This window comes from Paraburkholderia phosphatilytica, from assembly GCF_003443895.1.
Taxonomy (GTDB): domain Bacteria; phylum Pseudomonadota; class Gammaproteobacteria; order Burkholderiales; family Burkholderiaceae; genus Paraburkholderia; species Paraburkholderia phosphatilytica.
This window is the reverse complement of record NZ_QQOA01000052.1, coordinates 1-45,366: the sequence shown is the minus strand read 5'-3', so window position 1 is coordinate 45,366 and position 45,366 is coordinate 1. Positions and strand designations below refer to the sequence as shown.

Sequence of the window (45,366 nt, the reverse complement as noted above, 5' to 3'; positions counted from 1 at the left end):
ACCGCCAGCGCCGCCTGCTCCGCCTGCGCCGCCAGTGCCCGCGCCGCCCATGCCTGCGGTCGAGGTCGCCGCGCCGCCAGCGCCAGCGGTGGCCGTGCCAGCTGCACCGGTGCCCGTGCCTGCGCCGCCGGTGCCGGTGCCGGCGCCCGCGGTCGCGGTGGACGCGCCACCGGTGCCCGCGCCGCCAGTGCCGGTTGCCGTCGACGTGGCGGTTGCCGTGCCTGCGCCCGCCGTCGAGCTGCCGCTGTTGCCATGGGCATGCGTGCTCGACGAGCCGCCGCTGCCGTCGGCCCATGCTGCCGCCGCGCCGTAGCCGTCGCCGCCCACGCCAACCGAAGCCGACAGCGCGCCGCCGCCGGAACCGCGACCATAGCCGCCCGAGCCCGTGCCGTCGCCGCCGCTCGCGCCTGCCGAGCCGCCACTGCCAGCCGTCACAGTCGAGCGTCCGCCATTGCCGCCATCGCCGGAACCGCCTCTGCCGCCGTTTCCGCCGCTGCCGCCGCCTGCGAGCGCACTGCCGCCGTCGCCGCCGGAAGCACGTCCGCTGCTACCGCCAGCCGCCAGCGAACTGCCGCCCGAGCCGCCACGGCCCGACGCGCCGTCGCCACCTGCCGACAGCGCGCTGCCGCCTGAACCGCCGCGGCCGCTTGCGCCGCCGCCGCCCTTGCCACCAGCCGCACTGCCGGTATTCGCGGCACTGTTGCCGATGCCATAGACGCTGACGTTGCTGACGTAGCCGGACAGATTGCTCACGGCCACGACCTTCGTCGTGTTCCAGGCATCCTGCGCGACCGTCGCTCCTGCCGCGACTTCGTTCGCATTGCTACCCGTCGTACTGCTCTGCGTCGAGGTTGCGGTGGCGTTCAGCGTGTCGTTGCCATCGCCGCGCTGCTCGCATTTGGCCCCGTCGCTGCATGGATTGGCCAGGGCGTAGCCGCTGAAGCCCAATGCGAGCAAGGCGGCTGACGCCAATAGAGTTTTTCGCATGTGATCCTCCTGTACGTGGTGAGGTGCGGTTTGGCGACTACGCCAATCCGCCGCTGCAAGACGCATAGGCAATGCCATGTGAAGCATTCCCGATTAAAAAGGCAGTAGGCGCGATAAGAAATCAAACGTTAAATTTATTTGGCTTCCTGATCTTCGTTTTTCGTTTCTCCGCTGCAACACGCGCTTTTCGCCATTTTCTCACGACGAATCATGTGCATTCGCACAAACGTTTTATATTCATGGAGCTGCGCATCTTTTCCGAGAAACGGAATTGCCTTTGAAAAACGTTTCTTTTCTGTCGTGAGAAACCGCTTCGCGGTCTGCGAGAAAACCGGTCCGGCCTGCTCTTATTGCCTGATCAGCCTTATCTGGCAGGACTTCCATCGTTTTCCCCAGGATCTCCCGCATAGCGGGATATCGCTTTTTCGGCGCGCGTGAAACGTATCGTTTTCGAGAGATTCGACGATCACTTGTAATAAAAATCCGCCCGCCGCGAACCTGAATCAGCCCGTATAAATCGTTTAAAACATCGAAAAATCCAGCAGAATCGCGGCTACCGACGTGAGCATCGTTATGCACTGAGGTTGCAACATAATGTAACCGGCGCATTCGTCATTTTATTGACTTTACGAAGCGCGAATTTTTATGCACCGAAAAGCCATTTCACTAAAAATATCCAAGCATTGATCGTGCCATTTCTTTTATCGCAGCATTCGGTGAAGATTATTCGAGCATTTATTTCGAGCTGGATTCTAACCGTTCTATTTACCTGAATATTACGAATCGTGGTTAAAGCGGGAATACGCCGGCGATTTGGAACCGGCAGTATCGGCGCCGGGTGAACCATCGCCTGCAAGTGGATCGAGCGACGCGGTCCACGCGTGGATGCGCGCGGCGATCCAGGCCGCGTCGTCGTGCGGCAGATCGTGTCCTGCGGCGGGATGTTCGATGTGCGGCACGCGCCATGCGCGCGCAAGCTGCGCGGAGCACACCGGATCGACGAGCTGGTCGCCTCGCGACGACAACACGAGCACCGGATTCGACGGCGCCTCGCGCGCGGCGCGAAACGTCGCGGCCGCCCACAGCTGACGCAGCGCATTCGCGCGGCTCACCGGCGCCGACGTGCGGATCGCGGTCCATGCCGCGAGATCGGCGGCGAGCGGCGCGCGCTCGTTGCAGGTACGCGCGTGAACCAGCGCTTCGGCTGCGCCCGAGTTGCGCCACTGCGTGGCGATGCGCAGGAGGTCGGGCCATGCCGTGCGACGCAGCCGCTCCGGCGCGCGGCTGAACGGCCGCATGCTGGTGTTGATCAGCACGAGGCGCGCCACTTCGCCGGGGAAGTGCTGCGCCCACGCGGTCGCCACCATCCCGCCGAGCGACATCGCGAGCACACAGTATGGCCCGGTCGTGCCACGTCGCGCGAGTTCGTCGCGCAGCGCCGCGACCATGCCGGCGACGTGCAGCGGCGAACGCGCGCGCACCTGCTCGCCATTGCCGGGCAGATCGGGCATCAGCAACGCATCGTCGCGCGTCACGACCTCCGCCGCCCGCAGCGCGTCCGGCAACGCGCCCCAATGCCGCGCTTCGCGCGTGAGCCCACGCAGCAGGATCCAGGTGCTCATCGCGTACCGTTCCCGTACCAGTGATCGATCGCGCGCTCCTGCAGCAGATCGCGCCGCGAGCCCTGAGGCAGCCAGCGCTGCGACGAAAACGCTGCGCGCGTGAGGAAGTCGAGCAGGTTCGCGTGGCGACGCAGCACGCGCGCCGTGCGGTGCGCCTTCACCGGATTGAACATGCCTTGACGCGAGAACAGCTGCCGCGGGTTCTTCTTGATCCACAGCCACGAACCGAGTTCGAGCGTGACGGGCAGAAACGTGCTGTCCGACGGCGCGCGGTCGTACGCGCAATCCCACAGGTCGCCGTGCAGCAGGTATTGATGGCTTTGCGGCTCGAACGTGTAGCCGTGATGCGGATGCGCAAGCTCGAACATCGTCTTCAGCGCGTACATCTCCGCGAGGTGGCGCATCCGTCCGCGCGTGCGCGCGTACGGAAACCAGATGCTGTCGCCCCAGCCGTAACCCGAGTGGCAATCGAGCGCGACGCTGAACGGACGGCTCGCGAGCTCGTTCTCGACGACGTGCAGCAGCGCCACCGCTTCCGCCTCCATCGGCGCGCCGCGTCTACCGCGATACCACGGCAGCCACGCGCCGATCCGCTGCCCGCCTGCGAGCCACGGCACGTGCGCATCGGCATCCTGCGGCGCGTTGCGCATCAGGTCGACGCCGTTCGGATTCGCGCGGGTCGCGGCCCACATGCCGCCCGGATTCACGATCGGCACGAAGATCAGGCGCACGGATTGCAACTGGCGTACGAGCAGTTCGTCCCATTCGAGGCGCCCGAGCAGCGCGCGCATATAGTCGAGCACCAGCTGCGAGCCGATGCGCTCGAGGCCGTGAATGCCGCCGAAAAAGCCGATCGCGGGCGCGAGCGGATCGGTCGAGCCGATGCTCGCGGTGTACATCGAGAAGATCCGCCCTTCCACCTTCACGTCGCACGCGCTGCGAATTTCGAAGGTGGCGCTGCCGATGTCGAGAATTGCCTTCAGCTCGTCATATTCGGCAAAGCTGTCAGGAAGAAAACTCAGCGGCGCCATAGCCCCGGTTTCGCTCGAAGGTTGCGGCGCGTGCGCGCCTGAAACCGGCAATATAGCGAATCCGCGCGCACCGCTGCATGAACGCTGCGTTTTTCGCGCCAGGCTGTCACGGACGTGTCACATCACGCCGTGATACACACGGCCGCGCAGCGTCATTCATCCGATCAAATTCATATAGTCGTCTAGACGTCGCCACCTTCACTTAACCGTCATAGAGCCTTCCTAGAATGGGCGTCGATGTTCCGGTTCCCCGGACGACGTTTGATGGAAGACTTATGGACGCGATACGGATCGAACGCCTGAGCAAGACGTTCGCGAACGGCCGCAAGGCGCTCGACAACATCGACCTGCGCATCGAGCCGGGCGAGATGGTGGCGCTGATCGGCGCATCGGGCTCGGGTAAATCGACGCTGCTGCGGCACATTGCCGGCTTCTCCGTGTCCGACGCGCAGCCGTCGCAGATCGAGATCCTTGGTCGTCCTATCCAGCGCGACGGCCGCATTGCGCGCGAAGTGCGCAAGATCCGCCGCGACGTCGCGTTCGTGTTCCAGCAGTTCAATCTGGTCAACCGGCTTTCCGTCGAAACCAACGTGCTGCTCGGCTCGCTCGCGCGCCTGCCGCTGTGGCGCCGCCTCACCGGCCGTTTTCCGCTGATCGAGCGCGAACGCTCGCTGACCGCGCTCGACGAAGTGGGCATCGCGGGCCACGCGGCGGAACGCGCGGCGAACCTGTCCGGCGGCCAGCAGCAGCGCGCCGCGCTCGCCCGCGCGCTCGTGCAGCAGGCGCGCATCATCCTCGCCGACGAACCGATCGCGTCGCTCGATCCGGAATCGTCGCGCCGCGTGATGGACCTGCTGCGCACGCTCAATGTCGAGCATAAGCTCACCGTGCTCGTGTCGCTGCATCAGGTCGACTTCGCGATGGCGTACTGCCCGCGCACGATCGCGCTGCGCCAGGGAAAGGTGGTGTTCGACGGCTCGTCGAAGGCCCTGACCCCGGTGCTGCTGCGGCGCCTCTACGGCGACGACGCGCACGAACTGCTCGAGCCTTCCGCCGACGCGTCGCGCGACGCGGAATCCGCCGCACCGGCCGCTTTTCACCCGGCGTTCGCGCTGAAGACCGCGCGCTCCGCATGACGATCCCTACCGGCGTCCTTACTGGCGTGCGCAATCGACATCGGCACGTGTGTCGGGATCGATGCCGGCACGCCCAGGCTTTCACCGTTCACCCTGCTCTTCCAACTGGATCAACACGATGAAATCTCTCCGCTACCTGATCGCCGGCATCGCCGTGGCCGCGTCGTTCGCGAGCGTTGCCGCGCACGCCGAGGACCTGAACTTCGGCATCATCTCGACCGATTCGTCGGCCGTGCTGAAGTCGCGCTGGCAACCGCTGATCGACGATCTGAACAAGCAGACCGGCCTGCACGTCAACGCGTTCTTCGCGACCGACTACTCGGGCATCATCGAAGGCATGCGCTTCAACAAGGTGCAGATTGCGTATCTCGGCAACGCGTCGGCGATCCAGGCAGTCGATCGTTCGGATGGCGAGGTGTTCGCGCACGTCACCTATGCAAACGGCGACGCAGGTTACCGGTCGCTGCTGATCACCAACGTGAAGAGCCGCTTCAAGACGCTCGACGACGTGTTCAAGGACTCGAAAGACGTGACGCTCGGCTACGGCGATCCGAACTCGACGTCGGGCACGCTGGTGCCGGGCTACTTCCTGTTCGCGAAGCACGGCGTGCAGGTGAACACCGCGTTCAAGACCGTGATGCCGTCGAGCCACGAAGCGAACCTGCTGGCCGTCGTGAACAACGTGGTCGACGTCGCGACCAACAACTCGATCGAAATGAGCACGCTGCAGAAGGCGCATCCGGACAAGTTCGCGCAGGTGCGCGTGCTGTGGACGTCGGACCTGATTCCGTCCGATCCGCTGGTGTGGCGCAAGGACCTGCCGCAGGACACGAAGGACAAGCTGCGCAAGTTCTTCCTGAACTACGCGAAGACCGATCCGCACGAGAAGGCGGTGATGGCGAACATCACCGGCTATAGCGGTTTCGCGGCCGCGTCGGATGCGCAGCTGCAGCCGATCCGCGAGATCACGCTGTTCCAGCAGAAGCAGCAGATCCAGAACGACACGCACCTGTCCGACAGCGATCGCAAAGAGCAGATGGCCGCGGTCGATGCGAAGATCGCCGCGCTCAATACGCAGCCCGCGCAGTCGCAAAAGCAATGAATACCGCCGACCTGACGACGTCACGCGCGAGCCGCGCCGACTCGCTGCGCGCCGCGCGCGAAGCGCACGCGGCCGCGGACGGCGCGTCGCTCGCGCATCAGGCGGGCAAGCGCAGCTGGCTCTCCATCATGGGCTGGATCGTCGCGTTCGCCGTGCTCGGTATCGCGTGGCACGGCGCGGACATGCGCCCGCTCGACCTCGTGTCCGACTCGGGCAACATGGCGCAGTTCGTGCGCGATTTCTTCCCGCCGGACTTCACCGAGTGGCGCACGTACGTGCACGAGATGTACGTGACGTTGTCGGTCGCGGTATGGGGCACGCTGCTGTCCATCGTCTGCGCGGTGCCGTGCGGGCTGATGTCGGCGCACAACATGGCGCCGCAGTGGATCGTGCAGCCAGTGCGGCGCGCGATGGACGCATGCCGCGCGATCAACGAGATGGTGTTCGCGATGCTGTTCATCGTCGCGGTCGGTCTCGGGCCGTTCGCCGGCGTGCTCGCGCTGTGGGTGCACACCACCGGCGTGCTCGCGAAGCTGTTCGCCGAGGCCGTCGAGGCGATCGATCCGCGTCCCGCCGAAGGCGTGCGCGCGACCGGCGCGACGAGTCTCGACGAGATCGTCTACGGCGTGCTGCCGCAGGTGATGCCGCTGTGGATCTCGTACGCGCTGTACCGTTTCGAATCGAACGTGCGCTCTGCGATGGTGGTCGGCATGGTCGGCGCGGGCGGGATCGGCGTGGTGCTGTATGAGTCGATCCGCTCGTTCGCGTATGCGCAGACGGCCGCCGTGATGATCATGGTGATCGTCGTGGTCAGCGCGCTGGATCTCGCTTCGGCGAAGCTGCGCGAGCGGGTGATCTGAGCGCTTTGCTTCAAGCAAACGCCGGTAGCGTCGCATCGAGCGCGTCGGCGAGCATCTCGAACGCCGGCGCGATCTCCTCGTCCGGCACGCATGCGTAGCCGAGCAGCAGTCCCGACGGCGCCCGCGACGGCGCCGCGTAATACCCCGACAACGCGCGCACCACGATATCGCGCTCCAGCGCCGCGGCGGCCACCGCACGATCGTCCGCGCCTTCCGGCAACTGCATCACCAGATGCAGCCCCGCGTCGCCGCCGAGCGCCGCGAACGCGTCGCCATAACGGCGCGCGGCGGCGTCGAGCAGCAACTGACGGCGCTGGCCGTACAGCGCACGCATCCGTCGGATGTGCGACGTGAAATGCCCTTCCGCAATGAACTCCGCCAGCACGGCCTGCTGCAGCAGCTGCCCTTCGCGATAGAGCTCGGCGCTCGCGGTCGCGAAGCTTTCCGCGAGCGCTTCCGGCACGACGAGATAGCCGACCCGCAGCCCCGGAAACAGCGTCTTGCCGAAGCTGCCGACATAGATCACCTGCCCCGCCGTATCGAGCCCCTGCAGCGACGCGAGCGGCCGGCTGCCATAGCGGAACTCGCTGTCGTAATCGTCCTCGATGATCCAGCATTGATGCTGCCGCGCGTATTCGAGCAGCATCCGGCGCCGCGCGAGGCTCATCACCATGCCGAGCGGATACTGGTGCGATGGCGTGACGAGAATCAGCTTCGGCGGCGCCGCGAGTTCGTCGGGCGATGGCGCGATGCCTTCGCTGTCCACCGCGATCGGCCGCGATTCCAGGCCCGACACGTGCAGCACGCTGCGCACGCCCCAGTAGCACGGGTCCTCGGTCCAGATCACGTCGCCGGGGTCGGACAGCAGCCGCACCGCGAGGTCGACCGACTGATGGATGCCGGTGGTGATCACGATCTGCTCCGGCGTGCAGCGCACCGAACGCGACGTGCGCAGATAGTCGGCGAGCGCGTGCCTCAGCTGCGCGAGGCCGCCGCCGGGCGCATAGGTCAGGAGATCCAGCCGCGGCCGGCGCCAGTACTTGTTGTGCAGACGCGTCCAGATCCGCGACGGAAAGCGCGACACGTCCGGCACGCCCGGCATGAACGCGCCCCACTGGCGTTTCGAGAAGCCCGCGCCGGCCAGCAGCCGGGCGCCGCGGGCGGATAGCGCGCGGCGCGGCGTTGGCATCGCCGTGGGCGCAAGCGGCGCGGCAAGCGCACGACGATCCGTTGCCGTGACGGACTCGGATGCGCCGACGATCTCGTCCGGCGACGTATCCGCGACCGTCGTGCCCCGCCCGGTCGCCGACGTCACGTAGCCCTCCAGCGCGAGCTGCTCGTAGACCTGCGTCACGGTGTTGCGCGCAATGCCCAACTCCCCGGCCAGCAGGCGCGACGACGGCATCCGCGCGCCCGCCGGCAGCTCGCGCGACAGGATCGCCTGCTGCAGCAGCCGGTGCAGCTGGCGGTACAGCGGCTGCTCGCTGCCGCGGTCGAGCCGCTGCGCGAGCCAGTCGGACAATACGCTCGACCGCATGATTGGCTCCCTTCTTTTTATCGGATTGGCTCTAAAAGAAAGAGCCAAATCTGATTATAGTCATCGACAGAGGCTGCGCATCGCGCGGCCCGCCCTTTTTTCCAGACCGCGCCCACACCGCACCCAGCGCGCCGCCCGCCGCGCCACGAAGGAGACGACGATGACCGCCACCCATGCCACCCAAGCCACCAACGCCGCCCTGCACGACCGCAAGAACGCGGCGACGCCGCGCGGCGTCGGCGTGATGTGCGACTTCTACGCGGAACGCGCGCTGAACGCGGAGCTGTGGGACGTCGAGGGCCGCCGCTTCATCGACTTCGCGGCCGGCATCGCGGTCGTCAACACGGGTCACCGGCATCCGAAAGTGATCGCCGCGATCCGCGAACAGCTCGACCACTTCACGCACACGGCCTACCAGATCGTGCCGTACGCGTCGTACGTCGAGCTGGCCGAGAAGATCAACGAACGCGCGCCGGGAGACCATCCGAAGAAGACCGCGTTCTTCACGACCGGCGTCGAAGCCGTCGAAAACGCGATCAAGATCGCGCGCGCCGCAACCGGCCGTGCAGGCGTGATCGCGTTCACCGGCGGCTTCCACGGCCGCACGATGATGGGCATGGCGCTGACCGGCAAGGTCGCGCCGTACAAGCTCGGCTTCGGCCCGTTCCCCGGCGACGTGTTCCATGCGCCGTTCCCGAACCCGCTGCACGGCGTGACGACCGCGGACTCGCTGAAAGCGCTCGACCACCTGTTCAAGGCCGACATCGATCCGAAGCGCGTCGCCGCGATCATCTTCGAGCCGGTGCAGGGCGAAGGCGGCTTCAATCCGGCGCCCGCCGAGTTCGTCCGCGCGTTGCGGAAGCTGTGCAACGAGCACGGCATCCTGCTGATCGCCGACGAGGTGCAGACCGGCTTCGCGCGCACCGGCAAACTGTTCGCGATGCATCACTACGACGTGGTGCCCGACCTGATGACGATCGCAAAGAGCCTCGCGGGCGGGATGCCGCTGTCGGGCGTGGTCGGTCGCGCGGAGGTGATGGACGCGGCCGCGCCGGGCGGTCTCGGCGGCACCTACGCGGGCAATCCGCTCGCGGTGGCGGCCGCGCACGCGGTGCTCGATGTGATCGATGGCGAACAGCTGTGCGAGCGCGCGACGGCGCTCGGCGACCGGCTGAAAGCGAAGCTGCTGGAACTGCAGGGCATCGTGCCGCAGATCGCCGACGTGCGCGGCCCTGGCGCGATGGTCGCCGCCGAATTCTGCGAACCGGGCGCGGCACACACGCCGGATGCCGCGTTCGCGAAGCGCGTGCAGACGAAGGCGCTCGAACACGGTCTGCTGCTGCTCATCTGCGGCGTGCACTCGAATGTGATCCGCTTCCTGTTCCCGCTGACGATCGAGGACGCGGTGTTCGACGAAGCGCTCGCGATTCTCGAGGACGTACTGAAGGAAACGGTCGCCGTGACGGCTTGATATTGCCGCCCGCTGTTGCTGCTCGACGCCTGCGAACCACGAAAGAATCCGAAACCTGAACTCACGATCATGCCGACGCTCGACCTGAAAGACCCCACGCTGCTGCAAACGAAGTGCTACCTGAACGGCCAGTGGCAGTCCGCCGACAACGAACAGCAGTTCGACGTCGTCGATCCCGCCACCGGCAACGTGATCGCCCGCGTGCCGCAGATGGGTGCCGCCGAAACCCGCCGCGCGATCGAAGCGGCGAATGCCGCATGGCCCGCCTGGCGCGCGAAGACCGGCAAAGAGCGCGCCGCGATTCTGCGCGCGTGGCACGACCTGATGCTCGCGAACCTCGACGATCTCGCGCTGATCCTGACGACCGAGCAAGGCAAACCGCTCGCCGAATCGAAGGGCGAGATCCAGTACGCCGCGTCGTTCCTCGAATGGTTCGGCGAGGAAGCGAAGCGCGCGTATGGCGACACGATTCCGACCGTCGCGAACGACCGGCGCATCGTCGTCACGAAGGAGCCGGTCGGCGTCTGCGCGGCGATCACGCCGTGGAATTTCCCCGCCGCGATGATCACGCGCAAGGTCGGTCCGGCGCTCGCGGCAGGCTGCCCGATCGTCGTGAAGCCGGCGGAAGCGACGCCGCTTTCCGCGTTCGCGCTAGCCGTGCTCGCGGAACGCGCGGGCGTGCCGGCGGGCGTGTTCAGCGTGATCACCGGCGACCCGAAAGCGATCGGCAGCGAATTGACGGGCAATGCGCTCGTGCGCAAGCTGTCGTTCACCGGCTCGACGCCGGTGGGGTGTCTGTTGATGGCGCAGTGCGCGCCGACCGTGAAGAAAGTTTCGCTGGAGCTGGGCGGCAACGCGCCGTTCATCGTGTTCGACGATGCCGATCTCGACGAAGCGGTGGCCGGCGCGATCGCGTCGAAGTACCGCAACAGCGGCCAGACCTGCGTGTGCACGAACCGCTTCTACGTGCACGACCGTGTGTACGACGCGTTCGCCGCGAAGCTGCGCGACGCGGTGGCGTCACTGAAGGTGGGGCGCGGCACCGAGAGCGGCGTCACGCAGGGTCCGCTGATCAACGAGGCCGCGGTGCAAAAGGTGGAGGCACATATCGAGGACGCGCTTGCACACGGCGCGAAACTGCTGACGGGCGGCAAGCGCCACGCGCTCGGACATGGCTTCTTCGAACCGACGGTGCTCGCCGGCGTCACGCCCGACATGCAGGTGGCGCGCGAAGAGACCTTCGGACCGCTCGCGCCGCTGTTCCGCTTTGCCTCCGACGAAGAAGTAGTGAAGCTCGCGAACGATACCGAATTCGGGCTCGCCGCGTACTTCTACAGCCGCGACATCGGACGCATCTGGCGCGTGGCCGAAGCGCTCGAGTACGGGATGGTGGGCATCAATACCGGCTTGATCTCGAACGAAGTGGCGCCGTTCGGCGGCGTCAAGCAGTCGGGGCTCGGCCGCGAGGGCTCGCACTTCGGGATCGACGAGTATCTGGTGATCAAGTACATGTGCATGGGCGGGATTTGAGGGGGGTGGCCGGCCATGGTGCGTGGTCGCGCACATCCTGCTTCGAGAACGTCTTGCATTCGTCGGCGTTGCAGTAAAATATTGCCATCTTGATGGACCACTGACGCGCCACTAAACCTTTCCGGTTCGGCGCCGTCAAACATCCAGCCAACTGATGGAGCAAACCATGCCTCAAGTTCATGTGTCGGCCTTCTGGGACGCGGAAGCAGGCGTCTGGGTTGCCGAAAGCGACGACGTGCCTGGGCTTGTGACCGAGGCCGCTTCGATCGACGAACTCGTACACAAGCTTGAAGTTCTGATCCCGGAACTGCTGGACGAAAACGGCTACCCCGACGGTAGCGGTGAAGTGGCGTTCGAACTCAACGCGAAGCTCACCGGTACGGTGCACAGAATGGCTGCCTGAATGTCGGATTTCACCCCGCTAGTCAAAAGGATCCTTGAAGAGAACGGATGTCGATTCAAGCGTCGTGGAAAAGGTGATCACGACATCTGGCACAGTCCGCTTACCTGCAAGTCTTTCCCTGTCGATGCCAGCATCAAGTCGCGGCATACCGCGAACGCCATCATGAAACAGGCAGGCATCGACCATAAGTCCTAAACCCAGCTTCAGCTGGGTTTTTCGCTTCAACGGTGGAAGCACGAGGTCAACGTTTTCAAAGACGCGACGTAGCTGCTCCTGGAAGTCCTCACCGTTCTGATTGATCCTTGAACGTCTCACCTTCGGGTCGGCTCCAGGAAGTCCTCATCGAAGCTGGACTCCTGGAATTCCTCACCTTTCACCGCGCCGGCACGCGAACGGCACTGCGAGCGCAGCCCGCACCTTCGACATCGTCGCCGGTGAATCGACCAGCACCGCATCCAGACCCAGGCACGCGGCCTCGCGGTACGTCTTCTCGTCGTTGACCGCGAACGCGATCAGCGTCACGTTCGCGGCACGACGGAAGCACGCGACCGACGCGGGCGTCCATGTGTGCGCATCGAACGTCGAACGTCCCTCGCCGAGCGTGAAGCGCTCGACCACGTCGACCCTGCGCCCCAGCTCGAAACCGGCACGCGTGCCCGCGGCCGGCGCGTCGCAGCGACCGGTGAGCGCGACGCCGAAGAGGCGTTGCCGCGTCGCGTCGCGCGACTCGAACAGGCGAGCGCGCGGATAGCGGTCAAAGGCGGTCTGATACGCAGCCTCGGTGGAGTAGATCGACACGCGGTCCCACGCGTCCAGCCGGTCGAGCACCTGCGCGACCGCGTTCGCCTGCGGCTCCGCGGGTAACGCCTTCATATCCAGCACCACCGGCACGTTCGTGGGGATCTGCAGCAGCGCCTCTTCCAGCGTCGGAATGCCGACCGGTCGCGCGCGATACGGATAGCTGCCATCGCCCGACGTGCTCCGGAACTGCCAGCCCGCGTTCAGACGCGCGAGCTGCGCGGCGTTCTGCGCGGCAACGGGCCCGCTGCCATCAGTCAGCGCGGACAGATCGGCCGGACGGTACAGCACCGGAATGCCGTCACGGCTCAACTGCACGGTCAGCCAGATCGCATCCGCATGATTCGCGAGCGAGCCTTCGATCGCGACGAGCGTGTTCTCGGGGAAGTCGCCGGTGCCGCCGCGATGCGCGATCAGCGCGGGCAGCTTCGTGATGCTCGCGACATCGGGGCCCGTGTCCGGCAATCGATGCGTGCAGCACGCAGCCAGGCTCACCGCGACGGCGCCGAGCGCGAGTTTCGATCCTGTCAGCGTCCACGCGCTTTTCGGTTGCGATCGGTTCGATCCTTGTTCCATGAAGGTTTCTTCTCCCATGTCCGGTTTTGCTATCCGACTCGATCCGTGGCTGCGCGCAGGCATCGTTCGATTCGTCCGGGCCAGTGTCCGCGGCGCACAGACTTCCGCCGACACCCGAGCACGGTGCCCTGCAACGCAGAGTGCATCGCTGGCGGTGCTTCAAGGTGGTGTTTCCACACTGCCTGGTGCCTGGCCCCTGGTGCCTAGCCCCTGGTCTGGCTGGACGGCAACTCCCGCCGCAGCGCTCAACGGCGGTTCAGCTCCGCGATCTCGATCGCCTGCCGGCGCAACGCGTCACGCAACACCTCCGGCTCCAGCACGCGAACCTCAGCGCCAAACGTCAGCAACTGCCCCGCCGCAATATCCGGCGCTTCGACAGGCAACGTCACCTCGCACCAGCCGTTCGCGTCGAACGGGCCGATCTTCGCCTGCGCGGCCGCCGCCGCCCCGAGCCGGTCGAGCCGCTCGACACCCCGGCGCGTCACTTTCAGCGTCGCGTGCTGCTTCAGCAGCCCCCTCTCGAAGCGCGCGACGAGCCGCGTCCACTCGGCGGCCAGCTCGAACGGCCGGGGCCGCTCGAAGGTCTCGTCGAGCACTTCGAGCCGGCTCATGTTCGCGACCTTGTAGATCCGCGTCTGGGTGCGCGCCCGCGCGACGAGATACCAGTCCCCCGCCTTCAGCACGAGGCCGAGCGGATCGCAGCTGCGCGGACCGGCGACGTCCCAGCCCTGGTATTGCATCGCGACCCGCTTCTGGTCCCACACGGCGCTCGCGAGCAGCGGCAGATGCGGGGTCGGCGCTGGCCGCCGGTACCAGTCGACCGTATCGATATGCAGACGCGCGCCGATGCGCGACGTGTCCGCCGCGGTATCCGGCAGCGCCGCGACGAGCTTCAGCTGCGCGGTGCGCAGTTGCTCGGCAAGACCGAGATCGACGGCCGCGCCGGGCACGCCGGCGATCGACAGCGCCTCCGCCTCGGCGCGCGTCATGCCGGTGAGGTCCGTGCGATAGCCGTCGAGCAGCGCGAAACCGCCGCCGGGCCCCCGGTCGGCATAGACCGGCACGCCGGCCGCGCTCAACTGGTCGATGTCGCGGTACACGGTGCGCAGCGACACCTCGAATTCGTCGGCCAGCGCCTGCGCGGTGACACGACCGCGCACCTGCAGCAACAGCACGATCGACACCAGCCGGCTGGTTCGCATCGATATCGCCCCGAGAGTGAAATATCCTGACATCCGATGTCAGCTATTCCGGATTATAAAGACCGGTATCGTACTCACCTATCCAGGCTCACGAGGCTCATGACTACCGCTGCGACCACTTCTGTTTCATCGCATGGCCGGCTGACCGTGATGCAGGGCGCGGCGCTCTACATCGGCGCCGTGCTCGGCACCGGCGTGATCGCGTTGCCGGCGCTCGCCGCCGAGGCCGCCGGGCCTGCGTCGCTGCTCGCATGGCTCGGGCTCGTGATCCTGTCCGTTCCGCTCGCTGCCACCTTCGCCGCGCTCGGCGCGCGCTACCCCGATGCGGGCGGCGTGGCGACCTACGTGCGCAACGCGTTCGGCGCGAAGGCATCGGCGATCGTCGGCTGGTGCTTCTATTTCGCGGTACCGGCCGGCGCACCGGCCGCCGCGATGTTTGCCGGCGCCTACGTGGCTGCGGCGTTCGGCGGCGGCGCGCACACCGTGCTGCTGACGAGCTTTGGCCTGCTCGCCGTCGTGACGGCCGCCAATGCACTCGGCATCACGATCTCGGGACGCCTGCAACTGGTGCTCGCCGCGCTCCTCGTCACGCTGCTGCTCGCAGCCGTGATCGCTTCCGCGCCGCATGCGCGGGCGGCCAACCTGCATCCATTCGCGCCGCATGGCTGGTTCGCGATCGTGCCGGCCGCGGCGTTGCTCGTCTGGAGCTTTGCCGGCTGGGAGGCGATCACTCATCTGGCCGGCGAGTTTCGCCGCCCCGCGCACGATCTGCCGCTCGCGACCGGCATCGCGGTCGCGGTGGTCGGTGTGCTGTATCTCGCGGTGGCCACCGCGAACGTGCTCGTGCTCGGCCCCACCGCCGGGACCTCGAGCGCGCCGCTCGCGGAACTGCTCGCGCTCGGCATCGGCGGCAAGGTGCAGGTGCTCGCCGCGGCGGCCGCGCTGCTCCTGACGCTCGGCACGATGAACGCGTACTTCGCCGGCGCGGCCAAGCTCGGCGCCGCGCTCGGGCGCGACGGCGCGCTGCCGTCCTGGCTGGCTTCCGGCAGCCGCGCGGGCGACGTACCGCGGCACAGTCTCGCGGTGATCTCCGGACTGTCCGCGCTCAACATGACGGCTGTCGCGCTGGCGGGCGTCGGCCCGAAGCCGCTCGTGCTGCTGACCACCGGCTCCTTCGTCGCGGTCTATGCGCTGGGCACCGCCGCCGCGCTGAAGCTGCTGCCGCGCGGCAGCGCCGCGTCACGCTGCGCGATGTGCGCGCTCGTCGCCGTGGCCGCGCTGTGCGTCGCCACCGGCTGGTTCCTGCTGTGGCCGCTCGTGATGGCAGCCGGTGCGTTGCTGTATCTGCGGGTGCGTCACGGCGTCAGTGGTCAAGCCGCGTGATCTTCTGCGCCTGCGCGCCGATACCCGCCATCAGCCCTTGCTGGCCAAAGACGAACGCATAGACATCCGATCGCAGTGTCGTACTCGACATGTCTTTGCCGGTGCCCTTGTCGATGAACGTGACGGTCGGGCCCGTGCCGATCGACAGTCCATTCGACGTCTCCAGATAGTCGAGCGCCGACGGCTTCATCAGGAACGTCGCCTCCGAAAAGTTCTGCGCGCCGGCCTGAAGCCCATAGGACAGCGACGTCACGTTGTAGTAGCCAAGGACGGTGCCGTCCGCCTTGAACAGCACGCCGTCGCCACCCGAGGCGCCGATGACCAGCCCGCCTTTCAGCACGCTCGGAAAGACGAGAATGGCGGTCGCTTTCGGGGCGAGCTGCTTTGCCTGGGGTGAAGTCGTATAAAGCGAAGCGAGCGAGGCCCGCGCATCGGATACCAGCTGTGCGCGCGAATCGGTGGCGTTTGTTGCCACATTCGTGCACGCCGCCAGCAGTGCGATGAACGGAATCAAAATAATGCTGAACAAGCGATACGTTTTCACGCTGGATCTCCGTGATTGGTGTTGATACTGGCCACATTGGGTGCGAAGTTTTGCCGGATGCCGATGAACCTCAGCGTTGATCGAATGCACGTGCAACGACGCACTCATCCTCCGCAGATGCTCTAGTTCACCACCGCTGTCAATACACACCCGGCAACGAGCGTCGGCCGGTTCGTGCGGTGAGGAAAGAGCGTGCATTGACGCGGATTTGAACCGCCCCTGTCGCGCGTTTCGTGACGGCAGCCGATGCGCCGATCTATCCGCGGGCGCGCGGACGGCTCAGCGAGCCGCAATCGCTTCACTGCGCAATGCGCGGTAAGTGGTGGTGATCGAGCGCAGCTGAAATTCGTTGACAGGATGCACGCGCAACGACACACTCATCCTATGCAAACGCGCCTGTCCGTCACCGCCGTCAATACAAAACCCATGCACCGAGCCATCGCTGGCGGGTCATTGGGAGCGTGTCTGCGTTTGTAGCAAGCCAGGCAATTCGCGAAATTCTCAAGGCCCCGCCGGAAACGGTCGGGGCCTTTGCTTTTTCAGGGCATCGTCCGTCCGCCGGCTCATTTGGAGAGGAAGATGGACGAACCAGGTCAGCAGTTACCGCAATCGATACCCGGCAGCGTGGGGATGCGCGACGAGCAATCCACCGTCGTCGTGCACGTCACGGTACAGCCGGGCACGCTGCGCACGTGGCGCCTTTGCGCGGACGCCACGCTCCAGGTGCATGGCGCACGCATCTGGGTGACCCGCACGCAATCGCCGTATGACTTCTGGCTCGATTCGCATGCCGAACTGCGGCTGCGACGCGGCGAACGTATCTGGGTCAGCGTGGACGGCAACCACACCGCGCATATGTCGCTGACCTCCTACGTCAGGCACACCCGCGGCGCGTGGGCGAAGTGGCTCGGATGGCTGGCCGATATCGCGTTCGATCTGCTCGTACCGCGCCCACGGTGAACACGCTCCGCTCGGCATCAGGGCAACACTGCGTGCCACTGCATGCAAGCACTACTGCGCGGTATGGCCGAGCGGACTCACTTCAACCGCGGCAGCGGCGATGAACACGGCGTGCACTTCATCGCCCACCTTCGCGTCCTTCAGATCGACATGCTGGCCGATCTTCAGCGTCAGCGTGCGATACGGCCCACGCAGCGTGACGAGACGCTTCTCGTGGTCGATCTTCTGGACGGTTGCGAGCACCTCGACCTCGCGCACGGTGTCGAAGCCGTCGGCGGTCGGGACGCGTACCGTCGAATCGACGCGTTCACGCAAGTCCGCGTGCGCGGCGGACGGCTTGCCGGCGGCGACCAGCAATGCGTCCTTGTAGAGCACGTCGACCTGCTCGCCCACCTTCAGTTCGTTGAAACGCGTGACCTTCTGGCTGACCACGACGTCGACGAATTCGCCGTCCGCGTTGCGCAGCGTGAGCGTACGCGACGGCGCGTCGATGCCGACGATCTGCGCCTTCAGGTGAACGGGCTGCGCGTTCTCGAGCGCGACCGCGGCGGTCTTCGCCAGCTCGGTTTCGGACCACGCGGGATGCGCGGCGAGCAAGGCCAGCGTCAGCGGCACAGCAAACTTGATTGCCTTCATGGATCGACTTCTCCTGTTGTGCGTTGTTATTGAGGATGACTTGATACTATCCACGCACCTCATGGCCCACAACGCACGAAGTCAATTTATTACAAAGCCGCTCGCTGCCCGATCAAAAACACGGGTTAACAATAAAAAACCGGCTCCGCCGAATCGACGAAGCCGGTCCTCGAGAAACGCAATCAGCATAACCGCCGGCGGCCACGGTTCACGCGTGGCATCGCGCTAACGTGTTGTGGGCGCAACCAGATCGGAAAGATCAGACGCGCTCGATCGCGAGTGCAATCCCCTGCCCGACGCCGATGCACATCGTGCACAGCGCGAAGCGTCCGTTCGTGCGCTGCAGCTGGTACATCGCGGTCGTCACGAGCCGCGCGCCGCTCATGCCGAGCGGATGGCCGAGCGCGATCGCGCCGCCGTTTGGGTTGACGCGCGGATCGTCATCGGCCACGCCGAGCATGCGCAGCACCGCGAGACCCTGCGATGCGAACGCCTCGTTCAGCTCGATCACGTCGAACTGGTCGATCGTCATGTTCAGGCGTTCGAGCAGCTTCTTCGACGCCGGCGCCGGGCCGATGCCCATCACACGCGGCGCGACGCCCGCCGTCGCGACACCCAGCACGCGCGCTTTCGGCGTGAGGCCGAAGCGCTTCGCCGTCGCTTCGTTCGCGAGCAGCAGCGCGGCGGCGCCGTCGTTGACGCCCGACGCATTGCCCGCCGTCACGGTGCCGTCCGGACGCACCACGCCCTTCAGCTTCGCGAGCGCCTCGAGGCTGGTTTCGCGCGGATGCTCGTCCAGCGTCACGACGAGCGGATCGCCCTTCTTCTGCGGAATCGTCACCGCGACGATTTCCTGCGCGAGCGTGCCGTCCTTCTGCGCGCGCGCCGCCTTCTGCTGGCTGCGGACCGCGAACGCGTCCTGATCGGCGCGGCTCACCTCGTAGTCCTGCGCGACGTTTTCGCCGGTTTCCGGCATCGAATCGACACCGTACTGCGCCTTCATCAGCGGATTGACGAAGCGCCAGCCGATCGTCGTGTCGTAGATCGAGGCCTGCCGCGAGAACGCGGAGGTGGCCTTGTTCATCACGAACGGCGCGCGGCTCATGCTCTCCACGCCGCCCGCGATCATCAGCGTGCTCTCGCCCGACTTGATCGCGCGCGCGGCAATCCCGACCGCGTCCATGCCCGAGCCGCACAGCCGGTTTACCGTCGAACCCGGCACGGCCTGCGGCAACCCGGCAAGCAGCGACGACATGCGCGCGACGTTGCGGTTGTCTTCGCCGGCCTGGTTCGCACAGCCGTAGATCACGTCGTCGATGGCGGACCAGTCGACTTCCGGGTTGCGCTCCATCAGCGCCTTCAGCGGCACGGCGCCGAGGTCGTCGACGCGCACCGACGACAGTGCGCCGGCATAGCGGCCGATCGGCGTGCGGATTGCGTCGCACAGGAATGCTTCAGTCATGCGTGTCTCCAGTAATGGGCCGTGCGCGGCGCTTGATGCCATGCGGGCCGTGAGGATCAGAAGTGAGCGGAATTCGTCGTACGGTTCGATCGCTCACGCTGAAGATTCACGCGGCGCCGCAACCTCGAATGTTCTACATACGAACACATAGTCGTATATCGAACAATTTCGGCCATGATAGGGTCGACGGCGAAGCGATGTCAAGGTCGAACCCGGTCAGCCTGCAACCGGCCGGATCCCTTCATCCTCGATATAGCGGCGGATGATCTCCGCGAACGACGCATCCCCTTCGAGCCCGAGCGAACGCGCGCGCGTCGTATCCCACTGCGCCGGAAAGCTGCCGACGATGCGCGCGATCCGCTCGTCCGCGCGGAACTCGATGCGCGCCGCGACCGCGTCGCCGGCCACTTCGCGCAGCGCCGCCAGCATTTCGTCGACGCTCGCGGACACGCCCGGCAGGTTCACCGCCCGCTGCGTGCCGAGCACGTTGCTGTCGAGTTCGCAGCCGGCGATCAGGCAGTCGATCGCGCGCCGCGGTGACAGCAGCCAGATGCGCAGGTCGCGCGGCACCGGAATCACCGCGGTCTCGCCGTTCAGCGGCTCGCGCACGATGCCGCTCGCGAACGACGTCGTCGCCGCATTCGGGCGGCCGGGGCGCACGCTGATCGTCGGCAGCCTGAGCACGCGGCCATCGACGAAGCCGCGGCGCGTGTAGTCCGACAGCAGCAGTTCGGCGACCGCCTTCTGCGTGCCGTACGACGACTGCGGATTGAGCGCGGTATCGTCGCGCACCAGTTCGGGCATCACGCCGCCATAGACGGCGACCGAACTCGTGAACACGACGCGCGGCCGGTGTCCCAGCGCGCGGCAACGTTCGAGCAGCAGCCGCGACGCATCGAGATTGATGCGCATGCCGAGCTCGAACTCGGCTTCGGCCTGGCCGCTCACGATCGCGGCGAGGTGAAAGATCGCGGCGGTGTCGCGGTCGATCGCCGCATCGAGCACGGCGGGCTGCGCGATGTCGCCGGTCATGACCTTCACGCGCGCATCGCCTTCGAAGCCGGTTGCCGCCGCAACGTCGAGCAGCGCCAGTTCGTCGATCGGCTGCGCGCCGCCCTCCGCGACGGTCAGTTCGCCGCGCGACAGTAGCGCGCGGGCGAGCCGCGCGCCGAGAAAACCGGCGCCGCCGGTGATCAGCACCTTCATCGTGTCGTCTCCTTTTTATTTCGTTTTGAATTGCCGCGACCGCTGGCCGCGTCAGCGCGCCATCACAACAGCCACGGCCTCAACCATCCGAGCCCCGCCGACGTGCCCGCCTGCGGCCGGTATTCGCAGCCCACCCAGCCTTCGTAGCCGAGCGAATCGATCAGGTCCAGCAGATACGGATAGTTCAGCTCGCCGAGATCGGGCTCGTGCCGCTCCGGCACACCGGCGATCTGGATATGGCCGATGTTCGCGATATCGCGCCGCAGCTTCGTCGCGAGATCGCCCTCGACGATCTGGCAGTGATAGCAGTCGAACTGCACCTGCAGGTTCGGCGCGCCGAGTTCAGTACGGATCGTGTGCGCGTCGTCCTGGCGGTTCAGGAAATAGCCGGGCATGTCGCGCGGATTGATCGGCTCGATCAGCACCGTGATGCCATCCGCATGCGCGGCCTCGGCTGCAAACGCGAGATTGCGCAGATAGCAATCGCGATGCCGTTCGCGCGATGCATCCTTCGCGACGATGCCCGCCATCACGTGAAGCTTGCGGTTGCCGAGCACGCGCGCATAGGCCAGCGCGGCGTCGATGCCGCGGCGGAACTCGTCTTCGCGCCCGGGCAGCGCCGCGAGCCCGCGTTCGCCGCCGCTCCAGTCGCCGGGTGGCGCGTTGAAGAGCGCCTGCGTGAGTTGCGCGGCGTCGAGCTTCGCCTTGATGTCGGCCGCCGGGTAGTCGTAAGGGAACAGGAATTCGGCGCCCGTGAAGCCGTCGGCGGCTGCGGCAGCGAAGCGTTCGAGAAACGGGTGTTCGTTGTACATCAAGCTGAGATTCGCGGCGAAGCGTGGCATCGATCGTGCTCCTCGGTGCTGCGGGGTGCGTCTGGAAAAAGCGGCATCCGGCAGGGCTTGCGGGCATGCACCGCGAGGCCGCGTCGACGGTCGGTCCATCATACAAGCACGCCCGCGCCGCCGTCGCGAGCGTGGCATGAACGGTGGCGCCGAAGCTGACACGGAACGCGCCGAACCGGCCGCACCGTCCATGCGTTGCGGTTGGCGAAATCCGGCGCATAAGCTATCGTCACGGCTTTCCGGGCCCGCAAACCCGGACTCGCCATCCAGTCACGCATCCATGAACAAAGTGCCTTCGTCCTCGCCGGAACCGACCGCCGCCGACCCATCCGCCGACGCGCCGGAAAAACCCGGCGATTCGTACGTGCAGTCGTTCGCTCGCGGGCTCGCGGTGATCCGCGCGTTCAACGCGGACCGCCCCGAGCAGACGCTGACCGACGTCGCGAGCGTCACCGGCCTGACCCGCGCCGGCGCCCGCCGCATCCTGCTGACCTTGCAGACGCTCGGCTACGTCGAAGCCGACGGTCGCCTGTTCCGCCTCACGCCGAAGATTCTCGACCTCGGCTTCGCGTACCTGACGTCGATGCCGTTCTGGAATCTGGCCGAGCCGGTGATGGAAGAACTCGTCGGACAGGTGCACGAAAGCTGCTCGGCGGCGGTGCTCGACCGTACCGAGATCGTCTACGTGCTGCGCGTGCCGACGCACAAGATCATGACGATCAACCTGTCGATCGGCAGCCGCCTGCCCGCGTACTGCACGTCGATGGGCCGCGTGCTGCTGTCGGCGCTCGACGACGCGACGCTCGATGCGACGCTCGGCGCGTCGCCGATCTACGCGCACACGCCGCGCACGGTTACCGACCGCGACGCGCTGAAGAAAGTGATCGCGCAGGTGCGCGCGCAGGGCTGGGCGCTCGTCGACCAGGAACTCGAGGGCGGGCTGATCTCGCTGTCCGCGCCGATCCGCAACCGTTCGGGCCGCGTGATCGCGGCGATGAACATCAGCGGCAACGCGCAGCGCAACTCGGCGAAGCAGATGGTGAAGGAGTTTCTGCCGCCGCTGCAGCAGGCGGCGCAACGCGTGTCGGAGATGGTGGCGCGGCGCGGCTGAGGACGTTGCGCGTTACGACGGTTCGATGCGCAGCCGCGAGGGCTGCGCGTCACGACGTTTCACTGGGCGCGCCAGTCTTCGACGTGCATCACATGGCGCATTGCATCGCGCGTCGCGACGCTCAATCCACCGCACTATCCCGCGCGGTTTCGCGCAGCCTCGACACCGCGATCAGCGACAGCACCACGCACACCGCCACATAACCCGCCGGCGCGAGCGGATTGCCGGTCGCGCGGATCAGCCACGTCGCGATCAGCTGCGCGGTGCCGCCGAACACGCACACCGCGAGCGCATACGCGATCGAGATACCGGTTGCGCGGACGCGGCGCGGAAACGATTCGCACATCAGCGCGAACTCGGATGCCGAGCCCATCGAATAGAACAGCAGCATCAGCGCGGTCAGCGGCATCATCACCGCGATCGACGGGAACCGGTTGATCAGCGCGAACGACGGAAACAGCAGCAGCACCAGCACGCCGCGGCCAATCAGGATCGGCAGCTTGCGACGCCGCCAGCGGTCCGACAGCGCGCCGAACACCGGACACATCACCAGCACGACGCAGCCGGCCGCGACGCCCACCAGCATCGACAGCGACATCGGCAGGCCGAGCGTGTGGATCGCGTAGGTGGGCATGTAAAACGTCAGGATGTACGTCGACACGGTGCCGCCCATCACCGTCAGCGTGATCAGCAGCAGCGTGCGCACATGTTCGGTGAAGAGTTCGTGCAGCACGCCCTTGCCGGCGGCCAGATGCGCGTGCGACAACGCGCCGGCCGGTTCGTCGGCCAGCCGGCGGCGCAGGAAGACGCCGACCGGCGCGATCGCGAGGCCCATCACGAACGGCACGCGCCAGCCCCAGCTTTCGAGTTCGGGCTTCGTCAGCAGCAACGACAGCAGCGCCGCCACGCCCGAGCCCGTCAACGCGGCGGCACCCTGGGTGGCAAGCTGCCAGCTCGCGCGCAGACCGCGCCGTCCATGCTCGCCCTGCTCCAGCAGCGCGGAAGTGGCCGCGCCGAATTCCCCGCCCTGCGAAAAGCCCTGCACCAGCCGCGCGATCACGATCACGATCGGCGCCGCCATGCCGATCTGCGCGTAGGTCGGCACGATCGCGATCAGCCCCGTTGCGAACGCCATCAGCATGATGGTCAGATTGAGCGCTGCCTTGCGGCCGCGCCGGTCCGCATACACGCCGAGCAGCACGCTGCCGAGCGGCCGCGTGATGAAGCCCGCGGCGAAGGTGCCGATCGACAGCAGCAGTGACGTGGTCGAATCCGACGACGGAAAGAACAGCTTGCCGATCAGCACCGCGAAGAAGCCATACACGGTGAAGTCGAAGAACTCGAGCCAGTTGCCGATCACCGCCGCCGCGATGGCGCCGCGGCTCGGCTGGCTGACGGATGCGACGTCGTGCGTGGTGGCGCTCATGCGGAAGGCTCCAGACTGTGTGTGGTGTGGGCGACTTTTTTCTAACCGCGCTCGCCGTCTTGCTCACTGCCCCAGAAAGCGCTCCACGAGGCGCGTCCAGTACGCCGCGCCGATCGGCAGATTGCGGTCGTTGAAGTCGTAGCGCGGGTTGTGGACCATGCAGCCGTCCTCGCCGACACCATTGCCCAGCCGCAGGAAAGTGCCGGGGCGCTTCTGCAGCAGGAACGCGAAATCTTCGCTGCCCATCACGAAGTCGGCCTGCGGCACCACATTCGCGTCGCCCACCAGTTCGCGCGCGATCTCGATCGCGAACTGCGTCTCTTCGTCGGTGTTGATCAGCACCGGATATCCTTCGATGTACTCGACGTTCGCCGTCGCGCCGTAGCTCTCGGCCTGGCGTTGCGCGAGTTCGGTGATGCGCTTTTTCAGCAGCGCGCGCACGTCCGGGCTGAACGAGCGGATGCTCAGTTCGAGCGTCGCGGTGTTCGAGATCACGTTGTTCGCGGTCCCTGCGTGCATCGAGCCGATCGTGACGACGGCCGGTTGCGCGGGGTCCACGTTGCGCGACACCACCGTCTGCAGCGCCATCACGATGCTCGCCGCGACGACGACCGGGTCGACCGTCATCTGCGGCCGCGCCGCGTGACCGCCGACGCCTTCCACCGTGATCGTCGCCTTGTCCGCCGCCGACATGAACGCGCCCTTGCGGAACAGGAAGGTGCCGGGCTCCGCGCCCGGATGGTTGTGCAGGCCGAACACGGCGTCGCACGGAAAGCGCTCGAACAGGCCGTCGTCGATCATGCGCTGCGCGCCGCTGTCCACGCCATGCTCCTCGGCCGGCTGGAAATACAGGTGCACGGTGCCCGAGAAACGCCTGGTCGCGGCAAGGTGCTGCGCGGCGCCGAGCAGCATCGTCGTGTGGCCGTCGTGACCGCATGCATGCATCTTGCCGTGCACGCCGCTCGCGTACGGCAGGCCGGTCTGTTCGACGATCGGCAGCGCGTCCATGTCCGCGCGAATGCCGATGCGGCGCTTGCCGTCGCCGGCCTTCAACGTGCCGACCACGCCGGTGGTGCCTACGCCGCGCGTCACTTCCCAGCCCCACGATTCGAGCTTGCCGGCGACGAGCGCGGCGGTCTGCTGCTCTTCGTACGCGAGTTCGGGATGGTGATGGATCTGGTGGCGGATCTCGCGCAGCGAGGCTTCCGCGGGCATCAGATCGGCGACTTCGGCGAATCGGTTCGTGCTCATGCGACGGCTCCAAGAGGGTTCGCGCCGCGGATGCGCGGCAACTCGCGAGCACTATATCGGCGCCATAACGTTCGCCCAAGATGCGATTTTTTTCACCCTGATAAACTGCCTTTATCTCAGGATTAACCCGACATGAAGCTCCAGCAACTTCAGGCCTTTGTCGCTGCGGCGCACCACCGCAGCCTGCGCGCCGCCGCGCGCGAACTCGGCATCACGCAGCCGGCCGTCACGCATTCGATCCGCGAACTCGAAAGCACGCTGAATGCCGAACTGATGGTGCGCAGCGTGCGCGGCATCGAGCTGACCGCCTGCGGGCTCGCGCTGTTGCCGCGCGCCGAAGCGCTGCTCGGCGACATGCGCCGCACGGTCGAAGCGGTGGAACAGGTGAAGGGCGAACTGGCGGGCAAGGTGAGCGTGGGCACGATGCCGTCGATCGCGCTCACAGTGCTGCCGCGCGCGGTGTCCGCGTTTCGCGCGGACATGCCGCTCGTCAATCTGCATCTGGTGGAGACCACGGTGCCCGAGGCGCTCACGCAACTGCGCAACGGCACGCTCGATATCGCGGCGATGCATCAGGTTCAGGCGCTCGACGGCGATCTCGTGCAGACGCCGCTGTTTTCGAGCGAGTTCGTCGTCGTGATGCGCGAGCATCATCCGCTCGCGCGGGTTTCGAGTCTTTCGGAACTGCTCGACGCCGAGTGGATCGTCACCGTCGGCGCCGATCATTTTCCTCACAGCGTGATGATGGCGATGTTCACGCGTCACGGCCTGCCGGTGCCGAAGCGGATGCTGCGCGCACCGTCGTCGTTCGCGGTGACGCTCGGGCTCGTGTCGCAGACCGACGTGATCGGCTGCTTCACGCGGCCGCTCGCGACGATGGTCGCGCCGCTTGGCATTCGCATCGCGGGCATCGAAGAAGCACTGCCGACGTATGACCTCAGCATCCTGTCGCGTCGCGACCTGCTGCCGACGCCGGCCGTCGCTCAATTCGTCACGTGTCTGCGTGAAGCGGCGCGCGACCGGATGGGCGCGCGCGAAGATGTGGTTTATTGAAGCGAGTTCACTTCACTGAAGCATGTTCATTGAATGCGAGTTCACTGAACACACGTTCACTGAAGCGCGTTCAGTGCGGCATTGCCGCGCAGCCGTTCAATCGCCAGATCGAGAAACGCGCGCACCTTGCGGCTTGCATGCCTGCCCTCGCGATGCACCACATGTATCGGCAAGCGCGGTGGCTCGTAATCCGCGAGCACGATCTTCAGGCGTCCCGCTTCCAGTTGCTGCGCGACCTGATACGACAGCACCTGCGTGAGTCCGAAGCCCGATACGGCTGCCTCGATGGCCGAGTCGTTGGTGGTGGTCGCCATGCGCGAATGCAACTGGCCCGCGGTGCGCTGCGCGGTTGGACCGAAGCGCCATTCCGGCAGCGACGACCCGCCGCTCACCGAAATCAGCACGTGCCCGTCGAGGTCTTCAGGCCGCCGCGGCTCGCCATGCTGCTCGAGATACGCCGGCGACGCGCAGACCACGCGCCGCACGCTCGCCACCTGCACCGCCTGCATCGACGAATCCGCGAGTTCTCCGATCCGCACGCCGGCATCGATGCCCTCGTCGATCAGATTGACAATGCGGTCGAGGAACCAGCAGCGCACGTCGACTTCGTCATACATGCGCAGATATTCAGTGACGATCGGCGTCACGAAGATCTTGCCGAACAGCACCGACGCGGTGATGCTCAACAGCCCGCGCGGCACCTGCTGCGCACCGGCCACCGCGAGGTCGGCTTCCTCGAGGTCGCCGAGAATGCGGCGGCAGCTATCGGCGTAGCCTATGCCCGCGTCGGTCACCCGCACGATGCGGGTGGTGCGCGTGAGCAGGCGCACGCCGAGCGCATCTTCGAGATCGCTCACCATGCGCGTGACCACCGATGGCGACACCTGAAGCTTACGCGCCGCCGACGCGAAGCCGCCGGTATCGACCACCGACAGGAACGCGGTCATCGCCTGCAGACGGTCCATATCGAATCGGGATCTGCCGCACGACAGACCATGGGTGACGGATGGCGGAAGCATACAGCAGGGTGTCGAAAAGGCTCGTCGAGAATTGCAGGGCCTAGGTCCGGCAGCGGCGGCGCGTTGCGGCCACGCCGCGCGCCGCGTGCCGTGCTGCTTCGCGTCACACGTCGAGCACGAGCCGCGACGGCGTGCCGTCTTCCGACGCCGCGGGCACCGCGCAGCAGATCAGCGCTTCGCCTTCGCTGGCATGCGCGGTGGGTAGCTGATCCGGATACGCGACCGCGCCTTCCACGATCCGCGTGCGGCAGGTGCCGCAACTGCCGCTGCGGCAGCTGAACTCCGGCGCGAGACCCTGCGCTTCCGCGAGTTCCAGCAGCGTGCCGCTTGTCGGCGGCGTCCAGTGTGCTGTTTTCGCCGATCGCGCGAACGTCACCGGCACCGCTTCGGTCGCAGGTTGCTTTGCCGGCGCGGCGTGTTGCGTCGCTGCATCCGGCGTGCGCTTCAAGCCTGCCGGCCCGAACGCTTCGGCATGAATCCGCGCATCGGCGATATTGAGTCCGCGCAGGCCGTCGTAGAGCGACTGCATGAAGCCGCTCGGTCCGCACAGATAGAAGTCGTAGTCGTTGAACGGCAGCACTTCGCTCAGCATCGCCATATCCACGTGACCGTGCGCGTTGTAGTCGACGCCCGCCTTCGCGTCCGTCGTGTCGCTGAGCACATTGACCAGCGTCACCGCGCCGCCTGCCGCGCGCAGCAGCGCCTGCAGTTCTTCGTCGAACGCGCGCTCGGCTTTGGTGCGCGCCGCGTAGATGAACCACGTCGGGCGGATGCGGCGCTTGCGCAGCCCTTCGCTGACGAGGTCGCGCAGCATCGCGAGCATCGGCGTCACGCCGACGCCCGCGGCGAGCAGCACCGCAGGTCGTCGCGCATGCGCGTCGATCGAAAAATCGCCGGCCGGCGCGCGGGCTTCGAGCACGTCGCCCGTCTTCAGCACGTCATGCAGATAGCGGGATACGCGCCCTTCCCGCTTCACGCTGATCCGGTACAGGCCGTCGGATGGCGCAACGGAGAGCGTGTAAGTGCGCAGCGTCGGCTTGTCGTCGCCTGGCAGCGCGACCCGGATCGGCAGGTACTGGCCGGCCGCGTGACGCGACAGACCCGCGTTGTCCATCGGTTCCAGGTAGAACGAACGAATCGTGCTGCTTTCGTCGACGGTGCGCGCGATCCTGAACGGCCGCCACGCGTTCGCGAGCGCGGCCGCTTCCAGACGTCCGGCGGCCTCGGTCCAGTCGCCGGTCAGACGCACGTTCGGCGATGCGCCGTTCTCACGCGGCGTCCAGCGCAGCGGCAACGCATCGGGCCGATAGACCACGCGCGTCGGCGTGAAGCGCCACAGCCGCTCCGCGCCCTGGAACGCGGCGGTCTCGGGAGAATCGAGCAGCACTTCGGCGGTGCCCGTCAATTGCAGCAGATCGCCTGTCGCGTAGTCGACGAACACAAGGCCCGCACGCGAATTCGCGACGATATTGCCAAGCGTATTGAAGAACAGATTGCCCGCGAAATCCGGAATCGTGAACACGCCCTCGTCGTCGACGCGCACAAAACCTGTCTTGCCGCCGCGATGCGACACGTCCACCTGGCGGTGACCGTCTTCGCGATCCACATAGGTCGCGACGAAGAACGAGTCCGCGCGGGTCACGATCTCGCGCGTGCGTTCGTCGAGCCGATCGCCGATCTGCGGTGGGACATCGGTATGCGTCGACGGATCGCGCACGAAGCTCGCATCGCGCTGAAAAATGTACTGCGGGCAATTGCCGTAGCTATGCTCGACGAGCAGTTCGAAGCCGCCCGCATCACTCGTTGCATCGCGGCGCACCGTGCCGTTCAGCCGGTTGCGGCGACGCGTCGGCAGTTCGATGCCGAGCAACGCCATCGCCGCGCCGTCGTGCATGCCTGCATCGGCAGGGTCGGCGGCGTCGTGCGCGAGGTCGACGTGCAGCCGGTACGCATCCGGCGCATGCAGAAAACCGGGCCCATTCGCGCGCACCGTCGCCCACACGTCGCCCGCCGCATCGACCGCGCCCAGCACGACGAACGGCAACTGCGGATAGAACTTCCGGTGCTGCTCGATCAGGTGATCGCGCAGATTGCGCCGGCCCACCGCGTCCATCTGTTCGACCACGCCCGCCGCGCGTTGCATCGCCAGTTCGCCTGCGTGCCATGGCGATGGCCTGGCGGTGACGTCGACTTTAGATGCGACGGATGAGTCCATGATCGATGCTCCTTCCCGAAGCCTTGCAGACTAAACTACGCTGCGCGCAATCCCACAGACGACTGTGGGAACGGCACGAAGCCCGGCAACGCCTCCATGCGGGCAAGCCACGCCTTCACGTTGCGATACTGGCGAAGGTCGACATTGCCTTCCGGCGCGTTCGCGATGTAGCTGTACAGCGCGACATCGGCGATGGTCGGATGCGTTGCCGCGATCCATTCTCGGCCATCCAGTTCCGCTTCGATAAGAGCCAGGATCGCGTGCGCGCGGGCAATCACTTCATCCGCATTGAACGGCAGGCCGAATACGGTCACGAGCCGCGCGGCGCAGGGGCCGAATGCAATCTGCCCGGCCGCCACCGAAAGCCAGCGCTGCACCGCCGCGGCACCGGTCGGCGACTCGGGCAGCCAGTCGGTTCTCTGGAACTTCCGCGCGAGGTAGACGAGGATCGCGCACGAATCCGGCACCACCGTCTCGCCATCGACGAGCACCGGCACCTGACCGAAGCGATTCATCTGCAGAAATGCAGGCTGCTTGTGCTCGCCGGCGCGCAGGTCGACGGTCACGAGTTCATGCTCGACGCCGAGCAGCGACAGGAAAAGTTGGGCGCGATGCGAATGGCCCGACAGCGGCGCGTAATAGAGCTTCAACGGCTTCATGAGACGGACCCCTTTGGACTGGTTGTTCGTGGCAACTCACCATGAACTCCAGTCTAGGGACGCGCCGCGCGGAATTGAATCCGCCGGCGCGCGATTTCACTATTGCCGAAACGCGAATGATGCGGCCGGAGCGGCCTCGGGCGGGTGGCTGAAAGCGGCGCGCGCTACGCCGAAGCGCTGCGGCGCACGACCTCAACGAATGCGTGGCCCGCCACTTCGAGCGCGCCGCCGTTTTCGATGGTGGTCAGGCGTACGCCGTGGGGCAATTCGAACGGCGCCTGGCGCGCGAGCCGCGCCGCGACCTGCTCGGCAGATTCGCGGGCCCGTGCCGCGAGACGCGCCGCAAGCACGTGTTGCGGCGCATCGATGTGCACGACCTCGATGTCCGGATAGCGCGCGAGCGCCTGTGCCACATGCTGCCGCGAACCGTTGACGACCACTGTGCAGCCGCGCGCGATCCACGCATCGATCTCGATGCCGATGCCATAACGCAAGCGGTGACTCGACCATTCGAGCGCGAACAGGCCCAGCGCCGAACGCGCGTCGAATTCTTCCATGGTCAGCACCACATGGTTCTCGTGATGCCCAGCCGCGCGGGTGATGTAGCGATGCGCGAACAGCACCGGCTCGCCGATAACACGTTCGCGCGCGAACCCGAGCAGGCTGTCCTTGCCCGCACCCGACGGGCCCATCACGTAGATCAGTCGTCCTTTCATTGCGCTTGCGGCGTGGTTGAGGTGGACATCGTGCCGAACGGCAGGCGGCGCCACAGCACGAACGGCTCGCCGGGACCGGGTTCGACGAAGAGCGCCGCGCTATCCACGCGCAACGGCCCCAGCGCCGCTATCCGCTGCTGCCACCACCTCACCAGCACGTCGCGTGCCGATGCATCGTCGAGCGAATCGGACAGCGTCATGTGGAAGCGGAATTCGTCGAACACGTACGGGTAGCCCCATTCGATCAGGAGCGAGCGCTGGCGTTCGGTGAGCGGCGCCGCGAGCCGGCGTTCGAGATCGGTCTTCGAAGGCGTGGCCCGCAACGGATGCAGATCGCACAACGCAGTGGCGGCCAGCGCTCGCATCGACGCTTCGCCATCCGAATTATCTGGACGCACCGCGACGAAATTGCCGAGTTGCGCTACGTCGACGCCGAGTGCAAACGGCTGCTGCGCATGCGCCCATGCCGCCGCTGTCCGCACAACGATATCCGCATCGACACCATCGGCGAGACGGAACGGCGGCACCAGCGTGCCGTGCCAGCCATAGCGCCGCGGCGATTGCGTCAGCGCAGCGAGTTCGCGCGACAGTTCTTCCGGTTGAGGTTGCGGGCAATGTGCGCCGCTTTCGGCATTGCGCCCGAGCCATGCGGAACCGGCTTCCCACCATGCGCTCGACTCAGCCGGCGCGTAGTACAGCGCGAAACGCGCATTCGCGGACCACGCCGTCATACGTCGTGCTCCACCATCAGCTGCACGCGGTCGGCAGCGAAATGCGTGAAGCCGTATTTGATCGGCGTGCCGTCGAGATCGACGTCGACGTTTTCGACCCACAGCACCGGCTGCTGCCGGTTCAGGTTCAGGCGCCGCGACACTTCCGCATCGGGCAGCACGCTGCCGATGCGGCTCCACTTGCGCAGGTAGTCCGTCACGCCGAATTCGGCGAGCGCTTTCGTGACGCCGCCAGTGCGTTGCAGCACGTCCGGCAGATCGGTGAAACGCGCGGCGGGATACCAGCTGCGCGCGTAAGTGAGCGGGATGCCGTCCGAGTCGTGCATCGTCTCGATCCGGTAGACGAACGCGCCGGCCCGCAAACCCAGTGCTTTCGCAACCGACGGGTCGGCCTTCACGCGCGCCGCCGACAGCATCGTGCCGCCCGGCGCGTGATGTTGCTGGCGCAAGTTTTCGGTGAAGCGCGTGCGCCGGCCGATCTGGTAGTCGATCGCGCCGGGCTGCACGAACGTGCCCCGCCCCTGCTCGACGCTGACGAGACCCGATGCGGCGAGGCCGAGCATCGCGCGGCGCACGGTGTGACGGTTGACGTCGAAGCGCTTCGCAAGCTCGCCTTCGCTCGGCAGACGCCCGTCGGCTCCGAAGCCGCTCGCCGCGATCTCTGCCGCGAGAATCTGCTCGATCTGCCGCCATACGGCCACGCCGCCGCCGCGTTCGAGCGGCGCTGCGGGGTTCGCGCTATCGTTCGATGTCATGGTGCTGTCATTCCCTTCGTTTCAAATAGCCGTTTGTGCATTGTAGTTCGCGCGCCGTGATGGAAATATGAAATTGGCGCGCCATCGCAACACCGGACGATTGTATCTCTAAACGTCTAGACGTTTAGACGAATAGATGCTCCAATAGCGACTCGACAGCACCCTCGCTGCACGAATCCAGATGATGGGAAATCCGATGACCATTCCTTCCGATTCTTCCGCCGCCCCTGCTCCCTCGCTGCGCCGCACCTGGATGGCGGTGCTGTCGCGCACCCCGCGCGCCGAGCTCGAAGCCGCGCTGGATGCCGCGCTCGACGGCATCGACCCGCCCCGCTTCGACTGGCTGCGCCAGCCGGAAACCGGCCTTGCGATGGTCCGCGGCCGCGTCGGCGGCACCGGCAACGCGTTCAACCTCGGCGAGGCGACCGTCACGCGCGCCACGCTGCGTCTGCGCGATGCGCGGTCCACCAGCGCGCATGAAAACGCCGAGGCCGAGGCCGATGCGATCGTCGGCGTTGCCTGCCATCTGGGTCGCGACAAGCGTCGCGTCGAACTCGCGGCGTTCGCCGATGCGCTGCTGCAGATGCCCGAGCATCACGCGCGTCTGCAGGTGCAGCTGATCGAGCCGCTTGCCGCACGAATCGCCGAAGCGCGCAGCGCGCGCCGGCGGGATGCCGCGTCCACACGCGTCGAATTCTTCACGATGGTCAGAGGCGACTGATGAACCAGTCCACACCCATTGCACTTTCCGCGCTGAGCCCCGGCTTCGCCGATCCGGTTCACGACACCCAGGCGGTATTCCGCACGCTGCTCGATGCGCTCGCGCGTCCCGGCACGATTGGTATCGTCGAACGCGTGCTGCCGCGCGACCCTGCCGCCACCACACCGCGCACGAAAGCCGACCGCGCCACGCTCGCCACGCTGCTCGCGTTGTGCGACGGCTCGACACCCGTATGGCTCGCCACGCCCGACGCCGTGCTCGGCTCGACGCTGCGTTTGCATACGGGCGCACCGCTAGTCGACGATCCGCGCGATGCGGCGTTCGCCTACGTGCACGACGCACAGGCGCTGCCTACGCTCGAATGCTTTGCGATCGGAGAGCCGGAAACGCCGGAGCAGTCCGTAACGCTATTGATCCGCGTCGATTCGCTGACAGGCGGCGCGCCGGTCGTGCTGCGTGGACCGGGCATCGAGCGCACGCAGACCATCGCGCCCACAGGGTTGCCCAGCCGTTTCTGGCGCGAACGCGCTGAACTCGCGCCGCTCTTTCCGTGCGGCATCGACTGCTACCTCGTCTGCGGCGACGCGCTGATCGGCCTGCCGCGCACGACTCACGTGGAGTTCAACTGATGTACGTCGCCGTCAAAGGTGGAGAACGCGCGATCGAGGCATCGTGGCGGCTGCTCGACAAGGCACGCCGCGGCGACACGACGATCGCCGAACTGGGTGTCGCGCAGATCCGCGAGCAGTTGCGGCTCGCGGTTGCACGCGTGATGACCGAGGGTTCCGTGTACGACGAAGACCTCGCCGCGCTCGCGATCAAGCAGGCCGCGGGCGATCTCGTCGAAGCGATCTTCCTGCTGCGCGCGTACCGCACCACGCTGCCGCGCTTCGGCTATACGCAGCCGGTGGATTCGGAGGCGATGGTGGTGGAGCGCCGCATTTCCGCGACCTTCAAGGACGTGCCCGGCGGCCAGGTGCTGGGGCCGACCTACGATTACACGCAGCGTCTGCTCGATTTCGCGTTGCTCGCGGATGGCGACGACGATGCGTTACGCAGCGATGTCGCCGCAGCGGCACGCAAGATGGCGCAACCATCACAGCATGAGGCAATGCCGCGCGTCGTGTCGCTGCTCGACAAGGAAGGCCTGATCGAGCAGGAAGCGCCCGACGCCGACTTCACGGAGCCCGGCGACCTGTCGCGCGAACCGCTGTCGTTCCCCGCGGACCGTTCGACGCGCCTGCAGAACCTCGCGCGCGGCGACGAGGGCTTTCTGCTCGCGATGGGCTATGCGACGCAGCGCGGCTACGCGCACTCGCACCCGTTCGCGGGCGAGATCCGCTTCGGCAGCGTCGCGGTCGAGATGGAACTCGACGAGCTCGGCGAAGCAGTCGAGATCGGCGACATCGAGATCACCGAATGCCAGATGATCAACCAGTTCGCCGGCAGCAAGGACATCGCACCCACCTTCACGCAGGGCTACGGGCTCGCGTTCGGTCATTCGGAGCGCAAGGCGATGGCGATGGCGCTCGTCGATCGTGCGCTGCGGGCAGAAGAGCTTGGCGAATCGATCGGGTCGCCGACGCAGGACATCGAATTCATGCTGTCGCACAGCGACAACGTGGAAGCATCCGGCTTCGTGCAGCATCTGAAGCTGCCGCATTACGTCGACTTCCAGGCCGAGCTTGAACTGATCCGCAAGCTGCGCGCAAGGCACGCGGCTGACGGTGCGGCTGGGCATCACGGCGGCAGCAGCGACAGCAATGCAGACGATACCGGCGAACAGGAGCAGGCGGCATGAACGCACCCGACAGGCAATCGAACGTCGCGGCACACGATACGGTCGCGGGCTACAACTTCGCGTATCTCGACGAGCAGACCAAGCGCATGCTACGGCGCGCGCTGCTGAAAGCCGTCGCGGTGCCGGGCCATCAGGTGCCGTTCGCGTCGCGCGAAATGCCGCTGCCGTTCGGCTGGGGCACGGGCGGCATCCAGGTCACGGCGGCCATCATCGGCAGCGGCGACACGCTGAAGGTGATCGATCAGGGCTCCGATGAAACGACCAACGCCGTCAACATCCGCCGCTTCTTCGCGCGCACGGCCGGCGTCGCCACCACGCGCCGCACCGCCGAAGCGACGATCGTGCAGACGCGTCACCGCATTCCGGAAACGCCGCTCACGGACCGACAGATTCTCGTCTACCAGGTGCCGATGCCCGAGCCGCTGTTCCGGCTCGAGCCGCGCGTCACCGAATGCCGCAAGCTGCATGCGCTCGCCGACTACGGGCTCATCAGCGTGAAGCTGTACGAGGACATCGTGCATCACGGCAGCATCGCGACGACCTACGATTACCCCGTGATCGTCAACGGCCGCTACCTGACGTCGCCATCGCCGATCCCGAAGTTCGACAACCCGAAGATGCACATGAACCCCGCGCTGCAGCTGTTCGGCGCCGGCCGCGAGCGGCGCATCTATGCGATTCCGCCGTACACGCCGGTGCGAAGCCTCGATTTCGACGACCATCCTTTCGAAGTGCAGCGCTGGGAACATGCATGCGCGCTGTGCGGTTCGCGCGAAAGCTTCCTCGACGAGATGATCGTCGACGATGCGGGCAAACGGATGTTCGTCTGCTCGGACAGCGACTATTGCCACCAGCGCCGCGACGAACAGACCGCGCACGACACCACCGGAGACGACGCATGAGCACGCCGCACAGCATGCCGCTCCTGAGCGCCCGCGCGATCACGAAGCAGTATGGCGGCCGCAACGGCTGCACGAACGTGAGCTTCGATCTCTATCCCGGTGAAGTGCTGTGCATCGTCGGCGAATCGGGTTCGGGCAAGACGACGCTGCTGAACGCGCTGTCGCTGCGCACCGAATGCGATAGCGGCGAACTGCACTACACCAGCGCGAACGGCGACACGATCGATCTGCTCGCGCTGTCCGAGCCGCGCCGCCGGATGCTGATGCGCACCGAGTGGGGCTTCGTGCAGCAGAACCCGCGCGATGGTCTGCGCAACACGGTATCCGCGGGCGCGAACATCGGCGAGCCGCTGATGGCGGTCGGCGCGCGCCACTACGGCAATATCCGCGCGACCGCCACCGACTGGATGCAACGCGTCGAACTGGACCCGCTGCGCATCGACGAGCTGCCGCGCGCGTTTTCCGGCGGCATGCAGCAGCGGCTGCAGATCGCGCGCAATCTGGTGACGGGGCCGCGTCTCGTGTTCATGGACGAACCGACGGCGGGCCTCGACGTGTCGGTGCAGGCGCGCCTGCTCGACCTGCTGCGTTCGCTCACCACGTCGCTGCATCTGTCGGTGCTGATCGTCACGCACGATATCGGCGTCGCGCGGCTGCTCGCGCACCGGCTGATGGTGATGCAAGGCGGCGAAGTGGTCGAGGCGGGCCTCACCGATCAGGTGCTCGACGATCCGCAGCATCCGTACACGCAGACGCTGGTGTCGTCGGTGCTGCCGGTTTAACTCACTGTGATGGATCACGCGATGTCCTCTCTCTTCATCGACAACCCCGCGCTGATGCTGCATGCGCGCGATGTGAGCAAGACCTTCACGCTGCACGGCCAGGGCGGCGTGCGGATCGATGCGCTTCACGATGTATCACTCGACGTGGAACGCGGCGAATGCGTCGTGCTCGTCGGGCCGTCGGGCGCGGGCAAGAGCACGCTGCTGCGCTGCCTGTTCGGCAACTATCTGGCGAGCGCCGGCACCATCGCGCTGCGCGACGACGGCACCCCGCTTGGGCACCTGCCGCTCACCGGCGCCGAGCCGCGCGACGTGCTGCATCTGCGGCGCAGCGTGGTCGGCTACGTGAGCCAGTTCCTGCGCGTGATTCCGCGCGTGTCGACGCTTGCGCTGGTGGCCGAGCCGCTGGTTTCGCGCGGCGTGGACGAAACGGAAGCGAACCAGCGCGCGGCGGCGCTGCTCGAACGGCTGAACGTGCCCGCGCGCCTGTGGTCGCTCGCGCCAGCGACGTTTTCCGGCGGCGAGCAGCAGCGCGTGAACATCGCGCGCGGGCTGATTGCCGGCCATCCGGTGCTGCTGCTCGACGAGCCGACGGCGTCGCTCGATGCGGAAAACCGCGACGTGGTGGCGGATTTGATCATCGAAGCACGCGAGCGCGGCGCGGCGATCGTCGGCATCTTTCACGACGAGGACACGCGCGCGAAAGTCGCGACGCGCCGCTTCGAACTGAGCCCGCCGCTGCGGGCGGCACACCATGCTGAACCGACGCTGAACATTCACTGAGCATTCACTGAACGCGCACTGAAACGGCGATGAACGCCGTCGCGGTTCGCCGGTCAGAACGAGATAACCAACGGAGCCTGTCGATGTTGATCAAGAATGCCCGCGTCGTCACGCGGGACGAAGCATTCCTCGGCGTGGTGCGCGTGGAGGACGGCGTCATTCGCGACGTCGCGCCCGGATCGACGTCCGCGACCGTTGCCGAAGACTGGCATGGCGACTACCTGCTGCCCGGCCTGATCGAGCTGCATACCGACAACCTCGAAAAGCATCTCGCGCCGCGCCCCGGCGTGGTGTGGAATACGGACGCCGCGTTCGTGATCCACGACGCGCAGGTAGCGGCGGCCGGTATCACCACCGTGTTCGACGCGCTCGCGATCGGTTCGCGCGGCAACGTCGGGCTGCGCGGCCGCGAGCTGATGACGAAATGCGCCGCCACGCTCGAACGCATTGCGAGCCACGATCTGCTGCGTGCGGAGCACTTCCTGCATCTGCGCTGCGAGATCGCGACGTCGGACGTGGTCGAGATCTTCGACGACCTGAAGGATCATCCGCTGCTGCGGCTTGCGTCGGTGATGGATCACACGCCGGGGCAACGGCAGTGGCACGACCGCGAGCAATGGCGCAAGTATCAGGAGCGGCACGGCAAGTGGTCCGACGAGTTCGCAGCGGCAGCGCTCGCCGAGCTTGCGGAGGAGCAGGAGCGTTTCGCGGATACGCACCGGCGCGAGATCGTCGCGCGCTGCAAGGCGCGGTCGATTCCGGTCGCGAGCCATGACGACACGCTGGTCGAGCACGTCGAGCAGGCGGTGGCGGAAGGCATCGTGCTGTCGGAATTCCCGACCACGCACGCGGCCGCCCAGGCCGCGCACAGCCACGGTATCGCGACGATCATGGGCGCGCCGAACATCGTGCGCGGCGGTTCGCACTCGGGGAACGTGTCGGCGCTGGAGCTCGCGAAGCACGGCCTGCTCGACATTCTCTCGTCCGACTACGTGCCGTCGAGCCTGCTGACCGCCGCATTCGAACTCGTCAGCAAGGCCGGCTGGACCTTGCCGCACGCGGTGACGACGATCTCGTCGGCGCCCGCGCAGGCAGCCGGCCTGACCGACCGCGGGTCGATCCAGCCGGGACTGCGGGCCGACTTCGTGCGCGTGACGATGCTCGATGCGCTGCCCGTGCCGCGGGCAACGTGGCGGGCGGGGGTGCGGATCGTTTGAAATAACACGCTCGTTCGAATTCCACCGGGTGACCCACCTGGCTCGCAACGCGTTTCAGCCCGTTGGCCCCGGCGGGAATCGCCATTCCCGCCGCATGCCCTCCGCATCGAAAGCCTGACAATTCCCTTCACGAATCTCGCCAAGCGAGGCTGCATGCGCCTTCCAGGCCAGTGCACGGCCGTTCGCCATCCGGTGTTTCACTAGCCCCGTAATGTTTTTTTCTTGGTAAGCTTGGCGCGCGCTGCTGGCCGCCGGCCGGCAGACATCAACCAAACCCGGACCGAACAGACGGAAACCGGGTGTGTCGCGCGGCACCAACCCGCCTGCACGGCACCTTGAACCACTCCGAGGAGTACAACAGTGAAGAAACTGCTCGCGGCCCTGACGGTCGCCCTGATCGCCTCCGTATCCGTGGTCGCTCCGACCGTCGCTCAAGCCAAAGACTGGACGACCATCCGTTTCGGCGTCGACGCCAGCTACCCCCCGTTCGAGTCGAAGGGTTCGGATGGCAAGCTCGTGGGCTTCGACATCGACCTCGGCAATGAAATCTGCAAGCGCCTGAACGCCAAGTGCGTGTGGGTCGAAAACGACTTCGACGGCATGATCCCGGCCCTGAAGGCGAAGAAGTTCGACGGCGTGCTGTCGTCGATGTCGATGACGCCGGCTCGCGCGGAACAGATCGCGTTCTCGAGCAAGCTGTTCAACACGCCGACCCGCCTCGTCGCGAAGAAGGGTTCGACGATCCAGCCGACGCCGGCAGGCATGGCCGGCAAGACGGTCGGCGTCGAACAGGGCACGATCCAGGAAACCTACGCGAAGACCTACTGGGAGCCGAAGGGCGCGAAGGTCGTGTCGTACCAGAACCAGGACCAGGTCTACGCTGACCTGCTGTCGGGCCGCCTCGACGCATCGCTGCAGGACGCCGTCGAAGCCGAAATCGGCTTCCTGAAGACGCCGCGCGGCGCCGGCTTCGCTTTCGCGGGCAACGACATCGTCGACGAGAAGGTGCTCGGCAACGGCGCCGGTATCGGCCTGCGCAAGGAAGACACCGACCTGAAGGCGAAGATCGACAAGGCGATCGCTGACATCATCAAGGACGGCACGTACAAGAAGCTCGAGAAGAAGTACTTCGACTTCGACGTGTACGGCAGCTAAATCCAGCCGCGCGGCCCACGCCGCGCGTGTTGCGATGCTTGCCCGACGGGCTCCGCTTGCGGAGCCCGTTGTTTTTGCAACGCCGCATTCCACAATCCCAAGGCGCGCGCCGCAAGCACATCCGGGTCGTGCCGCGCGGGCGTTTCGGCTAAGATCGAACCCTTCGACGGCTCGCCGCCGTCCCGTTCCCCGTCGGCCAACGACAACACATCGAGACACGCAGCCGCAGCGCGCGGCCGCGTAACACGCCATGCAAACCCAGACCCATCCGCTGATTTCCCCCACCCTCGGCACGAGCCGCGCGATCACGAGCTTCCACTACGGCCAGCCCGGCGGCCAGAAGATCTACATCCAGTCGTCGCTGCATGCGGACGAACTGCCCGGCATGCTGGTGTCGTGGGCGCTACGCCGCAAGCTCGCCGCGCTCGAAGCCGCGGGCAAGATGCGCGGCGAAGTGATCGTCGTGCCGGTCGCGAATCCGATCGGCCTGAACCAGCAGATGCTCGGCCTGTTCGCGGGCCGCTTCGAACTGAACACCGCGCAGAACTTCAACCGCAATTTCCACGACCTCGCGGCGCTCGTGCTGCCCAGCATCGAGAGCAAGCTGACGGGCGACGAAGCGCACAACCGCAACGCGATCCGCGCGACGATGCGCGAAGCGCTCGACGCGATCGAACCGCGCACCGAACTCGAGGCGCAGCGTCTCGCGCTGCAGCGTCTGTCGTTCGACGCGGATGTCGTGCTCGATCTGCACTGCGACTGGGAAGCCGCGCTGCATCTCTACACGAACCCCGAGCTGTGGTCCGAGGTCGAGCCGCTCGCACGTTATCTGGATTCGAAGGCGTCGCTGCTCGCGCTAAACTCGATCGGCAATCCGTTCGACGAAATCCACAGCTTCTGCTGGTCCGACCTGCGCGCCCGCTTCGGCGAGCGTTTCCCGATTCCGAACGGGTCGATCTCGGTCACCATCGAACTGCGCAGCCAGCGCGACGTGTCGTACGAATTTGCCGAGCGCGACGCGCAAGGCATCATCGAATATCTGACCGCGCGCGGCGTGATCGACGGCACGGCCGCGCCGCTGCCGCCGCTCGCGTTCCCTGCCACGCCGCTCGCGGGCACCGAGCCGCTCGTCACGCCGATCAGCGGCGTGGTCGTGTATCGCACCCCGGTCGGCATTCACGTGGAAGCGGGCACCGCGATCGCCGACATCGTCGACCCATTGACGGACCACGTCGTCACGCTGAAGACGAGCGTGTCCGGCGTGCTGTACGCACGCCATCTGTCGCGCTTCGCCAACGCCGGAATGGAAATCGCGCGCGTGGCCGGCGCGAACCCGATCCGCACCGGGTCGTTGCTGTCCGCCTGACAAGCGCTGCCGTTTTAGCGTTCAACACGGATCGTGGTGTGCGCAACGCACCACGATCCGCTGCCTGTCACGCATCCGACACGCGCGCGAACCTCACCGCGCGCGCCTATACACCAGATCCGCGAACCGCGTGTGGCTACCGGCCTACACCGGTAATGACGAAGTCTTGCTGTCATAAACCTTTCGTTCCCCGACGATAAAGTTGCGGCCGTCGCCTGATCCCCCCGCAGAGGAGGACATCCGCGACAGCATCCCATCTATTCGGAGAATGCCTTGAAAAAGAAAGTCATCGCCACCGCTACGTCCGCGGTGCTCGCCACGTTCGCCGGCGCTGCACATGCACAGAGCAGCGTTACGCTGTACGGCCTGATCGACGCAGGTATCAGCTACGTCAACAACAGCAAGACCTCGACGGGCGCGAGCAGCCTGACGAAATTCGACGACGGCGTTGCCCAGGGCAGCCGTTGGGGCCTGCGCGGCGCTGAAGATCTCGGCGGCGGCCTGAAGGCGATCTTCGTGCTCGAAAGCGGCTTCAATACGGGCACCGGCGCCCTCGGCCAGGGCGGCGCGCTGTTTGGCCGCCAGGCATACGTCGGTCTGTCGAAAGACGCGGTCGGCACGCTGACCTTCGGTCGTCAATACACGTTCAACACGGACTTCCTCGGCAGCGCGTACTCGACCGGCGGCGAAACCGTCGCGGGCAACTACGCGTACCACGTGAACGACGTCGACCAGCTGACGTCGAGCCGCATCAACAACGCGGTGAAGTTCACGAGCGCGAATTTCGCGGGCTTCACGTTCGGCGCGTTGTACGGCTTCTCGAACGCCGCGGGCGCGTTCGCCGGTTCGCCGGGCACGGGCTCGACGGTCACGGGCGGCTCGTCGCGCGCGTGGAGCGCGGGCGCGAACTACGCGCAAGGTCCGATCGCCGCGGGCGTCGCCTACACGGACATCCGCTATCCGGGCCAGGCATCGCCGGCGTTCTCGACGGCGCTGTTCGGCCTCAGCACGGGTGCGACGGGCAGCCAGGTGCGCGACCTGCACTCGCTGGGCGTCGGTGGCCGTTATCTGTTCGGACCGGCAACCGTGTGGGCGCTGTGGACCAACACGCACATCGAGCCGACCGCCGGCGCGCAGACGACGTACAACGCGTATGAAATCGGCGGCAAGTATGCGATCACGCCGGCCTTCACGGGCTCGCTCGGCTACACGTACTCGAATGCGTCCGATTCGTTCAGCGCGCACTGGCACCAGATCGACGCGAGCGTCGACTACGCGCTCAGCAAGCGCACCGACGTGTACCTGCTCGGTATCTACGAGCGCGCGTCCGGCAAGGTGAAGGGCGTGCAGGTGCCGGCGCAGATCGGTTCGAGCACGAGCTACTTCAATACCTCGGGTAACGAAGACAACCAGCTCGCGTTCCGCATCGGTATCCGCCACAAGTTCTGATCGGGCAGCACCCGATTCGAAGAACGGGAAACGTCGTTCGCGGCGTTTCCCGTTTTTGTTTTTAGCTTGGTTTTTTTACTCAGACATCCTTCATATCAGATGCCCGCCTCGCGCGACGATGCGTCCGGCCGCCACGACGAGTTTCCGGACCGGACGCGCGACCACAGCCTCCGCAGGCGTTTGCGCATCGACGAGCACGAGATCCGCGCGATGGCCTGGCGACAGCCCGTAACCGGCAAAGCCGCAACCGCGCGCTGCGCTGTGCGTCACGCAGTCGAGGGCGATCTCGAGATCGACGTCGCGCCGGAAATCGTTGCGCAGGCCGATCAACATCGCGCGTTCGAGCATGTCGGGCGTGCCGTAAGGCGTCCACGTATCGCGAATCCCGTCATTGCCGCCGACGACCGTAACGCCCGCCGCGCGGCAAGCGGCAACCGACGGCACCGCGATCGACGCGGGCGCGGTCGTCACCAGCGCGACATCGAGTTCGGCCATGCGCGCGAGCAACGCATCGCGCTCGCGTTCCGCGAGATCGCCGAGGCAGAACCCGTGGCTGATGGCGACCTTGCCGTGCATCGTGAGCGCGGCGGTGCGCTGGAGAATCAGGTCGAGCGAATACGCGCCCATCGTCGAGCGCTCGTGCAGGTGAATGTCGAGACCGCAGCCATACTGCTCAGCGAGACCGAAGAGCAGATCGACCGCCGCCACCGCATCGCCTTCGATTGCGCATGGATCGAGCCCGCCGAGCAGATCGGCTCCAGCGCGCAGCGCATCGGCGAGCAGTGCATCGGTGCCCGGCCGCTTCAGCACGCCCGATTGCGGAAACGCAACGATCTGCAGCTCCATCTGCCCGCGCAACATCTCGCGTGTCGCGAGGACGCCATGCAGATGCCGCAAGCCGGCATCGGTGTCGATGTCGACATGCGTGCGCAGCCGCGTCGTACCCGCGGCAAGGAACGCACGCGCCAGCGCGAGCGATTGCGCGCCGGCGTCGTGGCCGCTCGTCGCCCGCCAGTGCCGCTCGTTTTCGATGCGGTCGATCAGGCGCGGTGCGACCGCGTTGCGATACCACGGCATGCCCCAGTGGGTCTTGTCCAGATGCGTGTGCCCTTCGACGAGACCGGGGAGCAGGAGCATGCCCGCGCCGTCTTCGACCTTTGAAACGTCCTTTGCGTCGATAGCCGGTGCGATACGGACGATACGGTCATCCTCGACGAGGACGTCCAGCGGGCAATCGGTGCCCTCGCCCGTGCGCACGTTGCGAATCAGCAGGCTGTTCATGTCGGGATACCGGTCGAGTCGATCGAATGACACTCGCGCACCGCAGCAGCGGCGAGCGATGACTATTTCGACATTGTGGCCGGTTTATCGCTGACCGTCGATGCAGGCAGAGCCGCGGTCCCCTTCGCATCGTAGTGTCCAACGACGAAGTCGACGAAACCCCTCACCACCCGCGGCAAATGGACCTGATTGACGTACAGCATCCAGACCGTCCATTCGCCCGAGCACAGCACCGCATCGGAAAGCAGCGAGCAAAGCACGCCATCCGACAGTTCGCGCTGGACGATCGACCGGGGAAGTCGCGCAATGCCAAGCCCCGCGCAGACGGCCTGTCTCACCACGAGCGGGCTCTGCATGTTCATGAACGGTTGAACCACGACACGCTGCGTTCCGTCGTTATCCTTGAAGTCCCAGTAGCGGCTCGGTGCATCTGACGCGACCAGGATGTCGTGCGACGAGAGATCGGTCGGGACACGGGGTGCACCCCGGCGCTTCAGATAGGCAGGGGTGGCAACGATCACATCGGTCGTTGTCGCGATGGGTTTGGAGATCAGCGTCGAGTCCCGCAGGCGGCGATCCGCGGAGAAGCAGACGTCGAAGCTGGAGGGGTTGATCGTCGACAGGTTGTCGAACACCGTGAGGTCATAGTCGATGCGTGGATGGTGAGACCGGTAATCCGCCAGCAGGTTGGGCAATTCGGTCGACGCGAACGACGCGGATGCAGCAATACGTAGCGAACCGGACGGATTGTGCGTCGCCTCCGCGACACACTCATCCATCTCTTCGAGCACACGCAAGAGGTCACGTGCGTGATCGAGATACCGCTTGCCGACGGGCGTGACCGATACGTGTCGGGTCGTGCGATTGACAAGCCGCACCCCTAGCCCTTGCTCGAGCGTAGTCAAGCTGCGGGTGACCACCGAACTGGAGACTCCAAGCTGCTTTGCCGCGTCGCCAAGATTCAGGGACTCTGCTACCGCAACAAACATCTGAATAGACGCAAGCTTGTTCATTTATTTTTAAATCGACATGCGTGGCTGCCGTAGGGAGGCAATACTTTTCAGAATACGTCCCTCAACCTTAGGGGACGCTTAGAGCATTGACTTCCTTCGCTCGACTAACCCCATAACGCGACTGCTTCTATACGAAAGCTTAAGGGAGGCTTAAATTTCTACCTGGACCCTAAATTGAGGAGAATGCAGCAAGACAGAATTGCTGCATTTTCCTTATTGCCTGCTTCGCAATAACAGAATCAAGGTCGAGTATCAAAACGCAGAATCAAGTACCGATAAGCATGCCTTAGCAATTCAGTATTGCTGATCCACATGTTTTAATCCGGGAGCCTAAAGGCGACAGGAAAGATTCCGTAAACGTTGGTAAGACGGGCGGCGCATGCCTTCCGTCACCTGGCGACTAACACAAAGTCGCGTATACGGAGAGACTTCATGCTTTCGATCAATAGCAATATCAGCTCGCTCGTCGCTCAAGAGAACCTGACTGGTTCGGGCAACGCGCTCTCGCAAGCGATCACGCGCCTTTCCTCGGGCAAGCGGATCAACAGCGCGGCGGACGACGCAGCTGGTCTCGCGATCTCGACGACCCTGCAAACGCAGATCAACGGTCTTAACCAGGGTGTGTCGAACGCGAACGACGGTACGTCGATCGTGCAGACGGCCAGCAGCGCG

44 protein-coding genes are annotated in these 45,366 nt (G+C 66.0%); 22 read left to right on the top strand and 22 right to left on the bottom strand.

Features of this window, described 5'->3' with window-relative positions; all coding sequences use genetic code 11:
* The 4 genes from DVS29_RS37505 to DVS29_RS32925 form a co-directional block, all read right to left on the bottom strand.
* Positions 1-987, bottom strand: a 987-nt coding sequence (locus DVS29_RS37505; protein WP_164708046.1) for a hypothetical protein, incomplete at its 3' end; no start/stop codon positions are given.
* A gap of 237 nt (positions 988-1,224) precedes the next feature.
* On the bottom strand, positions 1,225-1,566 hold the full coding sequence (locus DVS29_RS37090; protein WP_124800747.1) for a hypothetical protein: 342 nt from the start codon (positions 1,564-1,566) through the stop codon (positions 1,225-1,227).
* 197 nt (positions 1,567-1,763) lie between these two features.
* A complete protein-coding gene (locus DVS29_RS32930) occupies positions 1,764-2,609 on the bottom strand; it encodes an alpha/beta fold hydrolase (RefSeq protein WP_118184812.1) in 846 nt (281 codons plus the stop codon).
* Positions 2,606-3,640 carry a M14 family zinc carboxypeptidase gene (locus DVS29_RS32925; protein WP_118184810.1) on the bottom strand — a complete coding sequence of 345 codons (1,035 nt, stop codon included), beginning with the start codon at positions 3,638-3,640 and terminating at the stop codon, positions 2,606-2,608. The genes DVS29_RS32930 and DVS29_RS32925 overlap by 4 nt, the downstream gene beginning before the upstream one ends.
* A gap of 275 nt (positions 3,641-3,915) precedes the next feature.
* On the opposite strand from DVS29_RS32925, the gene phnC reads away from it, so the two are divergent.
* The 3 genes from phnC to phnE all read left to right on the top strand — a co-directional run bounded on the left by phnC (position 3,916) and on the right by phnE (position 6,738).
* Positions 3,916-4,776 (top strand): phosphonate ABC transporter ATP-binding protein, encoded by an 861-nt coding sequence (phnC, locus tag DVS29_RS32920; RefSeq protein ID WP_118184808.1) that lies wholly within the window; start codon positions 3,916-3,918, stop codon positions 4,774-4,776.
* A gap of 118 nt (positions 4,777-4,894) precedes the next feature.
* Positions 4,895-5,878 carry a phosphonate ABC transporter substrate-binding protein gene (phnD, locus tag DVS29_RS32915; protein WP_118184806.1) on the top strand — a complete coding sequence of 328 codons (984 nt, stop codon included), beginning with the start codon at positions 4,895-4,897 and terminating at the stop codon, positions 5,876-5,878.
* Positions 5,875-6,738, top strand: a complete 864-nt coding sequence (gene phnE / locus DVS29_RS32910) for a phosphonate ABC transporter, permease protein PhnE (RefSeq protein WP_118184804.1) — start codon at positions 5,875-5,877, stop codon at positions 6,736-6,738. The genes phnD and phnE overlap by 4 nt, the downstream gene beginning before the upstream one ends.
* A gap of 10 nt (positions 6,739-6,748) precedes the next feature.
* On the opposite strand, the gene pdxR is transcribed toward phnE, so the two are convergent.
* Positions 6,749-8,275 carry a MocR-like pyridoxine biosynthesis transcription factor PdxR gene (pdxR, locus tag DVS29_RS32905; RefSeq protein ID WP_118184802.1) on the bottom strand — a complete coding sequence of 509 codons (1,527 nt, stop codon included), beginning with the start codon at positions 8,273-8,275 and terminating at the stop codon, positions 6,749-6,751.
* 160 nt (positions 8,276-8,435) lie between these two features.
* Between pdxR and gabT the strand changes: the two genes are divergently transcribed.
* The 4 genes from gabT to DVS29_RS38385 all read left to right on the top strand — a co-directional run bounded on the left by gabT (position 8,436) and on the right by DVS29_RS38385 (position 11,874).
* On the top strand, positions 8,436-9,746 hold the full coding sequence (gabT, locus tag DVS29_RS32900) for a 4-aminobutyrate--2-oxoglutarate transaminase (RefSeq protein ID WP_118184800.1): 1,311 nt from the start codon (positions 8,436-8,438) through the stop codon (positions 9,744-9,746).
* 69 nt (positions 9,747-9,815) lie between these two features.
* Positions 9,816-11,276 (top strand): NAD-dependent succinate-semialdehyde dehydrogenase, encoded by a 1,461-nt coding sequence (locus DVS29_RS32895; protein WP_118184798.1) that lies wholly within the window; start codon positions 9,816-9,818, stop codon positions 11,274-11,276.
* A 166-nt stretch (positions 11,277-11,442) separates the two neighbouring features.
* On the top strand, positions 11,443-11,679 hold the full coding sequence (locus DVS29_RS32890; RefSeq protein ID WP_118184796.1) for a DUF1902 domain-containing protein: 237 nt from the start codon (positions 11,443-11,445) through the stop codon (positions 11,677-11,679).
* Complete coding sequence (locus tag DVS29_RS38385) at positions 11,680-11,874, top strand: type II toxin-antitoxin system HicA family toxin (RefSeq protein ID WP_118184794.1); 195 nt, start codon at positions 11,680-11,682, stop codon at positions 11,872-11,874.
* 171 nt (positions 11,875-12,045) lie between these two features.
* Here DVS29_RS38385 and DVS29_RS32880 read toward each other — a convergent pair whose 3' ends face one another.
* Positions 12,046-13,053, bottom strand: coding sequence for a glycerophosphodiester phosphodiesterase family protein (locus tag DVS29_RS32880; protein WP_118184828.1), 1,008 nt, complete (start codon positions 13,051-13,053; stop codon positions 12,046-12,048).
* A gap of 245 nt (positions 13,054-13,298) precedes the next feature.
* The gene (locus DVS29_RS32875; RefSeq protein WP_118184792.1) at positions 13,299-14,255 is read right to left on the bottom strand and encodes a helix-turn-helix transcriptional regulator; all 957 of its coding nucleotides are present in this window, start codon (positions 14,253-14,255) and stop codon (positions 13,299-13,301) included.
* Between the two features lie 99 nt (positions 14,256-14,354).
* Here DVS29_RS32875 and DVS29_RS32870 point away from each other — a divergent pair, with 99 nt between their 5' ends.
* Positions 14,355-15,638, top strand: coding sequence for an APC family permease (locus DVS29_RS32870; RefSeq protein ID WP_118184790.1), 1,284 nt, complete (start codon positions 14,355-14,357; stop codon positions 15,636-15,638).
* On the opposite strand, the gene DVS29_RS32865 is transcribed toward DVS29_RS32870, so the two are convergent.
* Complete coding sequence (locus DVS29_RS32865) at positions 15,619-16,290, bottom strand: lipid-binding SYLF domain-containing protein (protein ID WP_240655934.1); 672 nt, start codon at positions 16,288-16,290, stop codon at positions 15,619-15,621. The genes DVS29_RS32870 and DVS29_RS32865 overlap by 20 nt on opposite strands.
* Before the next feature lie 471 nt (positions 16,291-16,761).
* Here DVS29_RS32865 and DVS29_RS32860 point away from each other — a divergent pair, with 471 nt between their 5' ends.
* Positions 16,762-17,142 carry a DUF2917 domain-containing protein gene (locus DVS29_RS32860; protein ID WP_118184788.1) on the top strand — a complete coding sequence of 127 codons (381 nt, stop codon included), beginning with the start codon at positions 16,762-16,764 and terminating at the stop codon, positions 17,140-17,142.
* 51 nt (positions 17,143-17,193) lie between these two features.
* Here the strand turns inward: DVS29_RS32860 and DVS29_RS32855 are convergent, their stop codons facing one another.
* The 4 genes from DVS29_RS32855 to otnI all read right to left on the bottom strand — a co-directional run bounded on the left by DVS29_RS32855 (position 17,194) and on the right by otnI (position 21,288).
* Positions 17,194-17,778 (bottom strand): hypothetical protein, encoded by a 585-nt coding sequence (locus DVS29_RS32855; protein WP_118184786.1) that lies wholly within the window; start codon positions 17,776-17,778, stop codon positions 17,194-17,196.
* A gap of 259 nt (positions 17,779-18,037) precedes the next feature.
* On the bottom strand, positions 18,038-19,240 hold the full coding sequence (pcaF, locus tag DVS29_RS32850; RefSeq protein WP_118184784.1) for a 3-oxoadipyl-CoA thiolase: 1,203 nt from the start codon (positions 19,238-19,240) through the stop codon (positions 18,038-18,040).
* 216 nt (positions 19,241-19,456) lie between these two features.
* Positions 19,457-20,446, bottom strand: coding sequence for a D-erythronate dehydrogenase (denD, locus tag DVS29_RS32845; protein WP_118184783.1), 990 nt, complete (start codon positions 20,444-20,446; stop codon positions 19,457-19,459).
* Between the two features lie 62 nt (positions 20,447-20,508).
* On the bottom strand, positions 20,509-21,288 hold the full coding sequence (gene otnI / locus DVS29_RS32840) for a 2-oxo-tetronate isomerase (RefSeq protein WP_118184781.1): 780 nt from the start codon (positions 21,286-21,288) through the stop codon (positions 20,509-20,511).
* 280 nt (positions 21,289-21,568) lie between these two features.
* Here otnI and DVS29_RS32835 point away from each other — a divergent pair, with 280 nt between their 5' ends.
* Positions 21,569-22,399, top strand: coding sequence for an IclR family transcriptional regulator (locus DVS29_RS32835; RefSeq protein ID WP_118184779.1), 831 nt, complete (start codon positions 21,569-21,571; stop codon positions 22,397-22,399).
* A 121-nt stretch (positions 22,400-22,520) separates the two neighbouring features.
* Here DVS29_RS32835 and DVS29_RS32830 read toward each other — a convergent pair whose 3' ends face one another.
* Positions 22,521-23,825, bottom strand: coding sequence for an MFS transporter (locus tag DVS29_RS32830; protein ID WP_118184777.1), 1,305 nt, complete (start codon positions 23,823-23,825; stop codon positions 22,521-22,523).
* A 63-nt stretch (positions 23,826-23,888) separates the two neighbouring features.
* Complete coding sequence (locus DVS29_RS32825) at positions 23,889-25,076, bottom strand: M20 aminoacylase family protein (protein WP_118184775.1); 1,188 nt, start codon at positions 25,074-25,076, stop codon at positions 23,889-23,891.
* Positions 25,077-25,208: 132 nt separating this feature from the next.
* On the opposite strand from DVS29_RS32825, the gene DVS29_RS32820 reads away from it, so the two are divergent.
* Positions 25,209-26,129, top strand: a complete 921-nt coding sequence (locus DVS29_RS32820) for a LysR family transcriptional regulator (RefSeq protein ID WP_118184773.1) — start codon at positions 25,209-25,211, stop codon at positions 26,127-26,129.
* Positions 26,130-26,185: 56 nt separating this feature from the next.
* Here the strand turns inward: DVS29_RS32820 and DVS29_RS32815 are convergent, their stop codons facing one another.
* The 6 genes from DVS29_RS32815 to phnF form a co-directional block, all read right to left on the bottom strand.
* Positions 26,186-27,094 (bottom strand): LysR family transcriptional regulator, encoded by a 909-nt coding sequence (locus tag DVS29_RS32815; protein WP_118184771.1) that lies wholly within the window; start codon positions 27,092-27,094, stop codon positions 26,186-26,188.
* Between the two features lie 157 nt (positions 27,095-27,251).
* Entirely contained in the window at positions 27,252-29,363 is a 2,112-nt protein-coding gene (locus tag DVS29_RS32810; RefSeq protein WP_118184769.1) for a 2Fe-2S iron-sulfur cluster-binding protein, read from the bottom strand.
* A gap of 35 nt (positions 29,364-29,398) precedes the next feature.
* Positions 29,399-30,013 carry a glutathione S-transferase family protein gene (locus DVS29_RS32805; protein WP_118184825.1) on the bottom strand — a complete coding sequence of 205 codons (615 nt, stop codon included), beginning with the start codon at positions 30,011-30,013 and terminating at the stop codon, positions 29,399-29,401.
* Between the two features lie 173 nt (positions 30,014-30,186).
* Positions 30,187-30,738 carry a phosphonate metabolism protein/1,5-bisphosphokinase (PRPP-forming) PhnN gene (gene phnN / locus DVS29_RS32800; RefSeq protein ID WP_118184767.1) on the bottom strand — a complete coding sequence of 184 codons (552 nt, stop codon included), beginning with the start codon at positions 30,736-30,738 and terminating at the stop codon, positions 30,187-30,189.
* Positions 30,735-31,469 carry a DUF1045 domain-containing protein gene (locus DVS29_RS32795; RefSeq protein ID WP_118184765.1) on the bottom strand — a complete coding sequence of 245 codons (735 nt, stop codon included), beginning with the start codon at positions 31,467-31,469 and terminating at the stop codon, positions 30,735-30,737. Before DVS29_RS32795 ends, phnN begins: the two co-directional genes overlap by 4 nt.
* Positions 31,466-32,224: a phosphonate metabolism transcriptional regulator PhnF gene (gene phnF / locus DVS29_RS32790; RefSeq protein ID WP_118184763.1), complete on the bottom strand. Its 759-nt coding sequence runs from the start codon at positions 32,222-32,224 to the stop codon at positions 31,466-31,468. The genes DVS29_RS32795 and phnF overlap by 4 nt, the downstream gene beginning before the upstream one ends.
* A 196-nt stretch (positions 32,225-32,420) precedes the next feature.
* On the opposite strand from phnF, the gene phnG reads away from it, so the two are divergent.
* The 10 genes from phnG (at position 32,421) to DVS29_RS32740 (ending at position 42,400) form a co-directional block, all read left to right on the top strand.
* The gene (phnG, locus tag DVS29_RS32785) at positions 32,421-32,945 is read left to right on the top strand and encodes a phosphonate C-P lyase system protein PhnG (protein ID WP_118184822.1); all 525 of its coding nucleotides are present in this window, start codon (positions 32,421-32,423) and stop codon (positions 32,943-32,945) included.
* Complete coding sequence (gene phnH / locus DVS29_RS32780) at positions 32,945-33,574, top strand: phosphonate C-P lyase system protein PhnH (RefSeq protein ID WP_118184760.1); 630 nt, start codon at positions 32,945-32,947, stop codon at positions 33,572-33,574. Before phnG ends, phnH begins: the two co-directional genes overlap by 1 nt.
* Positions 33,574-34,746, top strand: a complete 1,173-nt coding sequence (locus DVS29_RS32775) for a carbon-phosphorus lyase complex subunit (RefSeq protein WP_118184758.1) — start codon at positions 33,574-33,576, stop codon at positions 34,744-34,746. The genes phnH and DVS29_RS32775 overlap by 1 nt, the downstream gene beginning before the upstream one ends.
* Positions 34,743-35,648 (top strand): alpha-D-ribose 1-methylphosphonate 5-phosphate C-P-lyase PhnJ, encoded by a 906-nt coding sequence (locus tag DVS29_RS32770; RefSeq protein ID WP_118184756.1) that lies wholly within the window; start codon positions 34,743-34,745, stop codon positions 35,646-35,648. Before DVS29_RS32775 ends, DVS29_RS32770 begins: the two co-directional genes overlap by 4 nt.
* The gene (gene phnK / locus DVS29_RS32765) at positions 35,645-36,430 is read left to right on the top strand and encodes a phosphonate C-P lyase system protein PhnK (protein WP_205962569.1); all 786 of its coding nucleotides are present in this window, start codon (positions 35,645-35,647) and stop codon (positions 36,428-36,430) included. The genes DVS29_RS32770 and phnK overlap by 4 nt, the downstream gene beginning before the upstream one ends.
* Positions 36,431-36,451: 21 nt before the next feature.
* Entirely contained in the window at positions 36,452-37,213 is a 762-nt protein-coding gene (phnL, locus tag DVS29_RS32760) for a phosphonate C-P lyase system protein PhnL (protein ID WP_420816183.1), read from the top strand.
* 29 nt (positions 37,214-37,242) lie between these two features.
* Entirely contained in the window at positions 37,243-38,430 is a 1,188-nt protein-coding gene (locus DVS29_RS32755) for an alpha-D-ribose 1-methylphosphonate 5-triphosphate diphosphatase (RefSeq protein WP_118184752.1), read from the top strand.
* A gap of 360 nt (positions 38,431-38,790) precedes the next feature.
* Positions 38,791-39,585 (top strand): ABC transporter substrate-binding protein, encoded by a 795-nt coding sequence (locus DVS29_RS32750; RefSeq protein WP_118184750.1) that lies wholly within the window; start codon positions 38,791-38,793, stop codon positions 39,583-39,585.
* A gap of 250 nt (positions 39,586-39,835) precedes the next feature.
* On the top strand, positions 39,836-40,951 hold the full coding sequence (locus DVS29_RS32745) for a succinylglutamate desuccinylase/aspartoacylase family protein (RefSeq protein WP_118184748.1): 1,116 nt from the start codon (positions 39,836-39,838) through the stop codon (positions 40,949-40,951).
* Between the two features lie 273 nt (positions 40,952-41,224).
* A complete protein-coding gene (locus DVS29_RS32740) occupies positions 41,225-42,400 on the top strand; it encodes a porin (RefSeq protein ID WP_118184746.1) in 1,176 nt (391 codons plus the stop codon).
* 90 nt (positions 42,401-42,490) lie between these two features.
* On the opposite strand, the gene DVS29_RS32735 is transcribed toward DVS29_RS32740, so the two are convergent.
* Together DVS29_RS32735 and DVS29_RS32730 are read right to left on the bottom strand one after the other, a co-directional pair.
* Positions 42,491-43,681 carry an amidohydrolase family protein gene (locus DVS29_RS32735; RefSeq protein ID WP_118184818.1) on the bottom strand — a complete coding sequence of 397 codons (1,191 nt, stop codon included), beginning with the start codon at positions 43,679-43,681 and terminating at the stop codon, positions 42,491-42,493.
* Positions 43,682-43,743: 62 nt separating this feature from the next.
* Positions 43,744-44,694, bottom strand: coding sequence for a LysR family transcriptional regulator (locus DVS29_RS32730; RefSeq protein WP_240655932.1), 951 nt, complete (start codon positions 44,692-44,694; stop codon positions 43,744-43,746).
* Between the two features lie 432 nt (positions 44,695-45,126).
* On the opposite strand from DVS29_RS32730, the gene DVS29_RS32725 reads away from it, so the two are divergent.
* Positions 45,127-45,366: flagellin N-terminal helical domain-containing protein (locus DVS29_RS32725; RefSeq protein WP_476704097.1), on the top strand; the 240-nt coding region annotated here is incomplete at its 3' end.

What these genes read in the sequence shown, in the direction of transcription:
- DVS29_RS32930 (WP_118184812.1), bottom strand. Translation starts at nt 2,609, where the DNA reads ATGAGCACCTGGATCCTGCTGCGTGGGCTCACGCGCGAAGCGCGGCAT.
- DVS29_RS32925 (WP_118184810.1), bottom strand. Translation starts at nt 3,640, where the DNA reads ATGGCGCCGCTGAGTTTTCTTCCTGACAGCTTTGCCGAATATGACGAG.
- phnC (WP_118184808.1), top strand. Translation starts at nt 3,916, where the DNA reads ATGGACGCGATACGGATCGAACGCCTGAGCAAGACGTTCGCGAACGGC.
- phnD (WP_118184806.1), top strand. Translation starts at nt 4,895, where the DNA reads ATGAAATCTCTCCGCTACCTGATCGCCGGCATCGCCGTGGCCGCGTCG.
- phnE (WP_118184804.1), top strand. Translation starts at nt 5,875, where the DNA reads ATGAATACCGCCGACCTGACGACGTCACGCGCGAGCCGCGCCGACTCG.
- pdxR (WP_118184802.1), bottom strand. Translation starts at nt 8,275, where the DNA reads ATGCGGTCGAGCGTATTGTCCGACTGGCTCGCGCAGCGGCTCGACCGC.
- gabT (WP_118184800.1), top strand. Translation starts at nt 8,436, where the DNA reads ATGACCGCCACCCATGCCACCCAAGCCACCAACGCCGCCCTGCACGAC.
- DVS29_RS32895 (WP_118184798.1), top strand. Translation starts at nt 9,816, where the DNA reads ATGCCGACGCTCGACCTGAAAGACCCCACGCTGCTGCAAACGAAGTGC.
- DVS29_RS32890 (WP_118184796.1), top strand. Translation starts at nt 11,443, where the DNA reads ATGCCTCAAGTTCATGTGTCGGCCTTCTGGGACGCGGAAGCAGGCGTC.
- DVS29_RS38385 (WP_118184794.1), top strand. Translation starts at nt 11,680, where the DNA reads ATGTCGGATTTCACCCCGCTAGTCAAAAGGATCCTTGAAGAGAACGGA.
- DVS29_RS32880 (WP_118184828.1), bottom strand. Translation starts at nt 13,053, where the DNA reads ATGGAACAAGGATCGAACCGATCGCAACCGAAAAGCGCGTGGACGCTG.
- DVS29_RS32875 (WP_118184792.1), bottom strand. Translation starts at nt 14,255, where the DNA reads ATGCGAACCAGCCGGCTGGTGTCGATCGTGCTGTTGCTGCAGGTGCGC.
- DVS29_RS32870 (WP_118184790.1), top strand. Translation starts at nt 14,355, where the DNA reads ATGACTACCGCTGCGACCACTTCTGTTTCATCGCATGGCCGGCTGACC.
- DVS29_RS32865 (WP_240655934.1), bottom strand. Translation starts at nt 16,290, where the DNA reads ATGAGTGCGTCGTTGCACGTGCATTCGATCAACGCTGAGGTTCATCGG.
- DVS29_RS32860 (WP_118184788.1), top strand. Translation starts at nt 16,762, where the DNA reads ATGGACGAACCAGGTCAGCAGTTACCGCAATCGATACCCGGCAGCGTG.
- DVS29_RS32855 (WP_118184786.1), bottom strand. Translation starts at nt 17,778, where the DNA reads ATGAAGGCAATCAAGTTTGCTGTGCCGCTGACGCTGGCCTTGCTCGCC.
- pcaF (WP_118184784.1), bottom strand. Translation starts at nt 19,240, where the DNA reads ATGACTGAAGCATTCCTGTGCGACGCAATCCGCACGCCGATCGGCCGC.
- denD (WP_118184783.1), bottom strand. Translation starts at nt 20,446, where the DNA reads ATGAAGGTGCTGATCACCGGCGGCGCCGGTTTTCTCGGCGCGCGGCTC.
- otnI (WP_118184781.1), bottom strand. Translation starts at nt 21,288, where the DNA reads ATGCCACGCTTCGCCGCGAATCTCAGCTTGATGTACAACGAACACCCG.
- DVS29_RS32835 (WP_118184779.1), top strand. Translation starts at nt 21,569, where the DNA reads ATGAACAAAGTGCCTTCGTCCTCGCCGGAACCGACCGCCGCCGACCCA.
- DVS29_RS32830 (WP_118184777.1), bottom strand. Translation starts at nt 23,825, where the DNA reads ATGAGCGCCACCACGCACGACGTCGCATCCGTCAGCCAGCCGAGCCGC.
- DVS29_RS32825 (WP_118184775.1), bottom strand. Translation starts at nt 25,076, where the DNA reads ATGAGCACGAACCGATTCGCCGAAGTCGCCGATCTGATGCCCGCGGAA.
- DVS29_RS32820 (WP_118184773.1), top strand. Translation starts at nt 25,209, where the DNA reads ATGAAGCTCCAGCAACTTCAGGCCTTTGTCGCTGCGGCGCACCACCGC.
- DVS29_RS32815 (WP_118184771.1), bottom strand. Translation starts at nt 27,094, where the DNA reads ATGGACCGTCTGCAGGCGATGACCGCGTTCCTGTCGGTGGTCGATACC.
- DVS29_RS32810 (WP_118184769.1), bottom strand. Translation starts at nt 29,363, where the DNA reads ATGGACTCATCCGTCGCATCTAAAGTCGACGTCACCGCCAGGCCATCG.
- phnN (WP_118184767.1), bottom strand. Translation starts at nt 30,738, where the DNA reads ATGAAAGGACGACTGATCTACGTGATGGGCCCGTCGGGTGCGGGCAAG.
- DVS29_RS32795 (WP_118184765.1), bottom strand. Translation starts at nt 31,469, where the DNA reads ATGACGGCGTGGTCCGCGAATGCGCGTTTCGCGCTGTACTACGCGCCG.
- phnF (WP_118184763.1), bottom strand. Translation starts at nt 32,224, where the DNA reads ATGACATCGAACGATAGCGCGAACCCCGCAGCGCCGCTCGAACGCGGC.
- phnG (WP_118184822.1), top strand. Translation starts at nt 32,421, where the DNA reads ATGACCATTCCTTCCGATTCTTCCGCCGCCCCTGCTCCCTCGCTGCGC.
- phnH (WP_118184760.1), top strand. Translation starts at nt 32,945, where the DNA reads ATGAACCAGTCCACACCCATTGCACTTTCCGCGCTGAGCCCCGGCTTC.
- DVS29_RS32775 (WP_118184758.1), top strand. Translation starts at nt 33,574, where the DNA reads ATGTACGTCGCCGTCAAAGGTGGAGAACGCGCGATCGAGGCATCGTGG.
- DVS29_RS32770 (WP_118184756.1), top strand. Translation starts at nt 34,743, where the DNA reads ATGAACGCACCCGACAGGCAATCGAACGTCGCGGCACACGATACGGTC.
- phnK (WP_205962569.1), top strand. Translation starts at nt 35,645, where the DNA reads ATGAGCACGCCGCACAGCATGCCGCTCCTGAGCGCCCGCGCGATCACG.
- phnL (WP_420816183.1), top strand. Translation starts at nt 36,452, where the DNA reads ATGTCCTCTCTCTTCATCGACAACCCCGCGCTGATGCTGCATGCGCGC.
- DVS29_RS32755 (WP_118184752.1), top strand. Translation starts at nt 37,243, where the DNA reads ATGAACGCCGTCGCGGTTCGCCGGTCAGAACGAGATAACCAACGGAGC.
- DVS29_RS32745 (WP_118184748.1), top strand. Translation starts at nt 39,836, where the DNA reads ATGCAAACCCAGACCCATCCGCTGATTTCCCCCACCCTCGGCACGAGC.
- DVS29_RS32735 (WP_118184818.1), bottom strand. Translation starts at nt 43,681, where the DNA reads ATGAACAGCCTGCTGATTCGCAACGTGCGCACGGGCGAGGGCACCGAT.
- DVS29_RS32730 (WP_240655932.1), bottom strand. Translation starts at nt 44,694, where the DNA reads ATGAACAAGCTTGCGTCTATTCAGATGTTTGTTGCGGTAGCAGAGTCC.